Origin of the sequence: Parafrankia sp. FMc2 (assembly GCF_041008525.1) — a bacterium.
Lineage (GTDB): Bacteria > Actinomycetota > Actinomycetes > Frankiales > Frankiaceae > Parafrankia.
Genome location: NZ_JBFLUG010000024.1, coordinates 1 through 57,671, shown reverse-complemented (window position 1 = coordinate 57,671; position 57,671 = coordinate 1). Strand labels below are relative to the sequence as shown.

The following is a 57,671-nucleotide window of genomic DNA, read 5'->3' as shown; positions in this document are numbered from 1 at the left end:
CTCCAGAACCGGCGCGGACCGGCATCCGCCCGTGGCGTCGGGGGCGCCAGGAGGATCTCCGCCGCGCGCACACTGACCCCGCCCGCCGCGACGATGACGGGGTCCAGAGCCAGGCGGCGCACCGTGCCGATCTCGTCCACGAGCCGGGCCAGCCGCAGCAGCAGGTCCTCCAGCGCCGCGACGTCGACCGGCGCGGCTCCGCGGTAGCCGAAGAGCAGGGGCGCCGCGCGCACCGACCGGACCAGTCGGGCCGCGTCGGCGTCGGTCAGCGGAAGGATGTGGTGCGCCCGGTCGCCGAGCAGCTCCGTCGCCGGTCCCGCCAGCCCGAAGGACACCAGTGGACCGAAGCGGGGATTCTCCTCAGCGCCGAGGACCACCGCCACGCCCGGCGGCCCCGCCGCGCAGGGGAGGTGGACGTCCTGCCCCGGGCTGGGGACGTCCGGTCCGGGGGTGAGTTCGATGCCATAGCAGGCGAGCAGCGCACGCGCGGCGCCGGAGGTGAGCGTGCCGGTCACGCCCGCCGTGAGCCGCCGGGCCTCGTCGGCGCGGACCGGGAGCGGGGGGACGGCGCCTGCTGGCAGCGCCCGCCAGCGGGCGTAGGCGACAGCCCGGCGCAGCGCGCCGACCGCCGCCTCCGGCGAGAAGTAGGTGGGGATCCCGTCCAGTTCGGGCCCGATCCGACCGCCGCTCACGGTCGCCAGCAACGGCACGTTCACGCTCGCCGCCGCGCTGGCCGCGCCGACCGCGGCCGGCTCGACGGGACCGGCCGGACCGGTCCGACCAGTCCGGCCGGTGGGACCGGGCCGGGGCCGGGGTACCGCTGACGGCGGTCGCACGGCGGCCGTGATCAGGGCGTCCGCCCTGGTGGACGCGGCGACGAGGGCGTTCCGGAACGCCTCCGGGGTGCTGTCCACGGGCAGCAGCACCTCCTCGACGACGAGGCCGGCGGCGTCCGCGGCCCGCGCCGTGAACCGGACCAGGGCGCGGGAGTCGCCGACGACCGCCACCCGGTTCCCCGCCGGCAGCGGGCAGCTGGCGAGCAGCAGGGCGACGTCCAGGCCCTGGGAGACCCGGTCGACGCCGATCACCCCGGCCTGGCGCAGCAGCGCCTCGTCCAGCGGCGTCCGCTCGGAGAGCACGACGACGACCGGGGTGTCCCGCCCCAGCCAGCGGGCGAGCCGGGCGAACTTGCGCGGATTACCGAAGGTCTCCAGGTGCATGAGGGCCACCCCGGTGGACGGGTCGGCCTTCCAGTACTGCAGCAGGTCGTTGCCGCTGACGTCGGCGCGGTCACCGGCCGAGACGAAGACCGACAGTCCCAGGCCGCGGCCGGCGGCGGCCTCCAGCAGCGCGCCGCCAAGCGGGCCGGACTGGGAGTAGCAGCCGATCCGGCCCGCAGCCGGCATCTCGCCGACCAGCGACGCGTTCAGGCCCGCGGCGGGGTTCTGCAGGCCGAGGCTGGCCGGCCCGACGACCCGCATGCCGTACGCGCGGGCGTCCGCGGCGAGCCGGGCGTCCGCGGTGTCGTCACGCTGGTCGGTCATGACGACCAGCCCGCGTACCCCGTGCCGCCCGCAGGCGGCCACCGCGGTCGGGATCTGGGCGGCCGGCACGCACAGCACCGCCAGGTCGACCGGGGGCGGCGTGTCCTCGACCGAGGCGTACGCCCGGACCGAGGCGACAGCGCCGTCGGCCGCCGCTGCGAGCGGGTTCACCGGGTACACCGGTCCGTCGAAGCCGCCGGCCAGCAGGTTGCGCAGCACGATGTTGCCGAGCGAACCCCGGTCCCGGCCCGCCCCGATGACGGCCACCGCCCGCGGGTGCAGGAGCCGGTGCACGGACGCCGCCTCGGCCCGGTGCTCCCGGGCCCGCATCACGTCGACGGAGCGAGCGGTCGGCGCGATGTCGAACGACAGCCGGACAGCGCCGGGCTCCCAGGCCCGCGCCACGGTGTAGCCGGCGTCCAGGAACACCCGGATCATCTGCTGGTTCTCACCGAGGACCTCGGCGTCGAATCGGCGCACCCCGCGCTCGGCCGCTGCCGCGGCGAGATGTTCCAGCAGCACCGAGCCGATCCCGCGGCCCTGCTGGGCGTCCTCGACCAGGAAGGCGACCTCGGCCGCCGTGGCCAGCGCGGGCGGTGCCACGTCGGTCGCGCGGCCGCGCTCCCAGTGCGCGAGCGCGACGATCTCACCGCCGATCAGCGCGACCAGTGCGCCGCGGGCCCGCTGGTCGACCTGGGTCGTGCGGGCGATGTCCTCGTCGCTGAGGCCGCGCCGGACGTTGAAGTAGCGGAAGTAGATCGTCCGGGTGGACAGGCGGGACCAGAACGGGCGCAGCAGTGCTCCGTCCGCCGGGCGGATCGGCCGGATGTGCGCCGTCCCGCCGTCCAGCAGAACGACGTCGGCCTCCCAGTGCTCCGGGTAGTCGTCCGGCACCGGTACCGCCGCCGACGCCCGTCCTGCCACCGACGCCCGTCCTGCAACCGGTGCCCGTCCTGCAACCGGTGCCGACGCGGCGTCGGGACCGGGGCGGCTCACCGGTCCTGGAGGGGGTCGAGGCCGTGCAGGGGGAGCACCGCGCGGCGGGTGGCGGCGACCGCCCGGTCGACGGGGTCGTCGGCGTCGCCCTCGCCCGCGTCCCACGGGTGGTGGCGCGCCGAGGCACCGTCCCCGAAGGCGGCCGGCATCCCGGCCGCGCCGACCGAGTCGTGGCCGGTCGCGGCCCGCACCTTCGCCGGCGCGCCGGCGGCCCAGTCCGACGGCAGCGGCCGGGCCGGGTCCAGCGGGGCGTGGGTGGCGATCGCGAGCAGCTGGGTCCAGGCCCGCGGGACGACGGCGTCCAGCGCGTACCCGCCTCCCCCGCAGGCCAGCCACCGGCCGCCGCACACCTCGTGCGCCAGTGTGTGCAGCGCCGCGTACGAGGCGGTCTGCCCCTCCAGCGACAGCCGCAGATCCGCCAGCGGGTCGAGGGCATGCGTGTCGCACCCGTGCTGGGTGACAAGGACCTGCGGCCGGAACGAACGCAGCAGCACCGGCACCACACCGGAGAACGCCCGCAGCCAGCCGGCGTCGTCCGTCCGCGGCGGGAGCGCCACGTTGACCGCCGTGCCCTCGGCGTCACCCACCCCGACCTCGTCGGGGAAGCCGGTGCCGGGGAACAGGGTGCGCCCGCTCTGGTGCAACGAGATCGTCAGAACCCGCGGATCGTCGTAGAAGGCCGCCTGGACGCCGTCACCGTGGTGGACATCCACATCGATATAGGCGACCCTGCTGGCGCCCGCCGACAGCAGCCAGGCGATGGCGACTGCCGGGTCGTTGTAGACGCAGAACCCGCTCGCCGTGCCGCGCATGGCGTGATGCAGGCCGCCGGCGATCGCCACCGCATGCCGGTGGGTGCCCTCCCACACGGCCCGCGCGGCGGCCAGCGTGCCACCGGTGACGAGCGCGGCGGCGGCGTGCATCCGGTCGAAGACGGGGTTGTCCGAGGAGCCGAGGCCGAACCTCGCGGCCAGCCGGGCGCCGGTCGCCGAGCCCGGCGACGCCTGCCGGACGGCCCGCAGATAGGCGGGGTCGTGGACGAGCTCGATCAGGTCGTCGGACGCCAGCGCCGCGGACGACACCGTGAGCCCGGGGCGGTCGAGCAGGCCGGCCGCGCCGGCAAGATCCATGGTCAGCGCGAGCCGGACGGGATGCAGCGGGTGGCTCGGCCCGAAGTCGTAGTCGAGCATCGCCGGGTCCCAGACCAGCAGCGTGTGGTCGTCCGCACCGCCGACCGGCGACCGCGGCCGGGATCCGGTGTCTCGCGGTTGCGCCGGCTCTGCGTTCACGGACCCGCTCACACGACAAGACGGTAACTCCCATCGCTGTCCGGAGCGACGACGCGGCGGACGGATGGCGAAACGCGACACATTAGGGTCAGATCACGTGGCGGGAGACGAAGGACCAGAACACGACGAACCACGCGGTCGCCGGCCGGTTCCCGGCACGGCGTCGAGGACCCCGGTCGGCGCCGTGCTGTGGGAGCCGCCGGCGCGGCGGGTTGCCGAGGCGTCCGTGACCCGGTTCCGCGGATGGCTGGCAGAGGAGCACGGGCTGCGCCTCGCCGGATCGGCGGCGCTCCAGGACTGGTCGGTCACCGAACCCGGCCGCTTCTGGGACCTGCTCTGGGAGTTCTGCGCCGTCGAAGGTGACCGCGGGGACGGCCCACCGCTGACCGGCGCGGGGATGACCGGCACCCGCTGGTTCCCCACCGCGCGCGTCAACTACGCGGAGAACGCGCTCACCCGCCACGGCGCCGCACCGGGCATCATCGCCGTCCGCGAGGACGGGGCGACCGCCGTGGTCAGCTGGGACGACCTGCGCCGGCAGGTCGCCCGCGCCGCCGCCGGACTGCGCCGGCTCGGCGTCGGACCCGGCGACCGGGTCGCCGCGGTGGTACCGAACACGGCGCACGCGGTGATCGCGATGCTGGCCACGGCCAGTCTCGGGGCGGTCTGGGCCTCCTGCCCGCCGGACGCGGCGCCCGAGGGGCTCGCCGACCGGTTCGCCCCGATCACCCCGCGGGTGCTGATCGGCGTCGACGGGTACACCCGTGGTGGCCAGGTCTTCGACTCCCTGGAACCGCTGGCGCACCTCGGCCGACGGCTACCCAACCTGGCGGCGACGGTCGTGATCCCCTATCTGACCTCCGACGCGCTCGGCCGGGCGGCCGGGGCCGGGGTGCCCGCGCTGCGGTCCTGGGATGATCTGCTCGCCGTCGAGGAGGAGCTGGTCTTCGCCCGGCTGCCGTTCGACGCGCCGCTGTGGATCCTCTTCACCGCCGAAGCCGGCAGCCAGCCGCGGCCGGTCGTCCACGGGCACGGCGGCATCCTGCTGGAGCACCTGAAATCGCTGGCCATGCACCTGGACCTGGGGCCGGCCGACCGCCTGTGCTGGCAGGCCACCACGGGCGAGGTGATGTGGCACTACCTGGTCTCCGGGCTGCTCACGGGCACGACGATCGTCCTGTACGACGGCAGTCCGGCCCATCCGGACCTGTCGATCCTGTGGCGGCTCACCGAAGCGATCGAGGTGACCTGCCTGGGGCTGGCCGCGGCGTTCGTGGAGGCCTGCCGGGACAGCGGGCTCGTGCCGGCGGCCCTCGCGGACCTCTCCCTGCTGCGGACGGTCGGAGCGTTCGGAGCCCCGTTCGCTCCCGACGCGGCGGCGTGGGTGTACGAGGCGGTGAGCCCGTCAGTGGCCTTCACAGCCATGAGTGGCAGCGTTGAACTCGGTACGGCGCTGATTCTGGCGCTGCCGACGGAGCCGGTAAGGGCCGGCGAGGCCGGGCCGGCGCTGGGTTGCGCGGTACGGGTCACCGACCGGGCGGACACCGGCGGCGAGCTCGTCGTGACGGCACCGCTGCCGTCGATGCCCGTGTTCGTCTGGGGGGACCCGACAGGCGCGTGGCTCTACCAGACCCGGCTGGGCCGCTTTCCCGGCTGGTGGTGGCAGCGTGAATGGGCCCGGGCGACCGCTGCCGGCGCTTTCGCCGTCGGGGACGTCGCCTTCCCGGCGCTCATCCCGTCCGGACTGCGCCCCGCGCCCTGACCCGCCTGTCCGGGCTGACCCGCCCTGACCCGCCGTCCGGGGAGGGGGTCTCGCGAGACCACAGAACGTGGGGAGCCGTGGGAGGCCGCGAGGCCGCGAGGCCGCGGGAAATGGAAGAGCCGGATCCTCGCCTCAGCGAGGATCCGGCTTCCCACCACCCTTTACCGGAGCGGCGCGGCTGCCCCTGCTCCGGCCTGCTGTGGGCGCCGGCCCGCGTTGCCGCCGCCCACCAGACGACCTCGTCCCAGACGACCGATCCTCAGTCGAGGAACTCGCGCAGCCTGCCGGCAACGGCGGGCTTGCGCAGCTCCCTCAGCGTGTCGCGCTCGATCTGACGGATGCGCTCACGGGTCAGGCCGAGTCGGTTACCCACCTCGGCAAGCGTGTGCTGCTTGCCGTCGGCGAGCCCGAAGCGCAGCCGCATCACCTCGCGCTCACGCGGGTTCAGCGCGCCGAGGACGTTGTCGATCTCATCCTGCATCGCGCCGTAGGAGGCGGCGTCGGCCGGGGAGGTCGCGTCGGAGTCCTCGATGAAGTCGCCGAGCACGGAGTCGCCATCGTCGCCGACGGACGTCTCCAGGCTCACCGTGTCCTGCGCGTAGCGGCGCAGCTCGACGACCTGCTCGATCGGCATGTCCAGCTCGAACGCGAGCTCCTCGTCCGTCGGCTCGCGGCCGAGGGTCGAGACGAGCTGGCGCTGCAGCCGGGTGATCTTGTTGATCTGCTCGACCACGTGCACCGGGATGCGGATCGTCCGGGCCTGGTCGGCCAGCGCGCGGCCGATGGCCTGGCGGATCCACCAGGTGGCGTAGGTCGAGAACTTGTAGCCCTTCGCGTAGTCGAACTTCTCGACCGCGCGGATGAGGCCCAGGTTCCCCTCCTGGACGAGGTCCAGCAGGGTCATGCCGCGGCCGCTGTACTTCTTCGCCACCGACACCACGAGGCGCAGGTTGGCGGAGACCAGCTGCTGCTTGGCAGCCTGGCCGTCGGCGACGAGCCGACCCAGGTCGCGGCGGAGCTCCTCGGGCAGGTTCTGGTCCGTGTCGAGCTTGTGCTCGGCGAACAGACCAGCCTCGACCCGCTTGGAGAGCTCGACCTCCTGGGCGGCGTTGAGCAGCGGCACCTTGCCGATCTCGCGCAGGTACATGCGGACGAGGTCCGCCGTACCGGCGTGGTCGGCGACGGTGCGGGTCGGTGCGGCACCGGCCCCGGGGCGCTCGACATCCTCTTCCTCGACGAGGTCGATGCCGGCGGCGCTCAGCCGACTGATCAGCGCGGGCAGCAGCTCCACGCCGATGTCCGCGGCCTCAAGGGCCTCACGGAGCTCGGCGCGGCTGAGCTCACCGGTCTCGCGGCCGCGGGCGATGAGCTCCGCGACCGCGGAGACGTCGAGCTCGTCAAGCTCGTCGGGAACCGCAGCCAGCGTGCGGCTCGGAGTGTTACGGGCAGGAGAAGCGGAGCGACGGGTACGCCGCGGACGCGGGCGTGACTCGTCGGTGCGCTCGGCTAGTTCAAGGGCAGGCAGCGTCATCAGTGGCAGATCCGATGGTCGGTGCGGGTGGGTCGTCTACTTCCTTGCACGTGGAGGTAACGACCGAAGAGGCGTAACCATTCCCGTGCAGGCACAGCCGGACGTCAGCGATCGCCGGGCCTACTGAGAAGTGTAGACCCCTGCCTTCGGGACGCTGAACCCGCTGTCGCGAAGACTACCTGGCAGATCGCGTGCTGTGGCGGGAACGAGCAACTATCTCGGCGGCTCCCACGGTGGTCCCTCGACTATCAGTGACATTTCACAGCGGAGAGTCGCCACCATGACACTTTAGGGAGTTCGATCCAGAGATCGGCGTCACCTTCCCGGCTCTTCGGCGAGGGTGCGCAACCGAAGGCCGTCGCACAGCCGCCTCGATTCGGATGCGCCCCGAGCAGGCAGGGGACGCCGCAACGGCGTTCCCGCCGGTCTGGTACCCGCCATGCGGGCCCGCATGCCCGCGCGAAACGGGTTCAGCACTGTGACACGCACCACGAAGAGCTCACGTGGAGACCACTGTGGGCCCAGCAGGGACTCCGGACGCGTGAGCGGGCCCACAGTCAGCCGCCTCGACACCACTGCGCGACTTCGGAAAGCGGTGCCGGCGCGACGCGCACCAGCCGGGCCGCCCCTCACACTCCCGCGCCACGAGTCCACGCCGGGCCCACGGAAAGGCGTTCGCAGCATCGCGCCCGGGGCGTCCCGTCGGGATCCCGCCGAGCAGCCGACTCCGGCCGCACACCGGACGCCGCCCAGGGGCCAACTCCGAGGAGACCTCCACACCAACCACCCGGTCGTCACTCTAGGTAGTTGATCTGCCGGGTTGCGGCGCCCTGGCCCCACCGGCCACCCCCACCTCCGGCGGGCTCCGCGGGCCGCGCCGTGACATCACGCATGACCACCGAACCGGACTTTTCCCTGCGTGGCAGGGGGGACGACAAACGTGTCGCAACGCACCCGTAGCTCAGGCGCAATCATCTTGCGTGGGGCGGACCACACCGGCGGCCCCCGCCAGGCGAGCACGGCGTGTAACCGCTACTCTCTCACGATGTCGGTTTCCCCGATGCCCGCGCCGTCCTCGTCCAGCCCGATCATGCCGCCCGTCGCGCGTGATGCCACCCCTGCCGCGGCGCCGCCGGGGACGCCGACCGGCTCGGCCGCCGGTCCCCCTCCGGTGCCGGCGACAGGCACCAACCGGTCACGCGGGGCCGCCGCCGGCATCGGCACCGCTGTGCCCGCCGGCATACCGGCCCCCGCCGACCCGCCCGATGTGACACCCGCCACGCCGGGTGCGACCGGGGCCGGTGCTGGCACCACGGTGGCGCCGCCCGCCGGGGAGGTCGCGCTGCCCGCCGACCTGGCAGCGCTGCGCGAGACGGCCATCGGGGTCCTGCGCGCGAACGACCTCGGGGACATCACTCGCCCGTCGCCCACGCTCTACCCGCACCAGTGGCTGTGGGACAGCTGCTTCATCGCGATCGGACTGCGCCACCTCGACCCGGCACGGGCCGCGGCCGAACTGCTCTCCCTGCTTCGGGGGCAGTGGCCCGGTGGCATGATCCCGCACGTCATCTTCGCGGAGACGTCCGACTACTACCACGCGGGCCCGCAGCGCTGGCGGTGCGACCGGGTGTGCACCACCGCCGGCGGAGTCCAGTCGACCGGCGTCACCCAGCCGCCGATGATCGCGGAGGCGGCGGTCCGGGTCGGCGAGGCCATGAGCCGCGACGAGCGGGTCACCTTCTACCGACGGCTCGTGCCGGGACTGATGCGGTTCCACGAGTGGCTCTACCGCGAGCGCGACCCGGACGACACCGGGCTGGTCACGCTGGTGCACTCGTGGGAGTCCGGGATGGACAACACGCCCACCTGGATGGAGATGACCAAGCCGGTGGCGCCGCGCACGGTGCGGGCGCTGCGCCGGATCAACAGCGACGACGCGCTCGACGCGCTGCGCCGTGACTCCAAGGAGGTTCCGCCGGACGAGCGGCTGACCTCCGCGGACCTGTTCACCCTCTACCGGATCGTCCGCGAGCTGCGGCGCAGCCGGTACGAGTTCCGGACCATCCGGAACACCTTCGTCCCGCTGGTGCAGGACGTCGCCTTCAACGCCATCCTCATCCGCGCGAACGAGCACCTCGTGACGATCGCCGAGGAGGCCGGCTTCCCGGTGCCGCGCTGGCTGGCCCGGTCGATGCGGCGAACCCGGGCCGCGATGAACGATCTGTGGTCGGATGGTCTCTACCTCAGCCGCGACTTCCGCACCGGCGGCCTGCTGCCTCACCCCACGATCGCCAGTTTCCTTCCGCTGTACGCCGGCGTCGTGCCGGACAGCGAGGTCGACGGCATGGTCGAGCAGCTCATGTCGCCGCGGTACTGGGCGAAGTACGGCATCGCCAGTGTGCCGACCGACGACCCCGCCTTCCTGCCCCGCTGCTACTGGCAGGGCCCGGTCTGGGTCAACATGAACTGGCTGATCGCCGACGGGCTGGACCGCTACGGCCGCCGCGAGGCCGCCGACGCCATCCGCCGGAACACCGTCGACGTGATCCGCTCGTCCGGCTCGATGTTCGAGTACTACTCCCCGCTGGACGGTTCGGGCGCCGGCAGCAACCGCTTCTCCTGGACGGCGGCCCTGCTCGTCGACATCCTCGCCACCCACCCCCCACGCTGACCCGGCCGATCTCCCGGGCAGGCGCGGGAACGCGCCCACCCGGGAAGATCACCTGTGCCGCGACGTGCGGTGTCAGCTGCAGCCGCTGGTCGAACCGCACTGCTCGCAGACGTAGCAGCTCCCCGCCGGCCGCATGTTCACGCCGCAGGTGAAGCACAGCGGCGCGTCGACCACCGTCTGCGCGGTGAGCGAGCCGCCCGGCATGGTGGCTCGCAGCTCGCGCACCACCAGTTCCGGCCCACCACCGGCAGTCGGTCCGGCAAGGGCCTCGACGCCGGCTGACGGTGCCGGCTCGGCCGGCACCGCGCCGGCACCGACGGCGGCGGCCGGTGCGCCCGCTCCCGCCGGAGCACCCTCCACCGGCGCGGACGTCCGCAGCGCGTCGATGTCGATCTCCGGCTCGACCGGTGCGGCGGGCTGGTCCGACAGCCGCCTCGTGCGCTCGGAGGCGGACAGGATGCCCAGCTCCTCGCGCTGCTCCTCGCTGAGGTAGTCCAGAGCCAGCCGGCGGAACAGGTAATCCATGATCGACTGAGCGATCCGAACGTCCGGGTCGTCGGTCATGCCCGCGGGGTCGAACCGCATGTTGATGAACTTGCTGACGTAGGCCTCCAGCGGGACCCCGTACTGCAGCGCGATGGAGATCGCGATGGAGAAGGCGTCCATCACCCCGGCGAGTGTCGATCCCTGCTTCGACATCTTGATGAAGACCTCGCCGAGGCCGTCATCGGGGTAGGAGCCCGCGGTCATGTAGCCCTCGGCGCCGCCGACGCTGAACGAGACGGTCTGCGACGGGCGCTTCTTGGGCAGCCGGCGCCGCACCGGACGGTGCTCACCCGGCCCGGCCGGCCAGTGCGGAACTCCGGGCGCCAGGCCGGCGGCACCGGCGCCGGCGGCGATGCCGAGCGCGGTGCCTGGTGCGGTGCCGGCGGTGGCCGCCGCCGCGGTGCTGGCCGCGGCGAGGGCCTCGGCCGCGTCGGCGTCCCGCTTCGCGCCCCTGACGTCGGTCAGCGGCTGGCCGACCTTGCAGTTGTCCCGGTAGATCGCCAACGCCTTCAGGCCAAGGCGCCAGCCCTCCAGGTAGATCTCCTCGACATCGGCGATCGTGGCGGTGGCCGGCATGTTCACCGTCTTCGAGATCGCGCCCGAGAGGAACGGCTGGACCGCCGCCATCATCCGGACGTGCCCCATCGGGCTGATCGCGCGGTCACCGATCGCGCAGTCGAAGACCTCGTAGTGCTCCGGGCGCAGGCCGGGTGCGTCGATGACGTGCCCGTGCTCGGCGATGTACTCGACGATCGCCTCGATCGTCTCCTCCGGGTAGCCCAACGCCCGCAGCGCCGCCGGGACGGTCTGGTTCACGATCTTCATGCTGGCGCCGCCGACCAGCTTCTTCATCTTGACCAGGGCGAGGTCCGGCTCGATGCCGGTGGTGTCGCAGTCCATCGCCAGCCCGATCGTCCCGGTCGGGGCCAGCAGGCTGACCTGGGCGTTGCGCCAGCCGTTCTTCTCCCCCACCGCCAGCGCCCGCTCCCACTCCCGCGAGGCGGCGGCGATCAGCCGGGCGTCCTCGGAGTGAACGGGCCGCACGGAGTCGTTCGCCGCGCTGTGCTTGCGCACGACACGGCGGTGCGCGTCGGCGTTGCGGGCGAAGCCCTCGTAGGCGCCGACGGTGCCGGCGAGCTCGGCCGAGCGGCGGTAGGCGGTCGCCGTCATCAACGAGGTGATCGCCGCGGCGAGGGCGCGCCCGCCCTCGGAGTCGTAGGCCCGGGCGCTCGCCATGAGCAGCGCGCCCAGGTTGGCGTAGCCGATGCCGAGCTGGCGGTAGGCCCGGGTCACCGCGGTGATCTCGGGCGTCGGGAAGTCCGCGAAGCAGATGGAGATGTCCATCGCGGTGATGATCAGCTCGACCGCGGAGACGAACGCCTCAGCGTCGAAGGTGCGGTCCGGCCGCAGGAACTTCATCAGGTTCAGCGAGGCCAGGTTGCAGCTGGAGTTGTCGAGGTGGACGTACTCCGAGCACGGGTTCGACGCCGAGATCCGGCCGGACTCCGGGCAGGTGTGCCAGTCGTTGATCGTGCCGTCGTACTGGATACCCGGATCGGCGCACTCCCAGGCCGCCTTGGCGATCGTGGTGAACAGCCCACGGGCGTCCACCGACTCGATCACCCGGTTGTCGAGGCGGGCCCGCAGGTCGAAGGACGTCCCGTCGACGACGGCGCGCATGAACTCGTCGTTGACCCGCACCGAGTTGTTGGCGTTCTGGTACTGCACCGAGGCGATGTCACGCCCGCCGAGGTCCATGTCGAAGCCGGCGTCGCGCAGCGCGCGGATCTTGTCCTCCTCCCGTGCCTTCGTCTCGACGAACTCGACGATGTCGGGGTGGTCGACGTCGAGGACGACCATCTTCGCGGCCCGGCGGGTCGCGCCACCGGACTTGATCGTCCCCGCCGACGCGTCGGCGCCGCGCATGAAGCTGACCGGGCCGGACGCCGTCCCGCCGGAGGAGAGCAGCTCCTTCGACGAGCGGATGCGGGACAGGTTGAGACCCGCGCCGGACCCACCCTTGAAGATCAGCCCCTCTTCGCGGTACCAGTTGAGAATCGACTCCATCGTGTCGTCGACCGCAAGGATGAAACAGGCCGAGACCTGCTGCGGCGCCGGGGTCCCCACGTTGAACCAGACCGGGGAGTTGAAGCTGAAGACCTGGTGCAGCAGCATCCAGGTCAGCTCGTGCTCGAAGATCTCCGCGTCGTTCTCCGACACGAAGTACCCGTGCTCGCGGCCAGCCATGCCGTAGCGGTGCACGACCCGGTCGATGAGCTGGCGCAGCGACGACTCCCGCTCGGGCGTGCCGACCGCGCCGCGGAAGTACTTGCTGGCCACGATGTTGGACGCGTTGACCGACCAGGCGACCGGGAACTCGACCCCGCGCTGCTCGAAGTTGACCGAACCGTCCCGCCAGTTCGTCATGACGACGTCCCGGGACTCCCACTCGACCTCGTCGTAGGGGTGGACGCCCGGCGTGGTGCGAACCCGCCGGATCTTCAGCCCGGCCACCTTCGCAGCCGACCTGCTCCCCTTGCCGCGGGTCTCGGTCATGGCACTCCTCGTCTTCGCTCTCGAACAGGTTCAACAGTGGCCGCGGTGCCTACCTGCCCCGTCCGGGCGCGGTCGGATCCGCTCCGAACGGGCAGGAAGGCACAGCGGAACAGCCGGATCAGCCTGGTCGCCGATCGGCTGGATGCACTCGTGGGATCTGTGGCAGTAACTGGCGGACGTGGTCGTGGTGACGCGGGGACACGGCGGGGCGGGTATGACGTCAGTGATACGCCCGCCGTGGGTTGCTCCCTGGCCGGTGGAGCGTCACGGATCCACCTCGCCGCCGGAGAGGCACAGGGACCCCGACCACCTGGCGGGAGCGGGCCCACGGGCTGCTACGCGCTGGCCATGGAAAGCCAGCCCGCGCGAGCCTCGGTCAGTCATCGGCTCGGGTTCGCGGAACCGATGCGCGCGGCGGGCCGCCCTCATCTGCGAGTCACCACGCGCCGCTGCCGGGCCCAGGCCCAGGTCTGGCCCCGGCAGCCGGGTTCTCACCGCCAGCCGTCGCTGGCACCGACGCCGGGTCGGTGCCAGCGACGGCTGGCGGTGACGGTTCAGGGGCCGGAGGCCGCCTGGAGGGCGGACGCCGTCGGCAGGCGCGGCCGGCCGGCGGGCACCGCGGTGTTCTGGTCGGCCGCCGCGGCGGTGCTCAGGGCAGCCGCCGCGGGGCGCTCTCCGCGGGGGCCTGGCGCCTGGCTCGCGTCAGCACGCAGCGCCGCGATCGCATCCTCGAAGTCGCCAAGCGACTCGAAGGCCAGGTAGACGGAGGCGAACCGCAGGTAGGCGACCTCGTCGAGCTCCCGGAGCGGGCCCAGGATCGCCCGACCGACATCCTCCGCGGCCACCTCGGCGGAGCCGGAGGCACGCACTGTCTCCTCGACCCGTTCGGCGAGCAGAGCGAGGTCGTCCGACCGGACGGGCCGCCCCTGGCAGGCCTTACGCACGCCGACGATCACCTTCGCCCGACTGAACGGCTCGGTGGCACCGCTACGCTTGCGCACCCGCAATGAGGCCTCCTCCATCGTGGTGAACCGGCGGCCACACGCCGAGCACGATCTCCGCCGCCGGATGGCGGCGCCCTCCTCGGCCTCCCTGCTGTCCACGACGCGGCTGTCGGAATGCCTGCAGAAGGGACACCGCACAGCTCGTTCCTCTCCTACTCCGGCGGACCTGCACGGCCGCGCGCGGAGCACCTCCGGCTGGTCGCCGCCGCCCTCGACGAGCCGCCCGACAACGGGGGCCCGCTCAGGGACCTGTGGATACCGGTGCACAACCTGTGGATGACTTACCGCTTTGTAACTACAAGATGTTGTGGTCAACCGTAGCGCACACCCCAGACAGTTCCGACACCGCCCCCATCGGCGTGTCCAGAATCCACGAGCCAGGACCCAGGCGGGCACAGCCAGCGGCGAGGCGCGCGCTCAGGGCAGCCGAAGCCGCTGGCCCGGCAGGAGCGCCGCGGTCGGAAGGCCGTTCAGCGCCATGAGCTGACCCACGACCTCGCGGGTGTCGGCATCGGGGTCGATCCCGCGCGCGATCTCCCAGAGCGTCTCCCCGGGCAGGACCCGGTGGGTCTCGTAGGCCACCGGCGTGCCGGTGAAGGCCTGCGACGAGGTGACCAGCACCGCGGAGAAGGCCACGCCGAGGACCATGCTCGCCAGGAGCCCGAGGACAACCCGCCCCCGCCTGGTCAGCCGCAGTGGTGGCTGCGACCGGCGCCTCGGCCGCGGTCGGGGCCGTGCACGCGGGCCGGCGTGACCCCGCAGTCGCCCGCCCGGTCCAGATGCGGATCGCTGCCCGCCGCGCCGTGCCGGGCACGGGGGAACGAGCGGCCCCGCCTCGTCGGCCGCCGCCTCCCAGCCCGACCACTCCTCGTGCTGCCACCGGGCAGATCTGCCGAGGTGTTCGCCGTAGCCCTCGTCGGCCTCCTGGCCGCTCGCGTACTCCCAGCCCGCCAGTGGGCCGGACTGTTCCGAGAGCTCCGGGAGGCGCTCCGGCGCGCCCGGCACAGGACGCCGATCAGCCCCCCGCACCGGATGCCCGACGGCCAGTGCCCGCCAGGCCAGCCCGGGCATCTCGATGACCCGCGCCCCCGCGGCCTCCCGCTGCCCGGGCAACGCCGGCGGCTTCCGGGCCGCGTCGACAGCGCCGCCCACCGAGCCGCCGCCGGTCACTGCCGCCACATCGGAAGGACCACGGCCGGGACACTGCTGGCGACGCGCACCGCTGGCGCGCCGTCGGTCGGCACCACGCGCCGCCATCCCCCGCACCGCACGGCCCCGGACGGCGACACCGCCGACCGCGGCGCCCCGGCACCCGCGCACTCCCCGCCCCGTCGCGACGGCGCCGCCCGTACCTGCGGTCTGACGTGCCATGCGATCGCGGGATCTCCGAAACCCCGACCCGACCGGCACCCTGCCACTGGTCACACGCTTGCCGTCGGCCACGCCAACCTCCCAGGCTCGAACATACGTTCGATCGAACGCCTGAGCGATTCTTACACGGCCGCCACGCACACTTCCCCCGACACGCTCGAACAGACGTTTGAGATTCGGCGACCGTCCGACTACCGTCAAGGACGATCAGTTGTGGACGATCGTGCGAGATGAACCGGGCACGAAAGAACCACGCCGAACCGGTCAGAAGTTACTAATAGGACAAAACGAGAGATCGACCGGGTGGCTCGCAACGAGCCGGGGGCACCGACCACCCGGCCAGGGAGAAACCGCCGTCGGGGTGGCCCGCGGCGGGGAAGCATCGACAGGGAGAGCGGTAGGCGATGACCAGCCAGGGACGGGGTACCCGCCGAGGCGAAGCCCGCGGCAACGTCCGGGATCTTCCCGACGGCCCCGCGGACGCCTCGGGCCTCACACAGCGACAGAAGAAGGTTCTCGAGGTTATCCGGACCGCGGTGGAGCGGCGCGGATACCCCCCGAGCGTCCGGGAGATCGGCGAGGCTGTTGGTCTGACCAGCACCAGCAGCGTCGCGCACCAGCTCAAGGTGCTCCAGGAGAAGGGCTATCTGCGGCGCGACCCGAACCGCCCGCGGGCCATGGAGGTGCTGCCGATCGGCGGGCAGAAGACAGGCGCCCGAGCCCGCGCAGCCATCGCCGGCCGGCCCGGCGGGGAGACCGGGGCCGTGGCGGTGGAGGGGGGCACGCCGACCTACGTCCCCCTGGTGGGGCGAATCGCCGCCGGCGGGCCCATCCTTGCCGAGCAGGCCATCGAGGACGTCTTCCCGCTCCCGAAGGAGATCGTCGGGGAGGGCACGCTGTTCCTGCTCAGGGTGGTGGGCCAGTCGATGATCAACGCCGCGATCTGCGACGGCGACTACGTCGTCGTGCGGCAGCAGCCGGTGGCGGACAACGGCGAGATCGTCGCCGCGATGATCGACGGCGAGGCGACCGTCAAGCGCTTCCGGCAGCGCGACGGCCGCGTGTGGCTGGCGCCGGAGAACCCGGCCTTCTCTGACATCCCGGCCGAGGACGCGACGATTCTGGGCCGGATCGTCGCCGTGATGCGCCGGGTCTGAGTCACCCGGGGCGGGGGCGGCCCCCGGAGAGCCGGGACCCCCGGCCGTGCCCCTGAGTGGCCTCCCGGGCCCGCTACGCCCGGTTCGGCACGGCTCCCCGGGCCGCAGCCCGGGCACCTTCGCGAGAGCGAGGATGCCCGGGGCGGCGCAGGCTCCGCGACTGAGGGCACTCCGCCAGCCAGGGGCACTCCACCAGCCAAGGGCAGTCCGCCAGCCGAGGCCACTCGGCCACCGGGCTACCGGGGTCGGTCAGCCGGCCACGGCATGTACCTCGGCGCGGAAAGGCTCCAGTTCGGCAGCCAGGTCCACCGGCACTCGCGCGGCCACCTCCGTGCCCGTGCCGGTGTGCTCGATACTCAGCACCTCGCCGTCCCGGTGGATGCGGGAGACGAGGTCGCCGCGGGTGTAGGGCACCAGCAACGACATCTCGACCTCCGGGTGCGGGATCCGCGCCGAGAGCGCCTCGACCAGGTCCGCCAGGCCCGCCCCGGAGCGCGCCGACACGAAGACGGCGTCCGGCACCGCCTGGCGCAGCACCGCGAGCGTGGTCGGATCGACCGCGTCGACCTTGTTGACCACGATGAGCTCCGGCACCCCGGCCGCATCGATCTCGGCGAGGACTTCGCGGACCGCGTTGATCTGACCCATCGGGTCCGGTGCCGCACCGTCCACCACGTGCAGGACGAGCTCGGCGTCCACGACCTCCTCCAGTGTCGAGCGGAAGGCCTCGACGATCTGGTGCGGCAGGTGCCGGACGAAGCCGACCGTGTCGGCCAGGGTGAACACCCGCCCGTCAGGCAGGGTCGCCCGTCGCACGGTCGGATCAAGGGTGGCGAACAGGGCGTCCTCGACCAGCACGCCGGCTCCGGTCAGCCGGTTGAGCAGCGAGGACTTCCCGGCGTTGGTGTAGCCGGCGATCGCGACCGACGGGATCGCGCCGCGCCGACGGGCCGACCGCTTCGTCGCCCGCACGGTGGCCATGCCGGTCAGCTCGCGGCGCAGTTTCGCGATGCGCGCGCGCAGCCGCCGACGGTCGGTCTCGATCTTCGTCTCGCCGGGCCCGCGGGTTCCGATCGGTGCGCGGCCACCGCTGCTGGCGGCGGCCCGGGACATCGACTCACCCCAGCCACGCAGCCGCGGAAGCATGTATTGGAGCTGCGCGAGCTCGACCTGGGCCTTGCCCTCGCGGGAGGTCGCGTGCTGGGCGAAGATGTCCAGAATGAGCGCCGTCCGGTCGATCACCTTGACCTTGACGACCTCTTCGAGCTGGCGTAGCTGACCCGGGGTCAGCTCACCGTCGCAGATCACCGTGTCCGCGCCGGTCGCCTGGACGATCTCCGCCAGCTCCCGGGCCTTGCCGGAGCCGACGAACGTCGCCGCGTCGGGCCGGTCGCGGCGCTGGACCAGCGCGTCGAGAACCTCCGACCCCGCGGTGGTTGCCAACGCGGCCAGCTCGGTCATCGACGCCTCGGCCTCGGTCAGCGAACCGGACGTCCACACGCCGATCAGCACGACCTGCTCCAGGCGGAGCTGGCGGTACTCGACCTCGGAGACGTCCTCGAGCTCGGTGGTGAGGCCCGGGACGCGGCGCAGCGCGCCGCGCTCCTCCAGGTCGAAGCCGTCGCCCTGCTCGTCGAAGAAGGAGAAGCCGTCGGGGGTGTCGTCGAGAACGACCACACCGTCGCCGTCGCGGTCGGAACTCTGGTGCAGGTACCGGGTGGACGCCCTCACGGCGTCAGCGGGAAGACTCATACCATCCGTTCTCAACGCGGTCCGGTGACCGTGTCATTCCAGCCCGTCCCGGACGGGACGGAGCAGCCGGTTCCGCCGCGGCCCGTCGGACCGCCAGCGGAACATCCACAACCCCAGAGTGACACGAGGCGCCCGTGACCGCGAACCCTTTGTCGGACGGGTCCCGGGACGGACTACACCCCCGCCGCCGCCCGCCCGGCGGCCGACGGGGCCGCCTCCGCGCCGGCGGGATCAGCGGTGGCGGCATCGGCACCCAGCGACCCGGCCACCAGCCGCAGCCACTCGGGGCGCAGGACACCATCGGACACCAGCACGGCCGGGCCGCGCAGGACCACCGTCCGTTCGTCCCAGCCGACGGTCAGCCGCCCGCCGGGCAGGTCGACCTGGACCTCGGCGGGCGGCCCGCCACCCTGACGGGCGGCCCAGGCGACCGCGACCGCGCACGCGCCGGTGCCGCAGGAGGCCGTCTCGCCGACGCCCCGCTCGAACACCCGCATCGCGACCCCGCCCGGCGTCGGCACGACGACCTCGACGTTCACACCGTCGGCGAAGATCTCGGCGGGGTAGACGGGCGCCCGCAGGTCCAAGCCGGCCAACTGGGCGGGCCCGAGGTCGTCGGCGAAGCAGACCGCGTGCGGGTTGCCCATCGAAACCGGCACAGCGGCGAACTCCCGGCCCACGACGGTGACCGGCACCGGACCGGGGGCGAACTCGGGCGGCCCCATGTCGACGCTGACATCCCCGGCCGGTGGCACCTCCACGGTGCGCAGACCCGCCCGGGTGGCGATGAGCAGGGTGCCGGCGGCCTCGTAGCCGGCATCCACGAGATAGCGGGCGAAGACCCGGATCCCGTTGCCGCACATCTCGGCGACGGAGCCGTCGGCGTTGCGGTAGTCCATGAACCAGCGGGCCTCGCCCCGGAACTGCTCCGCTGCGGGCTCGGCCGCCGAGAGGACCACCCGCAGCACACCGTCCGCGCCGATTCCGGTGCCCCGGTGACACAGTGCCCGCACCAACGCGGCGGGTAGCTCGAGATCACCGTCGGCGTCCGGCAGGATGACGAAGTCGTTGCCCGTTCCGTGTCCCTTGACGTACCGCACGCCGCGATCGTACGGCGTCAGACGCCCGCACCTGCAGCCGCTGCCCGCGGGCGGGCGCCCTGTCCGTAACCGGCCGGACGTCCGTTCAGCGGGTCGTGCGGCGATCCGCCGGGACCGTCGGCCGAGCGCGGGCCGCCGTGCCCCCAGGACTCGGCGGACGGCTTGTACCAGCGGTCCGGCCGCCCCCGGCCGAGCGCGATCAGCCGAGCTTCCTCCACCGGTACCGGCGGGCAGAACAGCGGCCCGGAGACCCGGTCGCAGTCCATCCGGTCGACGGCGGCCGCCAGCCCCGCCGTGTCCACGCCCTCGGCGACCACGACCATGCGCCGCCGGTGCGCGATCCCCACCATGGCCGCGAAGGCGGACTGGCCCTCCAGGTCGCGGATCGTCGCGCGCAGGAACCGCCCGTCGATCCGGACCAGGTCCAGCGGGAGCTGGTCGAGGGTCGACAGCGACCCGTACCAGGTGCCGAAGGAGTCGACGCCCACCGCGACCCCCATCGCCCGCAGCTGGCCGAGCAGCCGAGGCAGACCGGGTGGAGCGAAGGCCAGGGTGTCCTCGGTGAACTGCAGGCCGACCGCGCCGGGCGGAAGCGAACGCCCGATCACCAGCCGCTCGATCTCGCTGACGAAGTCGGGCCGGTCCAGCTGGCCGCTCTCCACCCGCACCCACAGCCTCGGCGGGCGCACCGCGGTGCCTGCGGCCATCCGGTGCCAGGTACGTGCCTCGATCACCGCCATCCGCAGCACCCACTGGTGCACCTGGCCGACGAGCCCCGCGGCACTGGCGACGGACATGAAGTCCGCGGGGCCGAGCAGGCCGAGATCAGGATGCGCCCAGCGGGGATGCGCCCGCATACCGGGCACCGAGCCGTTACGCAGGTCCACGTCGGGCTGGTAGTGCAGCCGCAGCGTGCCGTCGTCGAACGAGGCGTACAGCGCGGGAACCATCGCAAGGTCGAGCGCGGTCACAGCGGACTCCCCAGACGCCGGGACGGGCCGGGCGCCGAGCCAGGAGACCCGGGGGGACCCGGGGACCGATCAGCCAAGCTCCCGCGGCACGAGGCCGGCCACACGTCAGAGTGAACTCACCAGACGTCGCACAGCGGCGAGGTCCGGAGACGCGAACCAGGATATCCGCGGATCACGCCGGAACCAGGACCTTTGCCGACGGGCGAAACGCCTGGTAGCGCTTGTTGTGGCCTGTTTGGCCTCGGCCATGGAATCCATTGCGCCGTCCAGCACGGCCAGGACCTGCGCGTACCCGAGGGCCCGCGATGCCGTCCGACCGTCCCGCAGACCGCGCGAGACCAGCCCCTCGACCTCCTCCACAAGCCCCGCCTGCCACATGACCTCGACCCGGTGGGCGATCCGCTCGTCGAGATCCGGGCGGTCCAGGGCGACCTGGACGACGTCGTACACCGACCGGTGCTCCGGCAGGGTCGCCACGAAGGTGCCGGTCAGCTCCACCACTTCCAGGGCACGCACGACGCGCCGCCCGTTGCTCGGCAGGATCGCCGCCGCCGCGGCCGGCACCAGCGCGGCCAGCCGGTCGTGCAGCGGGCCCGGCCCCACCTCGGCCAGCTCCTGCTCCAGCCGCGCCCGCACCACCGGGTCCGTGCCGGGGAACGAGAGATCGTCCAGGACGGCCCGCACGTACAGACCGGAGCCCCCGACGATGACCGGGACCCGGCCCGCCGCAAGCAGGCGGTCAACGGTGGCGCGCGCGTCAGCCTGGTAGCTGGCGACGTCGGCCGGGTGGGTCACGTCCCAGATGTCGAGAAGATGGTGCGGGACGCCGCGACGCTCCCCCTCGGGGATCTTGGCCGTTCCGATGTCCATCCCCCGGTAGAGCTGCATCGAGTCGGCGTTGACGATCTCGCCGCCGAGGTCCAGTGCGATCTCGACCGCCCAGTCGCTCTTGCCGGCCCCCGTCGGCCCCACGACGGCGACGACCGGCCCGCGGCGCGCGGTCACCGCCCACTCCCCGCGGGAGGTCGTCCTCCCTGCTCGGCCGAGCCCGCACCGCCCGCACGTTCCCAGCCGACCACCAGGTAGCCGACGCCGAACGGAGCATCGTCGTAGTGGACCCGGCTCACCCACCCGGCGGCTGGGCCCGCCGGAGCCGCGTCTACCGGAACCGCGTCTACCAGAGCCGCGTCCACGGGGCGGGCCTCCTCGCCGGCCGGAGCGGCGGCGGTCGCGCGGCGGACCGCACCGGCCAGGACCTGCCAGGACGCCCGCCCAGGCGCGAGCAGGTCCCGTGCCAGCTCCGGATCGAGCGCCAGCAGCGCGTCGGTGTCCACCCCGGCGAGCGCGGCGGCGACGGCCGCGTCGTGGGCCGCGGCCCGTGGGTCGAGGCTCCCCGGTGCCCGGACCGTCCGCCGGGCGCTGGCATCGCCCATGACCAGGAGCGCCAGCCGGGACCCGTCCGCCTCCGCGGCCGCGACGAGGTGGGCGCCGAGCGCGGCAGCGGCCTGCGGAGTGGTCGTCGCGGGCACACCGCGGGCCGCCCGGGCGCCGGCCCATCCCACCTCATGCAGCAGCCAGGCCCCGACGGTCAGTGAGAGCGGCAGCATCCGGCACCCGCCGCCCGCCCCGCCTGTCGCGGCCCCCGGGATCGGCGGCGCGGGCTCGCCGAGCGGGATGGTGAGATCGACACCGAAGCCGGCGAGTGATCCGGTCGAGGTCTCGTCGTAGACGGCATCGCGGACGTCGTCACCGACGAGCACGATCCGGTCCGGGCCGAGCGCACACAGCCGGCTCACCGCCGACACGGCGTGATCGCGGGCTTCGATCGGGTCGACGCCGGCGACCTCAGGCACCAGCAGTGGTGGATGCGGGCAGACAGCCGCCGCGATCAGGGTCACCGGGAGGCTGGGCTGCTCGGCCGCATCGTCGGCATGCCGAGGGCCACCGCCGGGCGCCCCGCGCCGCCCGCCGCGCCCGCGGTGCCGTCACCCGCGGCGCCCTCACCCGCAGTGCCGTCGACCGCAGTGCCGTCGACCGCAGTGCCGTCGCCCGTGGTTCGGTCGCCCGCAGCGCCACGGGACCGGGCGGCCGCCCAGGCGTCGCCGGCCCTCGTCCTCCGGTGGGAGAGCAACGGGCCGTCGGCGGTGAGGTGATGCGGTGCACCCCTGGTCACCACGGTCTCGATGACGTCCCCGGGGCGGACGACGCCGTCCTCGGCGTGCGGACCGGTCACCAGCAGGTGCACGAGCCGCCCGTCCCGCGCACGGCCGGACAGTCGGCCGGTCTCGGAGTCCTTCCGCCCCTCACCCTCGGAGACGAGGATCTCGACCCGCCGCCCGACCTGCGCGCGGTTACCCGCCCACGACATCTCGTCCTGCAGGGCGGCGAGACGCTCATAGCGCTCCGAGACGACGGCGGGGTCGACCTCGCCGTCCATCTCGGCGGCCGGCGTTCCGGGCCGCGGGGAGTACTTGAAGGTGAAGGCGCCGGCGAAGCGCGCAGTGCGGACGAGGTCGAGGGTGTCGGCGAAGTCCGCCTCCGTCTCGCCCGGGAAACCCACGATGATGTCGGTGGTGATCGCCGCATCCGGCATCGCGGCCCGGACCCGTTCGACGATGCCGAGAAAACGGTCGCGGCGGTAGCTGCGCCGCATCCGGCGCAGCACGGCATCCGACCCCGACTGCAGCGGCATGTGCAGCTGTGGGCACACGTTCGGCGTCAGCGCCATCGCCTCGATGACGTCGTCGGTGAAGTCACGTGGATGCGGAGAGGTGAAGCGCACCCGCTCCAGCCCCTCGACGCGGCCACAGGCGCGCAGCAGCCGGGCGAACGCCCCGGGGTCGCCGAGCGAGCGGCCGTAGGAGTTCACGTTCTGGCCCAGCAGCGTGATCTCCAGCGCGCCTTCGGCCACCAGGGCCTCGACCTCGGCAAGCACGTCGCCCGGGCGACGGTCGCGCTCGCCGCCGCGCAGGCTCGGCACGATGCAGAAGGTGCAGGTGTTGTCGCAGCCGACGCTGATGCTGACCCAGGCCGAATGCTGGCTCGACCGGCGGGCCGGCAGGCTGCTCGGGAAGACCTCGAGCGCCTCGGCGATCTCCACCTGGGCGGCGGCGTTGTGCCGGGCCCGCTCCAGCAGGACCGGCAGCCGGTGCAGGTTGTGGGTGCCGAACACGACGTCGACCCAGGGCGCACGGTCCCGGATGACCGAGCGGTCCTTCTGCGCCAGGCACCCGCCGACCGCGATCTGCATCGCGGGATTCTTCTTCTTCGCCGGGTACAGGTGCCCCAGGTTTCCGTACAGCCGGTTGTCTGCGTTCTCACGGACCGCGCAGGTGTTGAACACGACGATGTCGGCGTCGGACCCCTCCGCGGCCGGAACGTACCCGGCGGACTCGAGGAGGCCGGCAAGTCGTTCGGAGTCATGGACGTTCATCTGACAGCCGAACGTCCGGACCTGATAGCTACGGCCACTCACCGGTCCAGCCTACGGCCCGCGCCCGACTGCCGTTCGACGCGCCGGAGCGTTCGGTCGGGCCTGTACGCCGCCGAGTGCGCGACGATGGCCTCGGAGCCGGTGACCAGCAGACCGATGCCCGACGCCGACGGCGGCCGAGGGTGGCCGGCCGTGGCCGCAGGGCGAGCGGGCCGAAGGCCGCCCGGGCCGACGCGAAGGGAAGTTCGTACCCCGTCCGGGGCGTGGTATGCACTGTTGCCTGACTGGCAGTAGTGCCGCAGAACATAGCCAATGCGGATGACCAGACGTAAAGTTCTCAAATGCTCGCGACCACGCTGCGATCGCATGAACCCCTCGGGGCCGTGCACCACCGGCTGCGCGACAGCCGTCCCTCCGCACTCTTCGCACCGGACCGGTGCGCCGGGAGTGCACGATGGCGCTCGTGACCCTGGAGGGGGTCGGAAAATCCTTCGGGAAGAACCGCGTCCTGCATGACATCAACCTCGCCGTGGCGCCGGGTGAGGTGGTGTGCGTCATCGGCCCGTCCGGTTCCGGCAAGTCGACGCTGTGCAGATGCGTCAACCGCCTCGAGACCGTCGACGAGGGCCGCATCACGTTCGACGGCCGTCCGCTGCCGGCCGAGGGCCGGGAGCTGGCCCGCATGCGAGCCCAGGTCGGCATGGTGTTCCAGTCGTTCAACCTTTTCGCGCATCGAACCGTGTTGGACAATGTGACTCTCGGCCCGCGCAAGGTCCTCGGCGTTCGCCGCGCCGAGGCCGAGACCCGTGCTCGGGCGCTGCTGGAGCGGGTCGGGATCGCGGACAAGGCTGACCGGCTGCCGCGCCAGCTCTCCGGCGGTCAGCAGCAGCGGGCGGCCATCGCCCGGGCGCTCGCGATGGAGCCGAAGCTGATGCTCTTCGACGAGCCGACCTCCGCGCTGGATCCGGAGATGATCCAGGAGGTGCTCGATGTCATGCGGTCGCTCGCCGCGTCCGGCATGACGATGATCGTCGTCACCCACGAGATGGGATTCGCCCGTTCGGCGGCCGACCGCGTCGTCTTCATGGCGGACGGGCGGCTGGTGGAGGTGGCGCCTCCCGACACCTTTTTCGCGGCACCGAAAAGTGAACGCGCGGCCGAGTTTCTCGCGAAGGTCCTGACGCATTGAGGGAACCCCGGCGGTGACGGCCACCGAAGGGCGCCCTGGTGAGAGCCCGTGCCGGATCCGCGCGGAGCGTGTCGCGCCACCCGCGAAAACCCGGAGAAGGACGGTCCCGGTCTGCTCCTGGCCAGTAGCGGTCGGGCATTAGGGTTGTCGGGCGGGGGCCGTCCGGGGCGCACCGAGACCACGCAATCAGATACCTGAGTTCTGACGTCAGTCCACCTTCTGGAGGGGATTCCTCATGCGCATGCCGTTCACCCGCACCAGACAACGAACGGCACCCACCGCCCCGGCCCCGGCCGCGGCCTCCCGCCGGCGGCAGAGCCGGGTGGCTCTCGCCCTCACCGCGACGCTGGTCGCGTCCCTGGCCCTCGCGGCCTGTGGAGACGACGACAGCGACGCCGAGGCAGCACCTGCCGGCGCCGCCGCGACGACGTTCCCCGCGGGCAGCACCATGGCCGAGCTCCAGTCGGCCGGGTCGATCACCGTCGGCACCAAGTTCGACCAGCCCTTGTTCGGCCTGCGCAACCTGCGTGGCGAGCCCGAGGGCTTCGACGTCGAGGTCGCGAAGATCATCACCAACGCGCTCGGCATCCCCGAGGACAGGGTGGAGTTCGTCGAGACGGTCTCGGCCAACCGGGAGCCCTTCATCCAGCAGGGCAGGGTCGACATGGTGGTCGCGACGTACACCATCAACGACAAGCGCAAGGAGGTCATCGACTTCGCCGGGCCGTACTACGTGGCCGGTCAGACGCTGATGGTGAGGGCGGACGAGACGGCGATCACCGGCAAGGACACGCTCGCCGGCAAGCGCGTCTGCTCGGTGAGCGGCTCGACGCCGGCGGAGCGGATTCGCACTGAGGCGCCGCAGGCCGAGCTCACGCTGTTCGACGTCTACAGCAAGTGCGCCGAGGCCCTGAAGAGCGGCCAGGTGGACGCGGTCACGACGGACAACGCGATCCTGCTCGGTCTGATGGACTCCGACCCGGACACCTTCAAGCTCGTCGGTGAGCCCTTCAGCACGGAGCCCTACGGCATCGGCATCGCCAAGGACGACGACGAGTTCCGCGCCTTCATCAACGAGACCCTCACGGCGGCCTACAGCGACGGCCGGTACGAGAAGGCCTACGAGTCCACGATCGGTGCGGTCGAGCCGGAGATGCCCACGCCGCCGGCGGTCGACAACTACACCTCCTGATCCGCAGCCGCGCCTCCTGATCTCCAGCAGGCAGTCCTGACGCACCGTGGTCCGCCGCCCGTGCCTGACCCGCCCGGGCGGCGGGCCGGGTGCCGTCCCCGACCGGTGGGTGGTCCCTCATCGACGCCGTCCTCGACAATCTCGACGTGTTCCGTGAGGGTTTCGTGCGGACCCTCCTGCTGAGTCTGTTCGCCGCCGTCGCGGCGCTGCTGCTCGGGAGCCTCCTCGCGACCATGCGGGTGAGCCCGGTCCCGCCGCTGCGCTGGGCAGGGGCGACGTACGTCGAGATTGTGCGCAACACTCCGCTGACCGTTGTGTTCTTCTTTGTCGTCTTCGTACTGCCGCAGATCGACATCGTCTTCAGCTATTTCACCTTCGCGGTGGTGGCGCTGGCGGTTTACCACACGGCATTCGTCTGTGAGGCCGTACGTGCCGGTGTGAACGGGGTCGACGCTGGCCAGGCCGAGGCCGCCCGTGCGCTGGGCCTGACCTTCCCCCAGACGCTGCGGCTGGTCATTCTGCCGCAGGCCTTCCGCAACGTGATCCAGCCGCTGGGGAGTGTGGGAAGCGCGCTGATCCGCAACACCTCGATCGCGGCGGCCTTCGGCGTACAGGAGCTGACCGGTGTGAGCCAGGGCCTGACCACGGCCAACCCCAGCGACGTCATCGCCGTCCTGCTGGCCGGCATCGTCTGCTACCTGATCCTGACGCTCTCCCTGGCGGCGGGGGTCGGCCTCGCCGAGCGGCGACTGGCGGCGGTACCCCGATGAGCCTCGTCCTGGCTGACCCGCCGGGCCCACGCGGCCGGCGGCGCATCCTGATCGCCAGCCTGGTGGCAGCGGCCCTGCTGATCGCACTCGTCGTGCTCGCGATGCTGCGCCTCGCGGACAAGGGCCAGCTCGACCCCGAGCTGTGGCAGGTCTTCGCCGATGAGCCCGACCTGCGGACGCTGCTCTGGGAGGGCCTGCTCGACACCCTCCGGGCAGCCGCCACCGGGATGGTGCTCGCGGTCGCAGTGGGAACGGCGCTCGCGTTCGCCCGGCTGTCCCGTCGGCGGTTCGTCCGCGGCCCGGCCACCACGGTGGTCGAGGTACTACGCGGTCTGCCGCTGCTGATGCTGATCTTCTTCGCCTACCTCGGCCTGCCCGAGCTCGGCGTGAACCTGACCGCGTTCTGGGCCCTCGTCATCGGGCTCACGGCCTACAACGGGGCTGTGCTCAGCGAGATCTTCCGCGCCGGGATCCTCTCCATCGACCGGGGCCAGACCGAGGCGGCGGAGGCCCTCGGCCTGCGCGGCACCCAGATCTTCACCCTGATCCAGTTCCCGCAGGCCGTGCGGCGGATGAGCCCCACCCTGGTCAGCCAGCTCGTCACCCTGCTGAAGGACACGTCGCTCGGCTTCGTCATCGGCTACACCGAGCTGCTCCGGCAGGGCCGCTCCGCCGTCGAGTTCCTGGGAGGCCGGTACGCGCTCCCGATCTACACCACCCTGGCCGTCATCTACATCATCGTCAACGGGACGCTGTCGCTCATCGCACGCTGGCTGGAGCGGCGGCAGTCCGCCCGCGCGGACGGTCCCGCGCGCACTCCGGGGGACACCTCCGTGGGAGACACCCCCGCCGAGCTGGTGCCCTGACACCATCAGCCCGGTCCTGGCGGTCGCCACAGGCCGGAAGCAGCTCCGAAGACGGGGACAGCTCCGGGTGGGGAGCTGCCCCTGGTTCCGCCACCGTCAGCGGGCCAGCCCGATGGCGCGGGTCTCGCGGACGACGGTCACTCTGATCTGACCCGGATAGGTGAGCTCGTCCTCGATCTGCCGGGCCACGTCGCGGGCGAGCATGTGGGCCGCCACGTCATCGACCTGCTCGGGCACCACCATCACCCGCACCTCGCGACCGGCCTGCATCGCGAAGACCTTCTCGACACCGGGGCGCTCCCCCGCGATCTGCTCGATACGTTCCAGGCGCTTGACGTACGACTCCAGGCTGTCACGGCGCGCCCCGGGCCGTCCCCCGGAGATCTGGTCCGCGGCCTGGGTCAGCACAGCGCCGATCGAACGCGGCTCAACCTCGTTGTGATGCGCCTCGATGGCATGGACGACGTCCTCATGCTCGCCGTACCGGCGGGCGATCTCCGCGCCGACGATCGCGTGCGAGCCCTCGACCTCGTGGGTCAGCGCCTTGCCGAGATCGTGCAGGAGGGTGCCACGTTTCGCGATCGCCGGCGGCAGCCGCAGCTCGGCGGCCATGATGCCGGCCAGATGCGCGCTCTCCACCAGGTGCGCGAGAACGTTCTGCCCGTAGCTCGTGCGGTAGCGCAGCCGCCCGAGCAGCGTGATCAGCTCGGGGTGCATCTCGGCGATGCCGACGTCGATGAGGGCGTCCTCGCCGGCCCGCACGCACTTCGCGAGAACCTCGCGTTCGGCCCGGGCGTACTCCTCCTCGATCCGGTGCGGATGGATGCGCCCGTCCGACACCAGCGCCGCCAGCGTGATGCGCGCCGTCTCCCGGCGCACCGGGTCGAAACAGCTCAGCAGCACGGCCTCCGGGGTGTCGTCGATGAGCACGTTGACACCCGTGACGGACTCGAAGGCCCGGATGTTGCGCCCTTCGCGCCCGATGATCCGGCCCTTCATCTCGTCGCTCGGCAGGTGCAGCACCGACACGACCGACTCGGCGGTCTGCTCGGACGCGACCCGTTGGATGGCAAGGGTGACGATCCGGCGGGCCCGCTCCTCCGCCTCCTCCTCGGCGCGGGTCTCGATGTCCCGGACCCGGACCGCGGCGTCGAGCCTGGCCGAGTCCTCGACCACCTTGACCAGCTCGCTCCGTGCCTCCGCCGCGGTCATGCCGGCAGCCCGCTCCAGCTCCCGCCGCCAGTGCGTCTCCAACCCGGCCAGATCGGAGTCCCGTGCGTCGAGCCCCGCCTCGCGAGCGGCGAGCTCCCCCTCACGGGTCTCCAGTCGGTGGATCCGCTCCTCGACGGACGTGGTCTGGTCAGCGAGTCGCTGCTCGCGCTGGGCGAGACGGCTGTCCCAGCTCCGCAGCTCCGCCCGCTCGGTCCGGAGGTTCTCGGCGAGCTCGGCGCGGACCTGCTCCCTCTCGGCCCGCACCGCCTCACGCGCCTCCGCCTCCGCCTTCGAGGCCCGCAGCTCGGCGTCCGCGACGGCCCGGGCCCGGATGGCCTCGGCGGCCTCCTGCGCGTGCCGACGGATCTGCGCGGCCTCCCGGTCGACCCTCGCGGCCTGTTCGGCGGCGTCCTGGTCAGCCCGACGGCGGGCCCGTTCGGTGTCCTCCTCGGCCTCACGCGCCTGTCGCCGCAGCTCGGCGAGCCGGGCGGAGATCTCGGCAAGCTCGGATCGGCTCGCCTGCGCTGCGCGGCCATCCACGATCACAGCAGTGCCCGCACCTGCCATGGACGGGTCGGGCGGCCGGATGGCCGGCTCGACCCCGTCCGCCGGCACACCGTCGGACGACTCGCTCACCTCGACGCCCGGTGCCGCCGCTCCGCTCTCCGGCGACGGCTCCGCCTCCGCGCCAGCAGTTCCATCCTGATCTGCGGCTGTCGCGGTGACCGGGCCTGCCCCGTCAGCGACCGCATCGCCGGCCGCTGCATCGCCGGCCGCTGCATCGCCGGCCGCTTCATCGCCGGCCGCTGCATCGCCGGCCACTGCATCGCCGGTCACTGCATCGCCGGCCGCTGCATCCGCCGGTACGCCGGGAACCGAGGTGATGCGCTCTGCTGGCTCGGTGATGGTGCCCGGCGGCCCGTCCTGTCCTGCCGGGGGCCCTTCCAGCAGCTGAGCTGCGTCAGCGGGATCCGGCCCCTCGTTGTTCGGCGGCGGGCCCGCCGCCTGCAGGCTGCCTGGCGGGGTGCCGCCCGCAGCGACCGGAGGTCGAGGTGGATCGAGCACTGCCTCGGCGCCCACATCCGTGGCCGCGCTCGGGGCATCCGGTACGTGTGCCTGGCGGGCGACGGCCCCCGCATCCGCGCTGATCACACCGAGGCCACCGGCCCGCACCAGGCGTAGCAGAACCAGCGTGAGGCCACCGACAGCGAGAAGGAGCAGCACGAGAAGCGTTATGAGGGCGGCACCCACGGTTGCTCCTCCCGCTTCCGTCTGTGCCTGCCAGGACAGGCGTGGGGCGCGGGACCGGACCAACCGCTGGACGAACTACACGCACCGACGACACCCAAAACCAGGGTCGCCAGCAGTACCCACCCGGCCGAAAATCCAGGCAGGAAGGGCGCGCGACCACCGGCGCCCGAAGGAACGCTCGCCCTGATGTGAAGTTGTGCCAGCTATCTGGACCGCTTACGAGCAGGAGTCCTCGCACCTTTGGGGAAAGGGTAGGTCTGCCGCTTTCATTCGGTCAAGAAAAACGTGAGCGAACCACAGGCACCGGACGACCGGCTGGCACTCGCGCTTTCGTCGACGCTGCCGGGCCCGGCTCGGACACAGCCCGGCCTAGCGCAGGTCGTATGCGTCGTCATCCAGACCAGCATCGGCCTCCTCGTCCTCGGTCGGCACGGCCTCGGTCACCACCCGCATCGCGAGGTCGAGCGAGTAGCCCTTTCGGGTGAGCAGGGCGACCAGCCGACGGACCCGTACCGGTGCGGGCAGTCCCTCCGTCGCACGCAGCCGCCGCGCCACCAGCGACCGCGCAGTGGCCTCCTCGTCCTCCGCGCCGACGGCAGCCAGCGCGATCTCCGACGCCTCGGGATCCACTCCTCGCCGCCGCAGCTCGCCGGCGAGTGCCCGACGCCCCAAGCCGCGCCCGGCCCGGGCCGACGAGACGAAAGCGGCAGCGAAGGCCTCATCGTCGACCAGCCCGACTTCCGTCAGGCGATCGAGCACCTGCTCGGCGATCTCCTCGGCGACACCGCGGCGCCGAAGCACGGTTTCAAGCTCGGCCCGGCTGCGCTGCCGGGCCGCCAGCTGGTGCAGGCAGATCTCCCGCGCCGCTTCCAGCGGGTCGGCGTCACCGGCTACTCCGCGCCGTGCCGGGCGGTTCTCCCGCGCGGGTATCGCCCTGGCCGCCGCGGACGCTCCGTGGGCGTGTGACGGCGGACTCGACTCGGGGCCGGACACGGCGCGCCCGGTCAGAGATCGACCGGGACAGGGGCAGGGGCATCCGCGTCGAGCGTCGGGACCATGCCCAGCTTCTCCTTGATCCTCTTCTCGACCTCGTTGGCCAGATCCGGGTTGTCGCGCAGGAACGAGCGCGCGTTCTCCTTGCCCTGGCCGAGCTGGTCTCCGTCGTAGGTGTACCAGGCACCGGACTTGCGGATGATCCCGTGCTCGACGCCCATATCAATGAGCGAACCCTCACGGCTGATACCGCCGCCGTAGACAATGTCGAACTCGGCTGTCCGGAAAGGCGGCGCCATCTTGTTCTTGACCACCTTCACCCGGGTGCGGTTACCGACCGCCTCGGTTCCGTCCTTCAGCGTCTCGATGCGACGAACATCAAGACGGACCGAGGCGTAGAACTTCAGCGCCTTTCCACCGGTGGTCGTCTCCGGCGACCCGAACATCACGCCGACCTTCTCGCGGAGCTGGTTGATGAAGATCGCGGTGGTGCCCGAGTTCGCGAGCGCTCCGGTGAGCTTCCGCAGCGCCTGGGACATCAGCCGGGCCTGCAGGCCCACGTGGCTGTCACCCATCTCCCCCTCGATCTCGGCACGCGGCACCAGGGCCGCGACCGAGTCGACGACGATGATGTCCAGCGCGCCGGAGCGGATCAGCATGTCGGCGATCTCCAGCGCCTGCTCGCCCGTGTCGGGCTGGGAAACCAGCAGCGCGTCGGTGTCGACACCCAGCTTCCCCGCGTAATCGGGATCAAGGGCGTGCTCCGCGTCGATGAAGGCCGCGATGCCGCCGGCCGCCTGCGCGTTCGCCACGGCGTGCAGGGCAACCGTCGTCTTTCCCGACGACTCGGGCCCGTAGATCTCGACGACACGCCCGCGCGGAAGGCCTCCGATACCGAGCGCGACATCAAGAGCGATTGATCCGGTCGGGATCGCCTGGACCGGCGGCCTGGTGTCGTCACCCAGGCGCATGACCGAGCCCTTACCGAACTGCTTGTCGATCTGCGCAAGGGCGTTCTCCAACGCCTTCTCACGGTCGGGTCCAACCATTGGAGTTACTCCATGCTGAGGTCGTCGAGTCTTGGCCACGATCCGACGCTAGGGGGTGGGTCCGACAGTTTCGAGAGCCGGGTCGGTTCTGTGGACATCGGAGCGCATGTGGACAACAGTAGCCGAACATCCGTTCGAGTCCTCGGCGACACACCACGGCCCACCCGATCGGGTGGTTCCACCACACTCCGCACCAGCCGACCTGGCGCACCACGACCACCCCGACAGCATCCGCCACCAGAAGTCATCTTCTGGCAACGGAAGGTTCCGGCCGGCTCTCAGCGGTCGCGCGCGGGCACGCCGAACTCGTCGCAGACGGCATGCCACACCGCCTTGGCATCGTCGCCGCGGCGCAGGGCGGCCTCCACCGTCGCCCCGCCCAGACCGGCGATCACGTGGTCGCGGGCGAGCGAGTCGGCGTACGCGGTACCGAACTGGCTGTTCATGTTCGCCCAGAACTCCGTCAGTCGCACCGGACCAGTGTGCACGCCGCCAGCCACGGCCCTGTGTGCGGCGCCGGTCGTCGGCGCCGGTGATCGGGCCCCGCCGTCGCACGTGGCCTCGCAGGTCGCGGCACGTCCACCCCCGGCGGTGAGCGTGCCACCGGATGGTGGTGCGGTAGGCGGTGCGAGGTTTGTGTCGGTGGGACCACGCAGACTGGTCGGCGTGACCGCATCGGACCCGCTCGCAGCCTTCTCGGCCCCCACCAGGGAGTGGTTCGCGTCCTCGTTCGCGGCGCCGACGCCGGCGCAGGCCGAGGCGTGGGCCGCCGTCTCCGGGGGCGGCAGTGCTCTGGTCGTGGCGCCGACCGGGTCCGGCAAGACGCTCGCGGCCTTCCTCTGGTCACTCGACGGGCTGGCCCGCTCCGGCCCGCCGGCCGACCCGACCCGCCGTTGCCGCGTGCTGTACGTGAGCCCGCTCAAGGCGCTCGCGGTCGACGTCGAGCGCAATCTCCGGGCGCCACTGGCCGGTATCCGCGCCGCCGCGGCCCGGATCGGCCAGCCCGTCCCGGACGTGTCCGTCGGTGTCCGGTCCGGCGACACCCCTGCCGCCGAACGCCGCGCGTTCGGCCGCACCCCGCCGGACATCCTGATCACCACCCCGGAATCACTGTTCCTGATCCTGACCAGTGCCGCACGGGAGGCACTGCGGGGCGTGCAGACCGTGATCGTCGACGAGGTGCACGCCGTTGCCGGCACCAAGCGCGGGGCGCACCTCGCCCTCAGCCTGGAGCGCCTCGACGACCTGCTGGACGCTCCCGCGCAGCGGGTCGGGCTGTCGGCGACGGTGCGGCCGGTCGAGGAGATCGCCCGCTTCCTCGGTGGGGCGCGGCCGGTCACCGTCATCCGGCCACCGTCGGCCAAGACCCTCCAGATCGAGGTGGTCGTCCCCGTCGAGGACATGGCGAGCCTCGGTGAGCAGGCCGAGAGCGTCCCCGAGGGTCCGGCGGCGGCCGCGGGGCCGCGCGCGTCGATCTGGCCGGCGGTCGAGGAGCGGGTGCTGGACCTGATCCTCGACCACTCCTCCACGATCGTCTTCGCGAACTCGCGACGGCTCGCCGAGCGGTTGTGCGCCCGGCTGAACGAGCTGTACGCGGACCGTCTCGCCCTGGCGGCCGAGCTGGCCGGTACGGATTCGGGTGTGAACACGGGTGCGGGCGAGGCGGCCGGCCAGGTCCGTCCAGCGGCCGGGGCGGCCGGGGCGGTGACAGCTCCGGCGGCCCTGATGGGCCAGGCCGGCTCGGCCGCGCCCCCGGCCGTGGTGGAGGTCGCCCGCGCCCACCACGGCAGCGTGAGCCGCGAGCAGCGAGCGCTGATCGAGGAGGAGCTCAAGTCCGGCCGCCTGCCTGCCGTGGTGGCGACGTCCAGTCTGGAACTGGGCATCGACATGGGCGCGGTCGATCTGGTGGTGCAGATCGAGTCCCCGCCCAGCGTCGCGGCCGGCATGCAGCGGATCGGCCGGGCCGGCCACCAGGTCGGTGCTGCCAGCCGGGGTGTGGTCCTGCCCAAGCACCGCTCGGACCTGGTGGAGTGCGCGGTCGTGGCCGAACGGATGAGCGCGGCGCAGATCGAGGCGGTGCACTACCCGCGCAACCCGTTGGACGTGCTGGCCCAGCAGATCGTGGCGATCGTCGCGATGGAGGACCGTGAGGTCGACGAGCTGGGCGCGCTGCTGCGCAGGGCGGCCCCGTTCGCGGGCCTGCCCGGCTCGGCCTACGAGGCCGTGCTGGACATGCTTGCCGGGCGCTACCCGTCGGACGACTTCGCCGAGCTGCGGCCCCGCATCACCTGGGACCGGGCCACCGGTGTGCTCGCCGGCCGGCCGGGCGCACAGCGGCTGGCCGTCACCAGCGGCGGAACCATCCCCGACCGGGGGATGTTCGGGGTCTTCCTGCTCGGGGAGAAGGCCAGCCGGGTCGGCGAGCTCGACGAGGAGATGGTCTACGAGTCGCGGGTCGGTGACGTCGTGCTCCTCGGCTCGTCCAGCTGGCGGATCGAGGAGATCACCCCGGACCGGGTGCTCGTCACCCCCGCGCCCGGCCGGCCCGGCCGGCTGCCCTTCTGGCACGGCGACGCCCCCGGGCGGCCCGCCGAGCTGGGCCGGGCACTGGGGGCCTTCCTGCGGGAGCTGTCGACGCTGGGTCCCGTCGACGCGGCGGCCCGCGTCGGCGCGGCGGGGCTGGACGCGTGGGCCACCAGCAACCTGCTGAGCTACCTGGAGGAACAGCGGGCCGCCGCCGGCCACCTGTCCGACGATCGGCACCTGGTCGTCGAGCGGTTCCGCGACGAGCTCGGCGACTGGCGGCTGGCGGTCCACTCCCCCTTCGGCGCACCGGTGAACGCGCCGTGGGCGCTGGCGATCAGCGCCCGGCTACGCGAGCGGTACGGCTCCGAGGTGCAGGTCATGCACACCGACGACGGGGTCGTCGCCCGGGTTCCGGACGCAGCCGAGCCGCCGCGGGCGGAGCTGGTCGTCTTCGAGCCGGAGGAGATCGAGGCTCTCGTCCGGGCGGAGGTCGGCGGCAGCGCGCTGTTCGCCAGCCGCTTCCGGGAGTGCGCCAGCCGGTCGTTGCTGCTTCCCCGCCGCACCCCCGGGCGGCGCACGCCGCTGTGGCAGCAGCGTCAGCGCAGCGCGCACCTGCTGTCCGTCGCCTCGACGTTCGGCGACTTCCCCGTCGTGCTGGAGACGATGCGCGAATGCCTGCAGGACGTCTACGACGTCCCCGCCCTGGTCGGCCTGATGCGCGACGTCGGTGCCCGGTCGCTGCGGGTCGTCGAGGTGGAGACGACCGCGCCGTCCCCGTTCGCCTCGTCGCTGCTGTTCGGCTACGTGGCCGCGTTCATGTACGACGGGGACGCGCCACTGGCCGAACGGCGCGCCCAGGTCCTCTCGCTGGACAGCTCGTTGCTCGCCGAGCTGCTCGGCGAGACCGAGCTGCGGGAGCTCATTGACCCGCGGTCCCTGGAGCGGATCACAGCGGAGCTGCAGCGGCTGGCCCCGGAGCGGCATGCACGGGACGCGGAGACCACCGCCGACCTGCTCCGGGCGCTCGGCGATCTCAGCACCGAGGAGGCGCTGGCGCGCGGTGCCACGGTGCCCTGGCTGGAGGAGCTGGAGCGGGCCGGCCGGGTGATCCGGGTCCGCATCGCCGGAGCGGAACGCTGGGTGCCGGTCGAGGACGCCGGTCGGCTTCGGGACGCGCTCGGAGTTCCCCTCCCGGTAGGGGTGCCGGCGGCGTTCACCGAGCCGGTCCGCGACCCGCTCGGCGACCTCGTCTCCCGGTACGCGCGCACACACGGGCCGTTCGAGTCCGAGGACATCGCCGGTCGGTTCGGGCTCGGGATCGCCGTGGCCACCGGCGTGCTCGAGCGGCTCACCGCCGACGGCCGGCTGGTGCGCGGCGAGCTGCACCCGGACCGGGCGGGCGAGCAGTGGTGCGACGCCGGCGTGCTGCGGGCGCTGCGTCGGCGCAGCCTGGCGGCGCTGCGCAAGGAGGTCGAGGCTGTTCCCGTCCGGGCGATGGGGGCGTTCCTGCCGGTCTGGCAGTCGGTCACCGGCGGTCTCGGCCGGGGGGTGGACGGCGTGCTGCGGGCCGTCGAGCAGCTGCAGGGGGCGCTCGTGCCCGCCAGCGCGCTGGAGCAGCTCGTGCTCCCGGCACGGGTCGGTGACTACGCGCCGGCGATGCTCGATGAGCTGTGCTCCACCGGTGAGGTGCTGTGGGCCGGCGCCGGCGGGCTGCCCGGCAACGACGGCTGGGTCACCCTCGTCCTGGCCGATGCCGCCGAGGATCTGCTCCCGCCGCCGGATCTCGAGGCGGCCGCCAGCCCGGTGCACCGGGAGATCCTGGATGCTCTCGGCGACGGGCAGGCCTTCTTCTTCCGGACGCTGGCTGACCGGACCGGTGGCCTCGACGACACCGTCCTCGCGAACGCGCTGTGGGATCTGGTGTGGGCCGGCCTGATCACCAACGACACCCTCGCCGCACTGCGCCTCCAGCTCGGCGCCGGGCATCCGGCGCATTCCACCGCTCGGCGCGCCCCGCGGAGCCGGGCGGCACGCTACGGCCGCGGCCGGCCCGCAATGCCGCGCCGGACCGGTCCGCCGACCGTCGGCGGCCGCTGGTCACTGCTGCCGGAGCGGGAGACCGACCCCACCCGCCGCGCGCATGCGCTGGCCGAGGCACTGCTCGACCGGCACGGCATCGTCACCCGCGGCGCCGTCGCCGCCGAACGCACCCCCGGCGGGTTCGCCGCCGTCTACCGGGTGCTGTCCGCCTTCGAGCAGGCGGGGCGCTGCCGCCGCGGCTACTTCGTCGAATCGCTGGGCGCCGCGCAGTTCGCCGTCCCCGGCGCGGTGGACCGTCTCCGCGCGATCGCCGGCGCGCAGCGCGACGCCGCCGACCAGCCCGCCTGGGCCGCCGACCCGAACGTCGGGTACGGGGCGGCGGGGCCGAGCGGCACAGTCACCGGTCTCACCCCCGCGGGTGCGGCGGGCACGGTGCCGGCGGGCTCGGGCCACGCCGCCGCCCTGCGCCTGGCCGCCGCTCGGAACGGCGGTGGCCCCGCCGGCATCGAGGTCGGAGACGTTCTCGGGGGTGGAGCCCGCGGCCGGGGCGGCGGCGGGGCCGGCGCCCCGGCCGGCAGCGGCGCCATCGTGATGGCGGCCGCTGATCCCGCGAACCCGTACGGAGCCGCCCTGCCCTGGCCCGCGCGCCAGGCAGAGTCCGGTGGGGTCGGCAGAGACGGTGCGGCCAGCGGGGCCGGTCCGAGCAGCGAGGCCAACGCGAGCAACGGGGCCGGTGGGGGCGGCAGTGGGGCCGGTAGGGCCGCCGGTGGGGCCGGTCACCGGGCCGGCCGCAAGGCGGGCGCGCTCGTCGTTCTGGTCGACGGCGAACTGGTGCTCTATGTGGAGCGCGGCGGCCGAACGCTGTTGTCCTGGACGGACTCGCCCGCCCTGCTCGGGCCGGCCGTCGGTGCACTGGCCGACGCGGTCCGCGCAGGCTCGCTGGGCCGGCTCGCGGTCGAGAAGGCTGACGGGGCCGCGGTGGTCGGCAGCACGCTCGGCGCGGCACTCGAACGGGCCGGCTTCCACCCCACCCCGCGCGGCCTGCGGCTGCGCGGGTGAACCAGGAGCCGACGCCGTCCGGAGACGCCCGCGAGGCGACGCCGTGGGACCCGCGGCTGCGCGGGCTCACTGTCGGGCTCGTCAGCACCGTGACGCTGATCGCGTTCGAGGCGATGGCTGTCATCACCGTGCTGCCCGACGTCGCGGAGGACCTGTCCGGGCTGTCTCTGTACGGCTGGACCACCAGCGGGTTCTTCCTGGGCCTGCTGCTCGGCGTGGTGATCGCCGGCGCGGAGACGGACCGGGTCGGAGCAGTCCGCCCGTTCACCGTCGGGCTGTCGCTGTTCGGCGCGGGTCTCGCGGTAGCCGCGGTGTCCCCGTCGATGGAAGTCCTGGTGGCCGGCCGGATCCTGCAGGGGCTCGGCGGCGGCGCCGTGCCCGCCGTGCTCTACGCGACGATCGGCCGGGCCTACCCGGAGTCGCAGCGGCCGCGGATGTTCGCCGTGACATCCACCGCCTGGGTCGTTCCCGGGCTGATCGGCCCGGTGGCGGCCGCGCTCGTGGCGGAGCACGCCGGGTGGCGCTGGGTCTTCGGGGGCCTGGTGCCGCTGGTCCTGGTGTCCGGAGCGCTGACAGTGCGGGCGCTGGCCCGGCTCGGGCCACCGACCACCGTGGACGTCGGTGCCGCCGCCGGGCGGCTCGTCGCCGCGCTGCGCGTCAGCGTCGGCGCCGGCCTGATGCTGGCGGGCCTGACCAGCCGGTCCCCGTTCGGGCTGGCGGCGATCGCGGCCGGGGCCTGTCTCGCCTACCGCCCGCTGCGAACCCTGCTGCCCGAGGGCACCCTGCGGGCGCGCCGCGGCCTCGCCGCGGCGGTCGCCGCTCGCGGACTCCTGACCTTCGCGTTCTTCGGCGCCGACACCTTCGTCCCGCTCGCCGTCACCGCGGTCCGGGACGAGTCGACCACCATGGCCAGCGTGGCCGTGACAGCCGCGACCGTGACCTGGACGAGCGGCTCATGGACGCAGGCCCGCCTGGCCGGCCGGGTTCCCGGCCGGGACCTGATCCGCTTCGGTCTGCTCCTCGTCGCCGGGGGCACCGCCGGTTTCGCCCTGGTGCTGGTCGACCCGGTCCCGCTCGGGGTCGCCATCGCCTGCTGGGCGGCCGCCGGGTTCGGGATCGGCCTGTCCTACTCCCCGATCGTCACGCTGGTCCTGGCCGAGACACCGCCGGAGCGCCACGGCACGGCGTCGACGTCGGTGACCTTGTCGGACAACCTCGGCACCGTGTTCGGGACCGGCCTGGGCGGGGTCGCCGTCGCGGCCAGCGAGGCGGCGAGCGGCACGCCGGACGCCGGCCTCGCAGTCGTGTTCCCGCTGGCGGCGGCCGTGGCGGTGCTGGGCGCGGTGGTCGCCCGCCGTGCCCCCGCCCGCGTGTTCCCCGCCGCGCCGGGCGGAAGCTGACCGAAGCTGACGTCCGGCCGGCGGCGGAGCACCATCGGAGGATGCCCGAAGGTGACACGGTCTGGCTGACAGCGCGCCGGCTCGACGCCGCGCTCGCCGGCCATGTCCTGGTGCGGACGGACTTCCGGGTCCCCCCGCTCGCCACCGCCGATCTGCGTGGGCGGCGGGTCGGCGCCGTCCGGTCGCGCGGCAAGCATCTGCTCCTGCGCGTCGAGGGCGGGCTCACCCTGCACGTGCACCTGCGGATGGAGGGATCCTGGCACCTGTACCGGCCGGGCTCGCACTGGGCCGGAGGACCGGCGTGGCAGGTCCGGGTCGTCCTCGCCACCGCGGAGCACGTGGCGGTCGGCTACCGGCTGCCGGTGGTCGAGCTGCTGCCGACCACCGAGGAGGAGCGGGTGGTGGGCCACCTCGGCCCGGACGTCCTCGGTGACGACTGGGATCTGGACCGGGCTGTCACCAACCTGCGGGCGGACCCGCGGCGCGAGATCGGCGAGGCGCTGCTGGACCAACGACTCCTGGCCGGGCTGGGAAACATCTGGCGGACGGAGGCGTGCTTCCTCGCCGGGGTGAGCCCGTGGACGCCGGTCGGCGAGGTGACGGATCTACCCGGCCTGGTCCGCCGCGCCCAGGCGATGGTCACGGCCGGGGCGCGGGGCGGACACCAGGTAACCACCGGGTCCGCCCGCCCAGGTGAACAGCATTGGGTGTACGGGCGCGCGGGCAGGCCGTGTCGGCGCTGCGGCACGCTTGTCCGCCGGCTGGAGCAGCGGAGGTCCACCCAGAGTTCACCGGGGCGCGGATCGCCGGGACGTGCGGGCGGGCCCGGTGGACGGGGCCCGCGCAACGACGTCCGGCGTGACCAGGGCCGGCGCACAGGCGCCAGGCAGGACAGCTACCGGCGCCCGACTGACGCCGGGGGTCCGGCCGGCGTCACCCTCGACGCCGGCGGGCAGGACGGCCGGGTCACCGCATGGTGCCCGACCTGCCAGCCGGGCCCGCTTCCGGGCCTGCTGGCCGGCCGGCCGGAGAACTGATCCGGCCGGCCGGGGCTCACACCCGGCTCGCGGCCAGCAGCCGGGCGCGACCGCGGGTGAACGCTCCCTCGGCGGCCTTCACGCTGATCGACAGATCATCAGCCGCCTGGCGGGTGGTTCGGCCAGCGGCGCGGGCCATCATGATCTGGCGCTCCCGGCCACGGAGGCGACGGGTCTGGTCAAGCAGCCAGAGCGCCTCCGCGCGGTCACAGGTCGAGTCCTCGGGGCCGGGGTCGCTGGGCGCCGCGACGCTGCGGGCCATGGCGCGGTCCGCACGCATCCGCGCGCGGTGATGGTCGACACACAGCCGGAGCACGGTCGTGGTCAGGAACTGACCGACCCGGTGGCTGTCGAGGTTGCGGAATCCCGCCGCGCGGACGAGCGCCTCCTGGGCGCAGTCCTCCGCGTCGGCGGTGCTGGGCAGCCGCCGGCGGGCGATGTGCACCAGGCGCTCACGGTGCGGCAACACCAGCGACCACCGATCGCCGCTGAACGGCTGGTCGACGGCCGGGAGGGAAGCCGTCTCCTCAGGTGCCTGCCGGGCAGGCTGCGGGCTCGGGGATTCGATAGCGTCCCCATTGATTTGCGTCATGGCACTTCCACCTGCCTGGCTGCGTCATGCCATCCGGACGTCCGGGACTGCCGGTCTGGCCATCGCACGGCGGCGATGAAAACGTGGACGACGCTCCCCTTCGTCGGCCGACGCCACAATCGCCGATCGGACATCTGGGACATTAAGGCAATCCTCGCGTCTGCGCCATAACTCCGGTCACATCTTCAAACCTACATCCCACCCCTTGGTGCCAACCCGGGTGTACACCAGATCGGTGGAAATAAAATAACTGCGAAGTCACTGCGCAGATAAGGGAATGACTTCCGTCCTGCCCCTGAAGGCGAAAGTCGCTGCTAGTCAGGCACTACCGGCGCGAGGCTCCCGCGGATGACGACGGCCAGCGCCGGCGGGACGTTAATCCAGGGTGACAGCTGAGAGGATTGTTTCGGATCAGGCCGGACGGCCCGGGCCCGCGAATCCGAGCAGTTCGGATAGCCCATCAGCGTAGGTGCGCAGGCGTTCGACCTCGTCGGCGAGCCCGGTGAGCTCGGCCGTCGGCGTGGTGACGGTCACGACGATCTCCGTCGCGGCGGTCAGCAGCTCGTCGAGCAGGTCCGCGGCCTGCTCCATGGCAGCCAGCAGGCGGGCGGACGTCGCCCGGATATCCGCCCGGCGGGCGGGGTCCGACACCGCCCGCATCGCGGACTCGCAGGCCACTACTCTCCGGGCAGTCATCCGCAGCCCGTCCACCAGGCGAGCGGCGGTCACCATCGCGGCCTGGACCTGGGTCGTGCCGGGGCGCGCCTCCACCGAGCAGAGCAACGCGGCGACAGCGGCCAGCCCGGCCTCTCCACGCCGCAGTGGCCGCGCCGCCGCCGACCGCCTGAGCTCCAGTGCCCGCAACGGGGGAACGGACGGTGCCGGCAGTCCGCTCTCCGGAGACGTCCGGTATTCACGAAAGGACAGCCCGGCGCGGGCAAGAGCCGCAGCTCCGAACGCGAGCCAGCCCCATTCACCGTCGACGGCGGCCACGACAGGGGACGCCGCCGCGGCAGCCGCCCAGGCCTGGGCGGAAAGAAGTGCACGCTGCCTGGCCCGCCGGAACGGCCGACTGAACCGACGTTCGGCATTCTCGAACGAGCGGCGCTCGATGTCGGCGCGAAGCCAGTCCGGCAGGCCGGCGGCCATCGCCGCCGTCACATCCGGGCGGCCGACTCCCCGGACCCTGTCAGCCAGTCCGGGAAAGTGAAAAGAACTTCTTCGCTTACGACCGTCCGGCGACACTTCCGAGCCTCCCGGAACACGCCCGGTCGAACCTGAATCATTGAGCGTGACCGATGACTCGGAATACCCCCGGTAATGCGACGACGGTGTGACCGAGGGCGGCGTGGCCGACGACGGTGTGACCGAGGGCGGCGTGACCGAGGGCGGCGCGGCAGACGGCAACGGGGCGGTCGGCGGAAGTGGTGCAGTGGCCTGCGAGGGAGAAGACGCTGGGCTGGACCGTCGGACGTCGGAGGCGACCGCGTCCGGCCCGCCAGCCGCTTCCAGGCCATCAGCCGCCTCGGTCATCTAGCAGCCTCCCGGCATCAGTAGCTTCCCGGGCATCAGTGCTCGCCCGGACCAGGCCCGCGCCGGAAGCCCACGCCGCGGATGCGCCATCGATCGACCTGCCATTCAGTACGACGGCGCTCAGTACGGCGGCGGGGTGCCCTGCGGGCCGGGTGCCGGCCTGGTCAGGCCATTGTCCGGCGACGCGCCCGGGTCTCCCGGCGCCTTCTCCAACGACGGAGGCCGGTCGCCCGTGCCGCCGACCGTGCCGGGCCCGATTCCGGGAACACCGTCCGCTCCCGCCGCGGTCTGAGCGCCGGGCGCACCAGGTGCGCCGGGCTGCATGCTGCCGCGGAGCTCCGCCAGACGGCCGAGGGCCTGCGCGTCCATGGTGGCCCGCCGGACCTCGAGCATCTGCGCCTCCAGACCCTGGGACGCCAGCTCCTGCCGCCCGCGTGCCACGGCGTAACGCTTCTCGATCTTGTCACGCACGTCGGCGAGCGTCGGCGTGTCACCGGCCGGCGGGAGCGAGGTCATCTGCTCCATGACCCGGCCCATCTGCTCGTGCATGGCGGCGTGCTCGATCTGGGTGAGCAGACGGGTTCGCTCGGCCAACAGGCGCTGCACACGCATCGTGTTGTCCTCGACCGCCGTCCGCGCCTGGGCGGCGGACTCCGCGGCCTGCTGGTGGAGCAGCTTGAGGTCCTCCAGTGCCGCTTCGGCCGCGATCAGCCGGCCCGCGAACGCCTGCGCGGTCTGCTCGTACCGCGCCGCCGCGGCCAGGTCGCCGGCCGCGCGGCCGCTGTCGGCGAGCGTGAGCGCCGAGCGGGCCGCGTCGGTGAGGTTGGTGACCTCCTCGATCTGGCGGGCGAGCTTCATCTCGATCTGCCGCTGGTTGCCCACGACAAGCGCGGCCTGGGAGACGAGCTTCTCGTGCTGGCCCCGCGCATCGTCGATGGCCTGCTCCAGCTGGATCTCCGGCCTGGCCTTCTCCTCGAACGCGACCTCGGCCCGCTTTGACAGGTAGCGGAAGGCCTTGCGGACGACATTTGCCATTGCTCGATCGTCGCACGCCTGCCGCGATCCTGAGAGTCGACAACTGTCACGGATCCGACGGCGCGCCGCCACGACCTGTCGGGCCGCGGACGGCGCCACCCCGTCAACGCACGACGGGCCCGTGCCAGAACCCGGGTTCCTAGACCATGGCCTGGAACATCCAGTGCTGTTCCTCGAGGTCACGGATCGCGTCGATGAACAGGTCCTGGGTGACCGGGTCCGGCTCCGCGGTCAGGTCCATCCGGGTGCGCATCCTGGTGATCAGGCTGGCGAGGACATCGGTGATCAGCCGGATGGCCTTCTCGTCACCGATGTACCCCGCCTCGACGCCGTGCAGGTGGCTGCCCCTGGCGACCGTCGTCGTCTGCCCGTCGGGATTGACGCCGATCGCCACGGCGCGCTCGGCGGCCATGTCCGTGTAACGGCGCGCGAGCGTCACCACGTCGTCGAGCTGACGGTGCACGTTGCGGAAGTTGCGGCCGATGACGTTCCAGTGCAGCTGCTTGCTCAGGAGCGACAGATCGATCAGGTCGACGACGGCGCCCTGAAGCGCCTCACCGGTGACTGCGCGCGCCTCGTCGGAAAGCGGACTGCGGATAGCGCTCATAATGATCCCCTCTGAGTGCTCGGGCACGTCCAGAGAAAAACGTGCCCGCAGAGGAGATCTGTACGCCGGTGGCGGGACTCGGGACGGCGCCCTGGCCGCACGCAGCTGGCGGCCTGTCAGCGGTCAGTCAGCCTGTCAGCGGTCAGTCAGCCTGTCAGCGGTCAGTCAGCCTGTCAGCGGTCAGTCAGCCCGGCCGTTCAGGGCAGCCAGCGTTGAGGGCAGCCCGGGTGTGCAGCGGGGCTAGGCAGCCCGGTTGACCACCGCCGGACGGGCCGGCACGACCACCGCCGCGGCACCGACCGGTGTCGGCGCGCCCACGGCCAGCTCGGCAAGCTCCAGGTCACCGCTGACCTCGCGAAGGAGATCCGCCAGGCGTACTCCCAGCGCGTCGCAGATGGACGCGAGCAGCTCTGAGCTCGCCTCCTTCTGGCCGCGCTCCACCTCGGAGAGGTAACCGAGCGACACTCTGGCCGCCGACGACACCTCCCGCAGTGTCCGGTGCTGATCCTGTCGGCGGCGGCGCAACGCCTCGCCGATCACGCGTCGGAGCAGGACCATCGAGCCTCCTCCTTCGTCCACGGGCTGGGTTCACCGTATACCCGCCGAGCCCCCTTCCGGGGCGTCGTTGACGGGACTGTAACGCTGTAAGCACCCCAGGCCGCGACATTCCGAGATCGGCGGCACCCCCAGGCCACCGGGGCATGGCCGGCGCCTCGGCCCGCCAGCACGGGACGGTGCGTGCCCAGGTGCGGGCCTACGCCCTGGAACCGTCCAGTGCTGTGAGACCGGCCAGAACGCGCCGCAGGGCGTCCAGGGCCTGCACGACGGCGATCTCGCGGACGCGGCGCCTGTCGCCGGGCAGCCGCAGCGAGCGCGCGGCCGAGCCGTCCGGGCCGGCGAGGCCCACGTGCAGCGTGCCGGCCGGCTTGCCCTCCTGCTCGTCCGGGCCTGCGACGCCTGTCGTCGCCAGCCCGTATGTGGCTCCGAGCCGGTCCCGGACCCCCGCCGCCATCGCCTCCGCGGCGGCGTCCGACACCGCGCCGTCGGTCGCGAGGATCTTCGGGTCGACGCCGAGCGCGGAGTCCTTCACATCGGTGGCGTAGGCGACGATCCCGCCGCGGAAGACCGTGCTGGCACCGGGGACGTCCGTCAGCCGGCCGGCCAGCAGGCCGCCGGTCAGCGACTCGGCGACAGCAAGGGTCGCGCCCCGGGCGCCGAGCAGCTCCAGGACGACCTTCTCCAGGGAGTCCTCGTCGGTGCCGTACAGGCCGGGGCCGAGCGCGAGGCGGGCGGCAGCCTCGACCGGAGCGATGAGCTCGTCGGCAGCGGCCCGGTCGGCCGCCCGGGCGGTGATCCGCACCCTGGTCTGGCCGCCGCTGGCGAGGAACGCGATCCGCGGGTTCCCGATCGGCTCCAGCCTGGTGACCTCGTCCGCGAGCGCCTCGGCGACCGCCGACTCCCACATGCCGGCCGTGCGCAGGACACGGTGTACGACGACAGCCGGCTCACCGGCCCGCCGCAGGAGGTCCGGCAGCACGCTGCGGGTGAACATGTCCTTCATCTCGTACGGGACCCCGGGCATGGCGTAGACCACGCCGGCACCGATCTCCATCCGGATCCCGGGAGCCGTTCCGGGCCCGTTGGGCAGGGCCTGCGCGCCCACCGGCAGGTCGGCCTGGCGGAAGTTCATCTCCGGCACACCGCGGCTGCCGGCGGCGGCCCGGTTCCGCCCCAGCTCGGTGAACCTGCGGCGCAGGTTCGTCTCCTCGGCCTCGTCGCGGCGCAGCCCCACACCGGCCGCCTGGGCGATGCCCTCGCGGGTCAGGTCGTCCTGGGTCGGGCCGAGCCCGCCGGTGAGAACGACAGCCTCGGCACGTCCCAGCGCCAGGGTGATCGCGGACGCGATGTCGGAGATCACATCTCCGACCACGGTGGACGTCGCCACCTGCACGCCGACATCGGCGAGCTGACCACCCAGCCAGGCCGCGTTGCCGTTCACGATGTCGCCGTAGAGAAGCTCGTCCCCCACGGCCAGCAGCTCAGCGCGCATCGGTCTCCCCTGTTCCGGGCCCGATGGCGGGCCCCCATCCACCCCTCGGACCAGCTCACCCACCGTTGCTCTGCACGGACGCGGCACCGGCCTGACGCCGCAGTGCCAGGGCCCGGTAGACGTAGTCCGCCCCGGTCACGACCGCGACGACGACGCCGCAACCGAGGATGGCTGCCCGCCCCGTCGCGGCGATGCCGTCGAGCGGGAGCACATAGAGGCCCAGCGAGATGTTGAGCAGCAGTGTCTTCGCCTTGCCCCCACGGCTGGCGGCGATCACGCCGAACCGGATCACCCACAGCCGCAGCAGGGTCACGCCGATCTCGCGGACGGCGACGACGATCGTGACCGCCCAGGGCAGCTCGTCCAGCAGCGACAGGGAGACGAGAGCGGCGCCGGTGAGGGCCTTGTCCGCGATGGGGTCGACGAGGATCCCGAAGTCAGTGATCAACCCGCGCCGACGGGCGACCGTGCCGTCGATCTGGTCGGTGACGGCGGCTATCGCGTAGGCGGCGAAGGCCGCGTAGCGCCAGCCGTCGGTGTCCGGGCCGGCGAAGAGGAAGGCGACGAACACCGGTACCAGCGCCAGCCTCATGATCGTGAGAGCGTTGGCGATGTTGAGCAACGGGGGCTTCGGCTCCGCGCGGTGCGGTGGCCCGGCGGCGGGCGCGGGATCCGCCCGCGGCGGACCGGCACTGGCGAGAGCGGCCTGCTCAGCCCACGCGGCGGCGTCGCCGGACGATGTGCCCGCGCCCGGTCCGGTCACGCCGGACCCGGGAGCCGGCCCACCACGCCCGCCAGATCACGTGATCGCGGGACGGGCTCCGCCGCGACAGCACCGGTGTGACCGGCGTGATCAGTACCGGTGGCACCGGTACTGATGGTGGCAGTGGTGCTGGCAGCGGCAGCGGTGCCGGGCGGCGCGACGCTGGCCCGGTCGAGGACGTCGGCGAACTCGGCGACAAGATCGACACCCTCGGCCGCCACCACCCGGGCCGTGACGAGATCGCCGACGGCGACCCCGCCGGCGACCCCGCCCGCGGGGAGCCGCACGGTGCAGGCGCCGTCGGCATCGGCCTGCTGGTGGCCCGCGCAGCCGAACACCAGCCCGCCGGCCACCTCCTCGACCAGCACCTCCACCGTGGTGCCGACGCGGCGCTCGGCGCGGGCCTCCGTCAGCTGCTCGACGAGGTTGGTGACCTCGACGCGGCGGCGCTCGATCTCGTCGGGGTCCAGGTGGCCGTCCATCCCGGCCGCCTCGGTCCCCTCCTCGTCGGAGTAGCCGAACACGCCGACGGCATCCAGGTCGGCGCGTTCGAGGAAGTCCATGAGGATCTCGACGTCCTCCTCGGTCTCGCCGGGGAAGCCGACGATGACGTTCGAGCGCGCGCCGAGGTCACCCAGCATGGCGCGGCCCCGCCGCAGGAGGTCGAGGAAGTCGTCGGTGCCGCCGAAACGGCGCATCCGGCGCAGCACGGCCGGGCTGGCGTGCTGGAACGAGAGGTCGAGGTACGGCGCCAGCCCTGGCGTCGTCAGCAGCGCCTCCAGCAGCGACGGACGCAGCTCCGCCGGCTGGAGGTACACCGTCCGGACACGCACGATGCCGGGGACCGCGGCGAGCCGGGGCAGCAGCTTCTCCAGCGCCCGCAGATCACCAAGGTCCTTGCCGTAGGACGTCGAGTTCTCGCTGACCAGCACGAGCTCCCGCGCGCCCTGCCCGGCCAGCCACTCGGCCTCGGCCAGCACCTGTTCCGGGGGGCGGGAGACGTGCGACCCGCGGAACGACGGGATGGCGCAGAAGGCACAGCGCCGGTCACACCCGCTCGACAGCTTGACCGGAACGACGGGGCCGGCGGTGAGCCGCCGCCGGCCGGCACCACTCGCGCCCGCCGGCTCGGCCCGCGCCGCCGAGGCCGCCCCCGCGGGCGGCAGCTGGATGTGGCCGGGCAGATGGGGGGCGTGCGCGGCACCCGCGGCGCCCGCCCGCTCGACCGGCGTGATCGGCAGCAGCGCGCGCCGGTCCCGCGGGGTGTGCGCGGACGGCCGCTCACCGGCAAGGACCGCGTCGAGGTGGGCCGAGATCTCCGGGTAGGCGTCGAAGCCGAGAACGGCGTCCGCCTCCGGCAGGCTCTCGGCCAGATCCCGGCCGTACCGCTCCGCCATGCAACCGACGGCGACCACCGCCCGCGGACCGCCGGCCGGCCCGTCGGGCTCGGCTGCCCCGTCACCGTCAGGCTCGCGCAGGGAGTCCGCCGCGAGCAGGGCGTCGATCGAGTCCTTCTTCGCCGCCTCGACGAAACCGCAGGTGTTCACCAGTACCGCGTCGGCGTCGGCGGCGTCGTCAACGAGCTCCCAGCCGTCGCCGGCGAGCCGGGCGGCGAGCTCCTCCGAATCCACCTCGTTACGCGAACAGCCAAGTGTGACGACAGCTACCCGGCGGGTCGGACGAGGGGACACGGGACCCAGGCTACCGGGACAGGCCCGGCGGACGTGCCGACGGCCCGGCCGGAGCCGGCGTGCCGGCCGGTCAGCGACCCGGCCGACCGGCCGGCGAGCGCAGGTTCGGCGCGGCCAGGCCGGTCGCCTGGTCATCGCCCATGGTGCAGCCGCCACCGGACGCGGCGAGGGCCAGCCGGACGGTGACCACCTGGCCCGGGGCCCCGGCCGGGCCGAGATTCCGCCCGTTGCACGAGAGATCCACCGCGCCGGCGTTACCCATCCTGATCTCCAGCGCGCCCTCGGACGACACCTCGCGGCTGTCGCCCTGCTCGAGGAGTTGCTGGAGGAGCACCTGCTCGCTCTCGTCGCGCACCTCCAGCCAGCTCTGCGCATCGCGGGCCTCGACCCGGACGTTCACACCGGGTGGCTGGGAGGTGGCCGGTGCCGGCGACGGCGAGGCGACCACGACCGGGGACGGGACCCGTTCGTGGCCGGCGTCGTAGGCGGCGAGCAGCGGCACCGGGTCCAGGCCGAGCGTGGTCGCGATGGTCCGCAGGTGCCCGCGCGCATAGACCGCGCCACCGCAGTTGGTGAAGTCGTTGTGCTCGATCTGCCCGATCAGCGCCGCGCGGATCCTCGTCCGGTCGCTGACATCGTCGATGGTGAGACCCGCGGCGCGCCGCGCCGCCACCAGGGTCTGCCCGACCGAGTCCGGGGTCAACGGGTCGGGGGGCGGCAGGTCCGGGCCCAGCTGCTCGAGCCCGCCCCCGTCCGGGGTGCCGGCGGCACGCGGCACGCTGGCGGCAGGTGGAGTCGCGGCGCCCTGTGTGGGGACGTCTCGCTCCGGTGCGGCCGGCTCCGTCGCAGACGGCTCCGTCGCATCCGGCACTGCGGCACCCGGCCGAGGGGCCGCAGGTTCGTCCGCGGACTGCATGAGCGAACCTCCGCACCCGATATCCCGCTGGCGCCGTGGCGGCGCCAGCCGATATTACGGTTGGCCGCCGACGTCCGACAGCCGGCAACGGACCTGTCCAGACTTTCTTATCCGTTGCGGAGCGTCGTGAGAAGTCCTTCCAGCTCGTCCGGCATCACCAGCACGTCCCGTGCCTTGGAGCCCTCACTCGGCCCGACTATGCCGCGGCTCTCCATCAGGTCCATCAGTCGGCCGGCCTTGGCGAACCCGACACGCAGCTTGCGCTGCAACATCGACGTCGAGCCGAAGTGGGTGCTCACGACCAGCTCGACCGCCTGGAGGAACAGCGCCATGTCGTCGCCGATCTCCTCGTCGATCTCCTTGCGTGCCTCGCCGCCGCCGTCGAAGACATCCGGCACGAAGGTGGGCTGGGCCTGCTCCTTCGTGTGATCGACGATCGCGGAGATCTCGTCCTCGGAGACGAACGCGCCCTGGATACGGGCCGGCTTGCTCGCGCCCATCGGCAGGAAGAGCGCGTCGCCGAGCCCGACCAGCTTCTCCGCGCCCGCCTGGTCGAGGATGGTCCGGCTGTCCGCCAGCGATGCTGTCGCAAACGCCAGCCGGGACGGCACGTTGGCCTTGATCAGACCGGTGACGACGTCGACCGAGGGCCGCTGGGTCGCCAGCACGAGGTGGATGCCGACCGCTCGGGCCATCGCCGTGATCCGGCAGATCGCGTCCTCGACGTCACGTGGCGCGACCATCATCAGGTCGGCCAGCTCGTCGACGATCGTGAGGATGTACGGGTAGGGCGCGTAGACCCGTTCCGACCCCGGCGGGGCCACGATCTCGCCGTTGCGGACCTTGCGGTTGAAGTCGTCGACGTGGCGCACCCCGCAGGCGGCGAGGTCCTCGTACCGGTTCTCCATCTCCTTCACCACCCACTGCAGCGCGTCCGCCGCTTTCTTGGGATTGGTGATGATCGGCGTGATGAGATGGGGAATGCCCTGGTAGCTGGTCAGCTCGACCCGTTTCGGGTCGACCAGGACCATGCGGACCTGATCCGGGGTGGCCCGCGCAAGCACGCTGGTGATGAGCGTGTTGATACAGGTCGACTTTCCCGCTCCGGTGGCGCCCGCGATGAGGATGTGCGGCATTTTCGCGAGGTTGGCCAGCACATAGCCGCCCTCGATGTCCTTGCCGAGGCCCACCACCAGCGGATGCGGGTTTCCGGTCGCCTCCCCGCTGCGCAGGACGTCACCGAGAGACACTAGTTCGCGGTCGGTGTTCGGGATCTCGATGCCCACGGCGCTCTTGCCCGGGATCGGGCTGATGATCCGCACGTCCGGGCTCTTGACGGCGTAGGCGATGTTCTTCCCGAGCTGGGTGATGCGCTCGACCTTCACCGCCGAGCCCAGCTCCACCTCGTACCGGGTCACCGTCGGCCCCCGGGTGAAGCCGGTGACCTTCGCGTCCACCTTGAACTGGGTGAACACGTCGGTCAGCGAGGCGATGACACCGTCGGTGGCCGCCGAGCGGACCTTCGGCGGGGTCCCCGACCGCAGCAGCGTCGGTGACGGCAGCCGGTAGGCGCCGTCCGTCGGCGGGACGAGGTACTCGATCTCGTCCGGACCGGGCGGCGGGTCGCCGGCCAGATCCGACCCCCCGGCCGCGGCCGCGGCGGCGGGCGTGCCGGCCGCAGCGCGGGCACGCTGGCGCCGCGCTGCCGGGCCGGCGGCACCGGCAGCACCGGCAGCGCCGCTCTCGCCGGCGACGAGGCCGAGGACGTCCTCGCTGTCCTCCCCGTCCTCCAGGCCCGCGACGTCGGCGAACAGGTCGGCCGGGTCGGTGCCGTCACCCGCCGGCGCGGGGGGCCGCGAGCGGCCGGCAGCGGACCGCCCGCGCCCCGCACCCGTCTCCGCGCCCGGCGCGCCCGCGCCACCGGCGCCCAGGTCGTACACGCCCTCGCGCGGGGGCCGGGAGGCGCCGCGCCGGCGTCGCGACCGCGGCGGCTCCTCGTCGAGCAGCTCGTCGAGCGCGGTGTCCTCGGGGACGTCCACGTCCGACTCGTAGTCGTCGAACTCGTCGTCCTCGTCGGCGTAGCCACCCGGCTCGCGGATCGGGACGGTGAGCCGCTCGGCGAACTCGCGGAGCTTCTCCGGCACCTGGCGGATCGGTGTCGCGGTCACCACCAGGAAACCGAAGAGCGACATGATCAGCAGCAGCGGGACGGCCACGTAGACGGTCACCGCGCTCGCCAGCGGCGCGCCGCTGAGCAGCCCGAGCAGGCCCCCGGCCGTACGGATCCTGTCGACGCCCTGGGCGAGGTCCGGCTCGCCACGCGCGATGTGCAGCACGCCCAGGATGCCCAGCGCGACGGCGGCCCAGCCGATGACCACCCGCCCGCGGCTTTCCGGGTCCGACGGCGACCGGACGAGCCGCCAGGACGCTCCGAGGCAGAACAGGGGGACGGCCAGCGCCCCGGCCCCGACGAACAGCTCGATCGCCGCGGCGACGAAGGCCCCGACCGGGCCACCGGCGCCACCCCACAGAGCCGCGCCGAGCAGGATCGCGGCACCGAAGGCGGCAAGCCCCAGGCCGTCGCGCCGGTGCTCGGCATGGATCCGCAGATCCCGCGTGTTGCGGCCGAACCGGCGCAGCGCGCTGCCGAGCAGCCCGGCCGCGGCCATCCACGCGTGGTATACCGCCTTGACGGCGATCTGCGCGATCAGCAGCTGGATCGGCGGCTTCGGCGGTCCTGACCGCCGACGCGTGCTCGCGCCGCGGGTCGCCGCGCCACGGGTGGGTGCCGCGGGCTGCCTGCGCGCGGGAGCCCGCCCGGAGCCGCCCGCACCGGACCGCGCCGTGGCCGCTCGTGGTTTGGTCTGCGCCTGCGTACGGGCGCCGGACGTGCGTGTGGCCACGCGGAGAAGGTACCCGGGAAGCGACGCGAGTCGCTGCAACCCAGACTATCCGGGCGTGCCATGACGGTACCCACGGCATTCTTCCCCGCCTGAGGGGGCCACTCGACAATGGAAGAAAGCCCTGGGCCAGAGATTGGCCCAGGGCTTTCGGAGCAGATCCGCGAACCGCTCTCAGACTTCCAGCACGACCGGAAGGATCATGGGACGGCGCCGGTAACGCTCGTTCACCCACCGGCCGACCGTGCGCCGGACGAGCTGCTGCAGCGCGTTCGTGTCGGTCATCCCCGAGCGCATCGCGTCGTTCAGGGCGTCGGCGAGCCGGCTCTGGACCTCGTCGAACGCACTCCGGACGTCGGAGAAGCCGCGGGCCGACAGGTCCGGGCCGACGACGACCTTCCCGGCGGCGGCATCCACCACGACCGTGATCGTGATGAAGCCCTCCTCGCCGAGGATCCGCCTGTCCTTCAGGCTGGACTCGCCGACGTCGCCGACGGCGAGACCGTCAACGAAGACCATGCCGCATGGCACCGCTCCGGTGATGCTGGCCTGGCCGTCGATCAGGTCGATGACCATGCCGTCCTCGGCGAGGATCACGCGGTCCGGCGGGACGCCGGTCGCCTCCGCCAGGGCTCCGTGGGCACGCAGGTGCCGCCACTCGCCGTGCACCGGCATCATGTTCGACGGCCGCGTCGCGTTCAGCACGTACAGCAGCTCGCCGGCCGGGGCGTGCCCGGAGGTGTGCACCATCGCCACGCCCTTGTGGACGACCTTCGCTCCCCACCGGGTCAGACCGTTGATCACCCGGTAGATCGCGGTCTCGTTACCGGGGATCAGGCTGGAGGCGAGGACGACCGTGTCACCCTCCTCGATCCGGATCGCGTGGTCCCGGTTGGCCATCCGGGACAGCGCCGACAGCGGCTCGCCCTGGGAGCCGGTCGAGACCAGGCAGATGTTGCGGTCCGGCAGGGAGTCGACGTCCCGGCTGTCGATCACCAGACCGGGCGGGACGCGCAGCAGGCCCAGATCACGGGCGACGCCCATGTTGCGGACCATGGAACGGCCGACGAAGCAGACGGACCTGCCGTGCGTCTCCGCGGCGTCGAGGACCTGCTGCACCCGGTGGACGTGGCTGGCGAAACAGGCCACGACGATGCGCCGGTCGGCTTCGCGGAAGACCTTGTCGAGCACGGGTGCGATCTGCCGCTCCGAGGCCACGAAGCCGGGCACCTCGGCGTTGGTGGAGTCCGACATCAGCAGGTCGACGCCCTCCCGGCCGAGGCGGGCGAAGCCACCCAGGTCGGTCAGCCGCCCGTCGAGCGGAAGCTGGTCCATCTTGAAGTCACCGGTGTGCAGGACCAGGCCCGCGTCGGTGCGGATCGCGACCGCCACCGCGTCCGGAATCGAGTGGTTCACCGCGAGGAACTCGCACTCGAACGGCCCGAACGTATGGTGCTCCTCCTCGCGGATCTGCATCGTCACCGGCTTGATGCGGTGCTCGGCGAGCTTCGCGACCATGAGCGCGAGGGTCAGCCTGGTGCCGATCAGCGGGATGTCGCGGCGTTCGCGCAGGAGGTAGGGAACCGCCCCGATGTGGTCCTCGTGAGCGTGGGTCAGGATGACCGCCTCGATGTCGTGCAGGCGGTCGCGGATGGCGGTGAAGTCCGGCAGGATCAGGTCGACGCCGGGCTGGTCGGTCTCCGGGAACAGGACGCCGCAGTCCACGATGAGCAGCCGGCCGGCGTGCTCGAACACGGTCATGTTCCGGCCGATCTCGCCGAGCCCGCCCAGCGGGATGATCCGCAGGCCGTCGGCACGCAGCGGCGGCGGTGGCCCCAGCTCGGGGTGCGGGTGCGTCATGAAGCCGCCGTCCCGGCGGCAGCCGCGGCGGTACCCGGTCTCGCGGCGCCTGGCCCCCCGGGGGCGGACGCCGACGGCGCCGCCGCCGGCGCACCCGCAGCGGGCTCCAGGACAGCCGCGGCGAGGTCGGCGCGCAGCCGCGCGCGCTCGGCCTCGGTGGCGTCGACCAGCGGGGCGCGGACCGGCCCCGCGGGCAGGCCGGCCATCGCCAGTGCCGCCTTCGTCGTGATCACACCCTGAGTGCGGAAAACTCCCTCGTATGCGGGCAGCAAGCCCTTGTGTAGCGTGATCGCCCGACCCACCTCACCGGCCCCGAAGGCCTCGATCATCGCCCGGATGGCGGGGGCGGCCAGGTGACCGACAACACTGACCACACCACACGCACCAACGGACAGCAGCGGAAGATTGAGCACGTCCGTGCCCGAGTAGTAGGCGAGGCCCGAGTTGGCCAGCACCCATGACGACGCGGAAAGATCGTCCTTGGCGTCCTTCACCGCGACGATGCGCGGGTGGTCGGCCAGCTGCAGAAGCGTCTCCGTCGTGACGGGCACCCCGGACCTGCCAGGAATATCGTAGATCATGACAGGTAGGCACGTCGCGTCGGCGACAGCCCGGAAGTGCGCGAGCAGCCCGGCCTGCGGAGGCTTGTTGTAGTACGGAGCGACGACCAGCAGGCCGTCGGCGCCCGCCTTCTCGGCCGCGCCGGCCAGCTCCAGCGTATGCCGGGTGTCGTTCGTGCCGACACCCGCGATGACACGCGCCCTGCCGCCGACCGCCTCGCGGACCACGCGCAGCAACGTGTCCTTCTCCGCGTCGGAGGTGGTCGGGGACTCCCCGGTCGTGCCGTTGACGACCAGCGCCTCGTTCCCGGCGTCGACGAGGTGCTCCGCGAGCGCCGCGGCACCCGGGACGTCGAGCCCGCCGTCCGTGGTGAACGGCGTGATCATCGCCGTGATCATCCGCCCGAACGGGGCCGGGGGCAATGCTGACATACCTGCCACGCTAGCGGGCACCTCCGACATCTCCTCCGACGGTCACCGACCGACGGAGTCGGCATCCCCCACCACGCACCCGTGGTTCCGCGGCGTGCCGGCGGATCCGACCGGACCGTCTCGTCCGGGCGTCCGCGGCACCGGCGGGCCGGGCAGGGAACGAAGAACTACTTCCAAGCGGCTTTCAGGACCCTGACACCAGCCCCGACGGCCCCGACGGACCCGCGGGCGGACGCCCTGCGGGCTCTCGACGGCCCCCGGCGATCATGTTCCGGTCAAGCCGCATCCACAGATCACGACGGCCGAGACGGACGAACGACCGCAGGCCACCCACACGCGCCGCGCCGCCGGCGACCCCCGCGCCGTAGTTTTTCGGCATGCTCACCGTCCCGTCTCGCACGACAGTGGGTTCAGGGTACCGCCACGGCCCCGACGGCGGTCGCCGTTCGCCGGCACGGGAGGCCTCCCGCCCCCGCCAGCAGGCCTGATGGTCCGCTATGACCACAGTGCGGCCACAGCAATCAGGGGTGTCGGCCCGGCCTGCGGCTGCCCGTCCGCCCCGGGAGTGATCGACGTGACCGGCTCGTCCGGCGGCCGGTGCCAGCCCAGCGCGCGCAGCCCGGACAGCACCGCCAACACGACCAGCAACGCGAGCAGCGCCTGCTTCGCCGGGCCCAGCACCCAGGCGGCCAGGCTCGACCGCTCGCGGGTGAGCAGCACCGTCGCGGCAAACGACGACGGCACGGCCACCACCGCGACCGCGTCGGCGCCGAGCTCGAACGGCAGCGCCGACAGCGCCACGGTGAGCACCATGAGGATCATGATCGCGGCGGCGACCCGGCCGACATCCGGCGAGACGCTCAGGCCGACGACCAGCTTCGCCCGCGCCGCCCGCCGCGCGTCGGTGCTGTAGAACGCGTACACCTCGCGGTTCTGGTGGACGTCCTCCACATAGGTCCGGGCGATCCGCCGATGCTCCAGGTCGACCGTGATCGGGGTGCTCAGCTCGATGCTGGAGTCGTCGGTGCCGATGCTGACGTGGTAACTGCCCGGACCGCCCGGGTCGATGTCCACCAGGGCGACCGGCATCAGCCACCGCCGGCGTAGCGTTGCGTCGTCGTCCCGCACCGGGCACCGGCGGGCGAGCACCGTCCGGCGCTCCTCCTTCATCTTGATCAGACACGGTCGGTAGGGGTCCGTGGTGACGGCGGCGAGTGCCTCCCAGCGGCGCCCGTACTCGGCGACCGTGCTCAGCACCGGTGTCGCGGTCTCGCCCACCAGGCTCAGCTCGTCCACCCAGCCGGTGAACTCGCGCAGGTAGTAGCCGATGTGCCCGATCTCCAGCGGGGTCGGGACATCCGGATCCCGCCACAGTTCGCCGACCGCGAGCAGCAGGGTGTCCGCGCTGCTCAGCGGGTCGAACGGCTCGGCGAGCGCCTCGCCCAGAGCGATCTGGGCCGGTTCGAGCAGCGCGTGCCACGACCGCAGGGTCGCCGCGGGCACCGCCAGGTCCGCCTCGCGCTCGAGGTAGGCGCGCACCGCGTCGAGGCTGAGCGGACGGCCCGGCCGGGGCCTCAGCCGCGGCATGTTGCCGGTGAGCCGGCCTGGTCGGAAGCGGGAGATCGCGTCCACGACCCGGCGGGCCGGCCCCGGCAGCGGGCAGCCGGCAGTTTCGGCGAGCAGCGCGATCAGGTTGCCCTGGATCGCGACCGACGTTCCGTACGGCATCAGGTGCGCGTCCGAGCCGCTCGGGCCGACGAGGTCGAAACCGACCAGGGCCCGCTTCGGCAGGGTCGAGACCGGGAGCAGCAGGGACACCTCGGGTGGCAGCCGACCGGCGGTGTCGAGGCGGCCGGTGCCCGGAACGATGCTGGTCAGCAGCCCGTCCAGCGGACCCCAGTTGACGGACCGGGCGAGCTGGCAGCGGTTGGCACTGACGATCGTGAACTGGTCGACGACCCGGCGACGCAGCCCCTGGTACTCGGCCGGCGGTGCCAGCAGCATGGTGGTGACCTCGTCGACGTCGGTGAGGTCGAGAACCGGTGCGCTGTCGGCGTCGTCCCGCCGGCTCCAGCGCCGGAGCCGCCCGCCGGGCCACCCACTGCCGGGCCATCCACCGCCGGGCCCGCCCGGACCGCCGGCACCACCGGCACCGCCGGTCGCGCCCCCGTTTCCTGGCGCCACCCGCGTTACCCCAGCCCCGCGGCGGCCGCCGTGGCCGCGCCGACCACGGGCACCGGCGGCCGAACCCGGTCAGATCGATACAGATGCCGCGTCACATCGCGGCAGAGTAGCAGGATCCTCACGGATCTGATGCCGCTCCGTGCGGCGGAGGGCCGCTAGCCCTGTCTTCCGCACGTGCGTGCGGTGAGCCAGCTGCTTGGTCTCTTGTTCGGATCACGTCGGGGTGACCGCGATCGGTAGTGACAGGCCTGGGACTGTTCCTGGCTGTGACGGTCGTGATG

The 57,671-nt window shown here is 72.8% G+C and carries 39 protein-coding genes (1 of these 39 running past the window's edge); 10 read left to right on the top strand and 29 right to left on the bottom strand.

The window, feature by feature from the left end:
• Positions 1-2,468: the 5' portion of a GNAT family N-acetyltransferase gene (locus tag AB1460_RS11470; protein ID WP_368960970.1), read on the bottom strand. 85 nt of this gene lie to the left of the window's left edge; the window shows 2,468 of its 2,553 coding nt (coding positions 1-2,468); the start codon lies at positions 2,466-2,468; its stop codon lies off the left edge, out of view.
• A gap of 68 nt (positions 2,469-2,536) precedes the next feature.
• The gene (locus AB1460_RS11465; protein WP_420497257.1) at positions 2,537-3,829 is read right to left on the bottom strand and encodes an acetoin utilization protein AcuC; all 1,293 of its coding nucleotides are present in this window, start codon (positions 3,827-3,829) and stop codon (positions 2,537-2,539) included.
• A 97-nt stretch (positions 3,830-3,926) separates the two neighbouring features.
• Here AB1460_RS11465 and AB1460_RS11460 point away from each other — a divergent pair, with 97 nt between their 5' ends.
• The gene (locus tag AB1460_RS11460) at positions 3,927-5,591 is read left to right on the top strand and encodes an AMP-binding protein (RefSeq protein WP_420497256.1); all 1,665 of its coding nucleotides are present in this window, start codon (positions 3,927-3,929) and stop codon (positions 5,589-5,591) included.
• 259 nt (positions 5,592-5,850) lie between these two features.
• Here AB1460_RS11460 and AB1460_RS11455 read toward each other — a convergent pair whose 3' ends face one another.
• Entirely contained in the window at positions 5,851-7,122 is a 1,272-nt protein-coding gene (locus AB1460_RS11455) for an RNA polymerase sigma factor (RefSeq protein ID WP_018636861.1), read from the bottom strand.
• A 1,060-nt stretch (positions 7,123-8,182) separates the two neighbouring features.
• Here AB1460_RS11455 and AB1460_RS11450 point away from each other — a divergent pair.
• Positions 8,183-9,793, top strand: a complete 1,611-nt coding sequence (locus AB1460_RS11450) for an amylo-alpha-1,6-glucosidase (protein ID WP_368960968.1) — start codon at positions 8,183-8,185, stop codon at positions 9,791-9,793.
• A gap of 72 nt (positions 9,794-9,865) precedes the next feature.
• Here AB1460_RS11450 and AB1460_RS11445 read toward each other — a convergent pair whose 3' ends face one another.
• The 3 genes from AB1460_RS11445 to AB1460_RS11435 form a co-directional block, all read right to left on the bottom strand.
• Positions 9,866-12,895, bottom strand: coding sequence for a vitamin B12-dependent ribonucleotide reductase (locus tag AB1460_RS11445; RefSeq protein WP_368960966.1), 3,030 nt, complete (start codon positions 12,893-12,895; stop codon positions 9,866-9,868).
• Positions 12,896-13,449: 554 nt separating this feature from the next.
• On the bottom strand, positions 13,450-14,037 hold the full coding sequence (gene nrdR, locus AB1460_RS11440; RefSeq protein WP_368960964.1) for a transcriptional regulator NrdR: 588 nt from the start codon (positions 14,035-14,037) through the stop codon (positions 13,450-13,452).
• 279 nt (positions 14,038-14,316) lie between these two features.
• Positions 14,317-15,069 carry a LysM peptidoglycan-binding domain-containing protein gene (locus tag AB1460_RS11435; protein WP_368960962.1) on the bottom strand — a complete coding sequence of 251 codons (753 nt, stop codon included), beginning with the start codon at positions 15,067-15,069 and terminating at the stop codon, positions 14,317-14,319.
• Positions 15,070-15,674: 605 nt separating this feature from the next.
• Between AB1460_RS11435 and lexA the strand changes: the two genes are divergently transcribed.
• On the top strand, positions 15,675-16,427 hold the full coding sequence (lexA, locus tag AB1460_RS11430) for a transcriptional repressor LexA (protein ID WP_368960960.1): 753 nt from the start codon (positions 15,675-15,677) through the stop codon (positions 16,425-16,427).
• 249 nt (positions 16,428-16,676) lie between these two features.
• On the opposite strand, the gene hflX is transcribed toward lexA, so the two are convergent.
• From hflX to miaB, 6 genes are all read right to left on the bottom strand, one after another.
• A complete protein-coding gene (gene hflX / locus AB1460_RS11425) occupies positions 16,677-18,179 on the bottom strand; it encodes a GTPase HflX (RefSeq protein ID WP_368960958.1) in 1,503 nt (500 codons plus the stop codon).
• A 173-nt stretch (positions 18,180-18,352) separates the two neighbouring features.
• The gene (dapF, locus tag AB1460_RS11420; protein WP_368960956.1) at positions 18,353-19,279 is read right to left on the bottom strand and encodes a diaminopimelate epimerase; all 927 of its coding nucleotides are present in this window, start codon (positions 19,277-19,279) and stop codon (positions 18,353-18,355) included.
• A 17-nt stretch (positions 19,280-19,296) separates the two neighbouring features.
• Positions 19,297-20,250 carry an EAL domain-containing protein gene (locus tag AB1460_RS11415; RefSeq protein WP_368960954.1) on the bottom strand — a complete coding sequence of 318 codons (954 nt, stop codon included), beginning with the start codon at positions 20,248-20,250 and terminating at the stop codon, positions 19,297-19,299.
• Between the two features lie 105 nt (positions 20,251-20,355).
• Positions 20,356-21,255, bottom strand: coding sequence for a tRNA (adenosine(37)-N6)-dimethylallyltransferase MiaA (miaA, locus tag AB1460_RS11410; RefSeq protein WP_368960952.1), 900 nt, complete (start codon positions 21,253-21,255; stop codon positions 20,356-20,358).
• A complete protein-coding gene (locus tag AB1460_RS11405) occupies positions 21,252-22,148 on the bottom strand; it encodes a hypothetical protein (RefSeq protein WP_368960950.1) in 897 nt (298 codons plus the stop codon). Before AB1460_RS11405 ends, miaA begins: the two co-directional genes overlap by 4 nt.
• Positions 22,145-23,683 carry a tRNA (N6-isopentenyl adenosine(37)-C2)-methylthiotransferase MiaB gene (gene miaB / locus AB1460_RS11400; RefSeq protein WP_420497255.1) on the bottom strand — a complete coding sequence of 513 codons (1,539 nt, stop codon included), beginning with the start codon at positions 23,681-23,683 and terminating at the stop codon, positions 22,145-22,147. The genes AB1460_RS11405 and miaB overlap by 4 nt, the downstream gene beginning before the upstream one ends.
• Positions 23,684-24,137: 454 nt before the next feature.
• Here miaB and AB1460_RS11395 point away from each other — a divergent pair, with 454 nt between their 5' ends.
• The 4 genes from AB1460_RS11395 to AB1460_RS11380 all read left to right on the top strand — a co-directional run bounded on the left by AB1460_RS11395 (position 24,138) and on the right by AB1460_RS11380 (position 27,700).
• Positions 24,138-24,872: an amino acid ABC transporter ATP-binding protein gene (locus AB1460_RS11395; protein ID WP_368960946.1), complete on the top strand. Its 735-nt coding sequence runs from the start codon at positions 24,138-24,140 to the stop codon at positions 24,870-24,872.
• A 235-nt stretch (positions 24,873-25,107) separates the two neighbouring features.
• Entirely contained in the window at positions 25,108-26,064 is a 957-nt protein-coding gene (locus AB1460_RS11390; protein WP_368960944.1) for a glutamate ABC transporter substrate-binding protein, read from the top strand.
• 89 nt (positions 26,065-26,153) lie between these two features.
• Positions 26,154-26,834, top strand: coding sequence for an amino acid ABC transporter permease (locus AB1460_RS11385; protein ID WP_368960942.1), 681 nt, complete (start codon positions 26,154-26,156; stop codon positions 26,832-26,834).
• Positions 26,831-27,700, top strand: coding sequence for an amino acid ABC transporter permease (locus AB1460_RS11380; protein WP_368960940.1), 870 nt, complete (start codon positions 26,831-26,833; stop codon positions 27,698-27,700). Before AB1460_RS11385 ends, AB1460_RS11380 begins: the two co-directional genes overlap by 4 nt.
• Before the next feature lie 96 nt (positions 27,701-27,796).
• Here AB1460_RS11380 and rny read toward each other — a convergent pair whose 3' ends face one another.
• The 4 genes from rny to AB1460_RS11360 form a co-directional block, all read right to left on the bottom strand.
• Positions 27,797-30,163, bottom strand: coding sequence for a ribonuclease Y (rny, locus tag AB1460_RS11375; RefSeq protein ID WP_420497254.1), 2,367 nt, complete (start codon positions 30,161-30,163; stop codon positions 27,797-27,799).
• Between the two features lie 369 nt (positions 30,164-30,532).
• On the bottom strand, positions 30,533-31,156 hold the full coding sequence (gene recX / locus AB1460_RS11370; protein WP_420497253.1) for a recombination regulator RecX: 624 nt from the start codon (positions 31,154-31,156) through the stop codon (positions 30,533-30,535).
• Positions 31,157-31,167: 11 nt separating this feature from the next.
• Entirely contained in the window at positions 31,168-32,205 is a 1,038-nt protein-coding gene (gene recA, locus AB1460_RS11365; protein WP_368960938.1) for a recombinase RecA, read from the bottom strand.
• A 278-nt stretch (positions 32,206-32,483) separates the two neighbouring features.
• Positions 32,484-32,678, bottom strand: coding sequence for a DUF3046 domain-containing protein (locus AB1460_RS11360; RefSeq protein ID WP_420497259.1), 195 nt, complete (start codon positions 32,676-32,678; stop codon positions 32,484-32,486).
• A gap of 163 nt (positions 32,679-32,841) precedes the next feature.
• Here AB1460_RS11360 and AB1460_RS11355 point away from each other — a divergent pair, with 163 nt between their 5' ends.
• From AB1460_RS11355 to AB1460_RS11345, 3 genes are read left to right on the top strand one after another with little or no spacing between them, the layout of a single operon-like run.
• On the top strand, positions 32,842-37,830 hold the full coding sequence (locus tag AB1460_RS11355) for an ATP-dependent helicase (RefSeq protein WP_368960934.1): 4,989 nt from the start codon (positions 32,842-32,844) through the stop codon (positions 37,828-37,830).
• Positions 37,827-39,230, top strand: coding sequence for an MFS transporter (locus AB1460_RS11350; RefSeq protein WP_368960932.1), 1,404 nt, complete (start codon positions 37,827-37,829; stop codon positions 39,228-39,230). The genes AB1460_RS11355 and AB1460_RS11350 overlap by 4 nt, the downstream gene beginning before the upstream one ends.
• A gap of 41 nt (positions 39,231-39,271) precedes the next feature.
• Positions 39,272-40,267: a DNA-formamidopyrimidine glycosylase family protein gene (locus AB1460_RS11345; RefSeq protein WP_368960930.1), complete on the top strand. Its 996-nt coding sequence runs from the start codon at positions 39,272-39,274 to the stop codon at positions 40,265-40,267.
• Between the two features lie 16 nt (positions 40,268-40,283).
• Here AB1460_RS11345 and AB1460_RS11340 read toward each other — a convergent pair whose 3' ends face one another.
• The 13 genes from AB1460_RS11340 to AB1460_RS11280 form a co-directional block, all read right to left on the bottom strand.
• Positions 40,284-40,859 carry an RNA polymerase sigma factor gene (locus tag AB1460_RS11340; protein ID WP_018640678.1) on the bottom strand — a complete coding sequence of 192 codons (576 nt, stop codon included), beginning with the start codon at positions 40,857-40,859 and terminating at the stop codon, positions 40,284-40,286.
• A gap of 411 nt (positions 40,860-41,270) precedes the next feature.
• Entirely contained in the window at positions 41,271-42,008 is a 738-nt protein-coding gene (pspM, locus tag AB1460_RS11335) for a phage shock envelope stress response protein PspM (protein WP_368960928.1), read from the bottom strand.
• A 504-nt stretch (positions 42,009-42,512) separates the two neighbouring features.
• A complete protein-coding gene (locus AB1460_RS11330) occupies positions 42,513-43,427 on the bottom strand; it encodes a PspA/IM30 family protein (RefSeq protein WP_368960926.1) in 915 nt (304 codons plus the stop codon).
• Positions 43,428-43,566: 139 nt separating this feature from the next.
• Positions 43,567-44,034, bottom strand: coding sequence for a Dps family protein (locus tag AB1460_RS11325; protein ID WP_368960924.1), 468 nt, complete (start codon positions 44,032-44,034; stop codon positions 43,567-43,569).
• A gap of 240 nt (positions 44,035-44,274) precedes the next feature.
• Complete coding sequence (locus AB1460_RS11320; RefSeq protein ID WP_368960922.1) at positions 44,275-44,592, bottom strand: helix-turn-helix domain-containing protein; 318 nt, start codon at positions 44,590-44,592, stop codon at positions 44,275-44,277.
• A 196-nt stretch (positions 44,593-44,788) separates the two neighbouring features.
• Positions 44,789-46,084 (bottom strand): competence/damage-inducible protein A, encoded by a 1,296-nt coding sequence (locus AB1460_RS11315; RefSeq protein ID WP_368960920.1) that lies wholly within the window; start codon positions 46,082-46,084, stop codon positions 44,789-44,791.
• A gap of 55 nt (positions 46,085-46,139) precedes the next feature.
• Positions 46,140-46,847, bottom strand: coding sequence for a CDP-alcohol phosphatidyltransferase family protein (locus AB1460_RS11310; protein WP_368960918.1), 708 nt, complete (start codon positions 46,845-46,847; stop codon positions 46,140-46,142).
• Positions 46,844-48,538: a MiaB/RimO family radical SAM methylthiotransferase gene (locus AB1460_RS11305; protein ID WP_368960916.1), complete on the bottom strand. Its 1,695-nt coding sequence runs from the start codon at positions 48,536-48,538 to the stop codon at positions 46,844-46,846. Before AB1460_RS11305 ends, AB1460_RS11310 begins: the two co-directional genes overlap by 4 nt.
• Before the next feature lie 70 nt (positions 48,539-48,608).
• Positions 48,609-49,409, bottom strand: coding sequence for a helix-turn-helix domain-containing protein (locus AB1460_RS11300; RefSeq protein WP_368960914.1), 801 nt, complete (start codon positions 49,407-49,409; stop codon positions 48,609-48,611).
• A gap of 152 nt (positions 49,410-49,561) precedes the next feature.
• Entirely contained in the window at positions 49,562-52,357 is a 2,796-nt protein-coding gene (locus AB1460_RS11295; RefSeq protein ID WP_368960912.1) for an FtsK/SpoIIIE family DNA translocase, read from the bottom strand.
• Positions 52,358-52,528: 171 nt separating this feature from the next.
• Complete coding sequence (locus AB1460_RS11290; RefSeq protein ID WP_368960910.1) at positions 52,529-54,214, bottom strand: ribonuclease J; 1,686 nt, start codon at positions 54,212-54,214, stop codon at positions 52,529-52,531.
• A complete protein-coding gene (gene dapA / locus AB1460_RS11285; RefSeq protein ID WP_368960908.1) occupies positions 54,211-55,236 on the bottom strand; it encodes a 4-hydroxy-tetrahydrodipicolinate synthase in 1,026 nt (341 codons plus the stop codon). Before dapA ends, AB1460_RS11290 begins: the two co-directional genes overlap by 4 nt.
• A 465-nt stretch (positions 55,237-55,701) precedes the next feature.
• Positions 55,702-57,390 carry a hypothetical protein gene (locus AB1460_RS11280; RefSeq protein ID WP_368960906.1) on the bottom strand — a complete coding sequence of 563 codons (1,689 nt, stop codon included), beginning with the start codon at positions 57,388-57,390 and terminating at the stop codon, positions 55,702-55,704.
• Between the last annotated feature and the right edge of the window lie 281 nt (positions 57,391-57,671).

What these genes read in the sequence shown, in the direction of transcription:
- AB1460_RS11455 (WP_018636861.1), bottom strand. Translation starts at nt 7,122, where the DNA reads ATGACGCTGCCTGCCCTTGAACTAGCCGAGCGCACCGACGAGTCACGC.
- AB1460_RS11450 (WP_368960968.1), top strand. Translation starts at nt 8,183, where the DNA reads ATGCCCGCGCCGTCCTCGTCCAGCCCGATCATGCCGCCCGTCGCGCGT.
- AB1460_RS11445 (WP_368960966.1), bottom strand. Translation starts at nt 12,895, where the DNA reads ATGACCGAGACCCGCGGCAAGGGGAGCAGGTCGGCTGCGAAGGTGGCC.
- lexA (WP_368960960.1), top strand. Translation starts at nt 15,675, where the DNA reads ATGACCAGCCAGGGACGGGGTACCCGCCGAGGCGAAGCCCGCGGCAAC.
- hflX (WP_368960958.1), bottom strand. Translation starts at nt 18,179, where the DNA reads ATGAGTCTTCCCGCTGACGCCGTGAGGGCGTCCACCCGGTACCTGCAC.
- miaB (WP_420497255.1), bottom strand. Translation starts at nt 23,683, where the DNA reads ATGAACGTCCATGACTCCGAACGACTTGCCGGCCTCCTCGAGTCCGCC.
- AB1460_RS11395 (WP_368960946.1), top strand. Translation starts at nt 24,138, where the DNA reads ATGGCGCTCGTGACCCTGGAGGGGGTCGGAAAATCCTTCGGGAAGAAC.
- AB1460_RS11390 (WP_368960944.1), top strand. Translation starts at nt 25,108, where the DNA reads ATGCGCATGCCGTTCACCCGCACCAGACAACGAACGGCACCCACCGCC.
- AB1460_RS11380 (WP_368960940.1), top strand. Translation starts at nt 26,831, where the DNA reads ATGAGCCTCGTCCTGGCTGACCCGCCGGGCCCACGCGGCCGGCGGCGC.
- recA (WP_368960938.1), bottom strand. Translation starts at nt 32,205, where the DNA reads ATGGTTGGACCCGACCGTGAGAAGGCGTTGGAGAACGCCCTTGCGCAG.
- AB1460_RS11345 (WP_368960930.1), top strand. Translation starts at nt 39,272, where the DNA reads ATGCCCGAAGGTGACACGGTCTGGCTGACAGCGCGCCGGCTCGACGCC.
- AB1460_RS11340 (WP_018640678.1), bottom strand. Translation starts at nt 40,859, where the DNA reads ATGACGCAAATCAATGGGGACGCTATCGAATCCCCGAGCCCGCAGCCT.
- pspM (WP_368960928.1), bottom strand. Translation starts at nt 42,008, where the DNA reads ATGGCCGCCGGCCTGCCGGACTGGCTTCGCGCCGACATCGAGCGCCGC.
- AB1460_RS11330 (WP_368960926.1), bottom strand. Translation starts at nt 43,427, where the DNA reads ATGGCAAATGTCGTCCGCAAGGCCTTCCGCTACCTGTCAAAGCGGGCC.
- AB1460_RS11325 (WP_368960924.1), bottom strand. Translation starts at nt 44,034, where the DNA reads ATGAGCGCTATCCGCAGTCCGCTTTCCGACGAGGCGCGCGCAGTCACC.
- AB1460_RS11320 (WP_368960922.1), bottom strand. Translation starts at nt 44,592, where the DNA reads ATGGTCCTGCTCCGACGCGTGATCGGCGAGGCGTTGCGCCGCCGCCGA.
- AB1460_RS11315 (WP_368960920.1), bottom strand. Translation starts at nt 46,084, where the DNA reads ATGCGCGCTGAGCTGCTGGCCGTGGGGGACGAGCTTCTCTACGGCGAC.
- AB1460_RS11290 (WP_368960910.1), bottom strand. Translation starts at nt 54,214, where the DNA reads ATGACGCACCCGCACCCCGAGCTGGGGCCACCGCCGCCGCTGCGTGCC.
- dapA (WP_368960908.1), bottom strand. Translation starts at nt 55,236, where the DNA reads ATGTCGGAGGTGCCCGCTAGCGTGGCAGGTATGTCAGCATTGCCCCCG.